Source organism: Cryobacterium breve (assembly GCF_004402375.1).
Classification (GTDB): domain Bacteria; phylum Actinomycetota; class Actinomycetes; order Actinomycetales; family Microbacteriaceae; genus Cryobacterium; species Cryobacterium breve.
The window spans coordinates 1-55,139 of record NZ_SOGJ01000019.1; the positions used below are offsets into that span (position 1 = coordinate 1).

Here is a 55,139-nt window from a genome sequence, read left to right on the forward strand (position 1 = left end):
CCGCCGGACTTAACTTAGAAACACCAGGAAAGCCACCCCACGGGGTGGCTTTCCTGCTTTAACCACCACCCGCCAACGGTAGAAGGCCACCCCACGAGGTGGCCTTCTACCGTTAAGCGGCACCGCCTGTCACCCCCATATCCGCACCGGGCGCCACATCCGTACAGGGTGCCACGTCCGCACAGGCTGTCATATCCGCACAGGGCGCCATATCCGCACAGGGTGCCATATCCGCACCGGGTGCCATCTCCGCACAGGGCGCCATATCCGCACAGGGTGCCATCTCCGCACCGGGAGGAAGGGCAGCGCAGGTGGCGGCACACCCTACGGAAGCAGGCGCACCCTCTGCGCTTCTCCCACTCCCACATCCTGCGCCTAGAGCCTCCTGCACGAAACGGGTGAGTTTGAGAGCCGGCACACCTGTTGTCGTCCACTGTGCTGTGCTTCCAGAGGTCGTTGTGGCTAACTCAGGAGATCCCGCCGGCCCGGTCGGGACATCCGGGCTGCTTCCGCATTGGTTAGCGGCGGCCGGTGCTTGTGGACGACGGATGTCCTGAGTTGGCCACGGGCTTGGGTCCGGCCGCACTCTCGACCGGTTCGGGAACAAGCGTGCGCCGCCGCGACTCCGTGCTGGGCATCCGGCAGGTGTTGTGGCTAACTCAGGAGATCTGCCGGGCCGGGACGGGCATCCGCATCTGTGCCGCATCTGTCCGCGGCCGTCGCTCGCTGTCATATACGGATGTCCTGAGTTAGCCACACCCGCAGGCATGGTGCGAGGGCGCGCACCTGCACCAACAACAGAGAGTTGCCCGCTCGGTGGGGCATCCACCGCTAAAGAATGGCGACAATTCCCGGTGTCGGTCGAGAGTCCCCGCCGGAACGCCCATAATCGACCGGCACTAGCGCCGGCACGGGTACCCGCGTCGGTACGGGTACCGACATCGGTACGGGTACCGACATCGGTACGGTCACCGGCACGGCTTCCGACACCGGGCACCGGCACGGGCTCCGGCATTCGCACGGACACTGGCCAAGGAACGGGCACGGGCCCCAAGGGAAGGGGCGTGGGTCAGGCGAACGTCATGACCGGAGGGCTACCGCTCAGGGAAGTTGTGCGGCAGAGTGTGCAGGATGGGCTGCAGACGGTCCAGTCGTTCCCGCTCGAGTTGCAGCGCGGTGGACTCCCGGTCGCGTCGCACGGCGGCGACGCCGGCCAAGAAAGCCTCCGGGGGAACCCCGGGCTTCGGTGACACGAACGGGGCGGCCTCCTCAGCCAGGCTGGCGGCGAGGCGCAAACGAGTCTCCGGATTCAGTTTGCCGGCCTGCATCAAGAACTGGGCAATTCTGCGCGAAAGCCGGTCGGGCAGCCGCAGAATATCGACAGTTTGGGCCCACGCCGCCAGCTCGGGCGGGAGGATGACCGTGCGGTCCGGCACCCGCGGAACCCGTTCGTGCTGGCTATACGTGCCGGCCAACAGATCGCCGAGGCGTTTGGACTTGCCATTCAGCAATGCCGTGGTCGCGGCAAGGCCACCGAAGGTCAGGTAGATCTCGATCACGCCTACAAGCGCACGGATGAACGCATGGCGCAGCTGGATAGCACCACCGTCATCGCGCACGATGCGCGCACCGATCGCGAGCTTTCCCAACGAGCGACCGCCGGTGGCCGCTTCGACGGACATGGGCACGATGAGAATGCAGACGACTAGGCCCGCAATTCCGAGCGCCCGGCCGAGAGTGTCGTCGATCGCCACTCCCGTAAGCGAGGTGACGAGAAACGCCATGGCCAGGAACAGGAGCAGATACGTGATCCAGTCGATGATCGTTCCCGCGGCACGCAGGATGATGCTGGCTGGGCGCACATCAAGGGCCACGGCTTCTCCCGTGACCAATTCCTGCTCACTCCACGAATATTGGCCATGATCGGCCACCTTGCCAGGCTGGTCCATGTCTACTATTAGATCAGATGGACCTTGACGCATATTCAGCGGCGCACCGCGCCGAGTGGGACCGCCTGGCTGTGCTCGGCAAGCGGCGGCGGCTCTCCGGCGCGCAGGCAGACGAGCTGATCGAACGCTACCAATCAGGGGCGACCCAGCTGTCGGCCATCAAATCGACGGCAGGGTCGACCCTCGAGGGGGACCGCCTGTCGGTAGGGCTGTCCCGGGCCCGACTCAAATTCACGGGTGCCAGCGCCAACGTGATCTCCCAGATTCCCCGGTTCTTCATCCTGCAGCTTCCGGCTGCGCTCTATCGCCTCCGCTGGCTCACCCTCGCCGTGGCGGTGGTGACCGTCGCGGTCGCCGCCCTCTACGGGTTCTGGATAACGGGCAACCCGAAGGTTTTGGCGGCCGTGGGTTCTGACGCGGAACTTCAGAAATTGGTGAACGAAGACTTCGTGAACTACTACTCGGAGAATCCAGCGGCATCTTTCACCGGGTTGGTCTGGACAAACAACGCCTGGATCGCGGCCCAGTGCATCGCCTTCGGCATCCTCGGCGTCTACGTTCCCTACATTGTGTTGCAGAACGCGCAAAACGTGGGCATCACAGCTGCCGTGATGTTCGCCTACGGCAAGGGCGATGTGTTCTTCTTGTACATCCTGCCGCACGGCATGCTCGAACTGACCGCGATCTTCGTGGCCGCTGCCGGAGGACTGCGCATCTTCTGGGCCTGGATCGCACCCGGAGCCCGCACCCGCGCTCAGGCCCTGGCCGAGGATGCCCGCGCTCTCTCGACGGTTGCGATCGGGCTGGTATTCGTGCTCTTCGTCTCCGGGGTGATCGAAGGCTTCGTCACGCCGGCACCCTGGCCTTGGCCCGTCAAGATCGGGATCGGTGCGGCGGCACTGCTCGTCTTCCTCGCCTACATGCTCGTGCTCGGTGGCAAGGCCGTGCGGGCTGGCGAAACGGGTGATCTGGCGGAATTCGAAGCGGGCAGCACCCGGATCTACTCGGCCTGAGGCAGGTCAGAGCCGTCCGGCAGCCTTGAGCGCGATGTAGCGGTCGGCCAGAGCAGGCGGCAGATCGGCGGGGGAACCGGTGACGACCTCAGCGCCCTGCCGACGGATGGCGGCGGATACTCGGGCCACGTCAAGCAAGGCACGCTCCGCCGCAGCTGCACGGTAGACCTCCTCGCGGTTGCCACGCTCGTGGGTGGCGGCCAGCGTCGTCGGGTCGGTGACGGATGCCACGATCACGGTGTGGCGCCGGGTCAGCTGGGGTAACACCGATAGGAGCGCGCTCGACGCTCCTGCTGCGTCGATTGAGGTGATCAGAACGACGAGTGCCTGGCGGCTCGTCACCGCGCGCACCTGCCCGGGAACGGCGGACCAATCAGTTTCGATCAGCTCCGGTTCGATCAGTGCCATGGTGTCGACCATCCGCGAGAGCAGTTCCGCCCCCTGCGCGCCCTTCACCCGTCCGCGCACCCGACGGTCGTAGGCGATGAAGTCGACGTGGTCCCCTGCCGTGGAGGCCAGCGCGGCCAGCAGCAGTGATGCTTCGAAGGCCGTGTCGAGGCGAGGCTCGTCGTCGACGCGGGCAGCCGACGTGCGGCCGCTGTCGATCAGCACCACCACACGTCGGTCCCGTTCGGGGCGCCAGGTACGCACCATGACGTCGTTGTGCCGGGCCGTGGCCCGCCAGTCGATCGACCGCACGTCGTCGCCGCGCACGTATTCCCGCAGCGAATCGAACTCGGTGCCCTGGCCGCGTACCATCAGGCTGGTGCGCCCGTCGAGCTCCTTGAGTCTCGTGATGCGCGAGGGCAGGTGCTTGCGCGCATTGAAGGGAGGCAGCACTCGGATCTGTCCGGGGGCCTGCAGAGTGGCCTGCCGCGCCCACAGTCCGAGCGGCCCGAACGAGCGCACTGTGACGCGGTCAACGCGACGTTCCCCGCGACGGTGGGGTGTCAGCCGCAGTGACACCACACGCCGCTCCCCGGGGGGCAGGGCCAGCTTCGTGCGGTTGTTGCCGGCACCGGCCGACGGTTGCCAGGCATCCCGGACCACCATGTTCAGGCGCCGGGTGCCGGTGTTGGTCAGGTACAGGTCGCTCGTCACGGTTTCGCCGAGGCGCACCCGAGAGGGAAGGCTGCGGGCAAGTGCCACCCGCCGGGGTGAGCCAGCCAGAATGAGATCCAGGATACCGAGGGCCAGTACGGCCACCACCCACAGTCCCAACACGGTGGCCGCCGTCTCCGACGCGCGCCCGAACAGCACGATCGGCACGACGCCGAGCGCGAGGAGGGCAACGAACCGGCCGGTGAGCGTCACTTAGATCGGCACCTGCACCTGTGCGAGGACTGCCCGCAGGATCGCGTCCACGGAGACGCCTTCGAGTTCGGCCTCCGGGCGCAACTGCACGCGGTGCCGCCAGACCGGGAGCACCATCGCCTGGACATGGTCGGGGGTGATCGAGTCGTAACCGCTCAGCCAGGCCCAGGCCTTCGCCGTGGCGAGCAACGCGGTTGTGCCGCGCGGGCTCACACCCAGTTTGACCGATGGGCTGCTCCGCGTGGCCCGGGCCAGGTCGACGATGTACGCGAGGACGTCGGGGCTTGAACCCACGGATGCCACGGACGACTGCGCCGCCAGCAGTTCGTCTGCTCCGAGCACCGCCGTTACCCCCGCGCCCGCGAGATCGCGGGGGTTGAATCCTTCGGCGTGACGCCGCAGCACCTCGAACTCCGCGTCGCGTTCGGGCACGTCGAGCACAAGCTTGAGCAGGAAACGGTCGAGCTGGGCCTCCGGCAGCGTGTACGTGCCTTCATATTCGATCGGGTTCATGGTCGCGGCGACGATGAACGGGTCCGGCAGGGGGAGTGACAGTCCATCGACGCTGACCTGGCGTTCCTCCATGGCCTCGAGCAAGGCGGACTGCGTCTTCGGTGGGGTGCGGTTGATCTCGTCGGCCAACAGGATGTTCGTGAAGACTGGTCCCTTGCGGAACTCAAAGTCGCCCACCCTGGCGTCATAGATGAGGGAGCCGGTCACATCGCCGGGCATCAGGTCCGGAGTGAACTGCACCCGTTTCGTCTCCAGGCTGAGCGCGTGACTCAGGGAACGCACCAGGAGCGTCTTCGCAACGCCCGGCACCCCCTCGAGTAGCACATGGCCGCGGGCGAGCAGCGCGATGATCAGCCCGGTCACGGCGCCATCCTGTCCGACGACGGCCTTGCCGACCTCGGTGCGCACCTGGGCGAGGGATTCGCGCAGGGTATCGACAGCGGTATGAGTGCTCATGAGTCCATTCTTCCGGGTGGCAGGGGCGTCGTCGCGCGGGCCGTGGCCCGTTCAAGTTCCAGGAGGCGGTCGGACAGGGCGACCAGGGCGGCATCGGATGCCGGAATGGCGTCGACGAGCACCGATCTCACGTCCGCGGAGGGCCGATCGGTCATGGTGGCGACCATCACGATCACCTCGTCCAGCGCAGCGAGACGGGAGAGCCCGACGTGGCCGGCGAGGCGCTGCACGGCTCCGACCCGCAGCGCGTCGAGGGCGCGCAGTCGGGCGTTGCTGCGAGCGTAGAGCCGGGCGCGGCCCTCCATCGTCTCGCTGGCACGCACGGTGACCGGCAGGTTCTCGGCCACAAGAGGGCCGAAGCGACGTCCACGCCAGACCGCCGCGGCCACCGTGACCAGAACCAGCAGCACCAGTGTGGGGGTGACCCAGCCGGGAGTGAGCTCGCCGAGCGACGCTGATCCGGTTCCCGGCACGTCGGCGATGGTCGGCAGGTACCAGATGAGCTCGTCGCCGGCCCCGAGTAGGTTGAGCGCGAGGGCGGCATTGCCGGCCTCGATGATCCGTTCGTTGTTGAGAAGGGTTCCGTCGGCCAGCAAGGTGAGGGACCGGTCGAACGCGACCGTCTGGATCAGGGCGTAGGCGTCGCCTCCCGATGGGAAGCATCCGGTCAGTCCGTCGGCCGCCGCCGGAATGGAGAGAGTCGGTCCGCCAGGCGAAAGCGTCTCGGCATTGACCGCGGCTGGGAGTGTGCAGCGGGCGGACGTGACCTTGGCCTGGGACACTCCACCGAAGCCCACGGCGGGGGCCAGCGTCTGCAGGGTCAGGAAATCCGGGGACGCCACGATTGTTCGCGGGGCGAGCTGTGCCATCGAGGTGAGCTGCTCGGCGCTGAGGAGCCCGTCAGGGTCGAAGAAGAAGACGGTGGGGTCACCGGCGGCGGATGCCAGGGTGCCAGCTTCGTCGAGGCTGGCGGCGGCCGTGACGCTGACACCCTGCTGGTGGAGCACCTCGACCAGCGCACGCGCTCCGATCGGCGTCGCGCTGTCAGCTGCAAGGGGTCCACCATCCGCCGCACCAACGGTGAGGACGGTGCTGATTACGGCGACGAGCACGGCTCCGGCACCGGCCAGAACCCAGAACCGTGCGCGGCGGCCCGCGGAACGCAGAGTGGGTGTGGTGGAAACGGCGTCTTCTGCCGGAGGCTTGGACGGTGCGTGCGTCGGGAGACTCATGGTTGTCTCGTCGGAGTCAGGTCCTCGTGGAGGATGGGCCGGGCGGTGCGGAGATCGCTCTCCAGAGCTGCCAGGGCCAGGAAACGCTGCTCGGTTCCTTCCGCCCCCAGGTAGCGCACGCCGTCGAACAGCTCGGCGGCCTCGGCCAAACGAACCCGCTCGCCGGGGAAGGGCTCGGCCGCCCGGGCGGCGAAGGAGTGCGCGGTCATGCCCGGCGTCACGACGAGGATCGTGCGCTCGGACATGCCCCGCGCCAGGGCGCGGAACATCTCGGCGCTGGCCTGGCTCCAGTCCAGGTGGGAGGCCGCGGCGAGGGCTGCGCGGCGCAGGTCAGCCGCGGACCGCCGTTCGTCTACCCCGAAGAGGTCGGTCGCGAGCCGGCTGCGCCGGTTCAGCCGGGGCAGCCCGAAGATGAGGATGGCGGCACCGACCAGAACCACAACGGCCACGGTGGCCAGCAGTGGGACCCAGGCGGCGAACCCGTCTGCGGATGGCGCCGTGAGCGAGGCGAACCAATCGAGGATCGCCGTCGACAGGCGGTCGAACCAGGTCGGCCGGGCGGCCTCGTAGGGAGGCTTGGCCAGTTCTGCCCGCAACCAGTCCCGGGCCTCGGGCGCGTCGGGTTCGACCGGTATCGCCCCCCGGAGCGCCGCGTGAATGTACAAACCCCCGATCATGCCCAGGCAGTGTCCGGAGCGACTGCCGGCGTCGTCAGGTAGGGGTCGTCACTGCTGCCGGGCGCGGATTCGACGAATCGCGCCAGCTCGAGGTCGAGGCCTTCCTTGCGCATCCGAAGGTCGATGTAGATGAGTGCGGTGACGGATGACTGCACCACAGCGGCGACGGCGCCCAGCACCAGGCCGAGCAGGATCGTCAGCACGTACAGGAGGATGGACGGAAGATACGCCTCGAAGGACCCGTTCGGGTCGATAAGGGTGGTGGCGACGCCGAAGAGCAGCGACAGGGGCGTCGTCACGATCTGCGAGACGATGTTCACGACCAGTGCCACTAGAAACTGGGCGCCGAGCGTGCGCCAGAAGTAGCCCTGGGTCAGCGACCAGGACCGGGCCACAGCGGCACGGATGCCGAGCCGTTCGAGCACGATGACGCTCGGTACGAGCGACGTTTTCGTGATCAGCCACGCGCCGAGCGCGATGAGTGCGATCGAACCGAGGACGCCGGTGAGCACCGCGAACGCGACACCCGCACCGCCCAGGGAGACGAGGAGGACGACAAGCCCGACCACCAGTGCGAGCGCGGCGATCAGCGCGGCGCTCAGCAGGATGGTCCACAGCAGCAGTGGCCAGAGGCGGGGCAGGACCGCACGCCAGAGGGCACTGAGGCGCATTTTCTCGCCCAGGGTCGCGCGGGCAACCTCGATCACAATGATGCCCTGAAGCATGGCGGAGGCGAGAACCGCCAACGCCACCGGAACGAGCGCGGAGAGCACGATGCTCAGGGTTGCGCCGGCTTCGAGCGCGGCGCGGTCCTCCAACGGAGCATTGTCCACGCGTCCGAGTGCGAAGTACGTGACCAGGCCGACCATCACGATGGCAACCAGGGCGACGACGCCCTGAACGATCAGAGCGCTGCCGAAGGTGGCCTTCGGGTTGCGGCGCAACACCTGGAACGGCGCCCAGAGAAGGGTTCCGAAACCGAGCGGACGCAGCGGGATCAATCCCGGTCGGGGTGGGGGCGTCCAGGCCGGCGGAGCACCCCAGACGGGCGGGTTCTGCCCGTCTCCCTCCGGCTTGCTGCGCGCGTCATCGGCCGGGGAGTGCCAGTTCTGCGGGTCCGTCACGAGTTCTATGCTGGCATACCTCGGACACTAATGAGCACGTTGAGCAATCAGACGGTGTCGTCGACTACTCTTAGGCCAGTGATTGCATGACTCACCGGGGTATTTTTGGGTGACTGAGTGGAAAACGGTTTGATGAACGCACGCATTCTTGTCGTCGACGATGACACCGCGCTGGCCGAGATGATCGGCATCGTCCTGCACGCTGAGGGCTTCGATCCGGTCTTCTGCGCCGACGGTTCCCTGGCGCTGGAAGCCTTTCGCGCCGTCAAGCCGGACCTCGTCCTGCTCGACCTTATGCTGCCCGGCCTCGATGGCATCGAGGTGTGCAGTCTGATCCGCGCCGAGTCCGGAACGCCCATCATCATGCTGACGGCGCGAACCGACACCACGGATGTCGTCAAGGGCCTCGAATCCGGGGCCGACGACTACATGGTCAAGCCGTTCAACCCCAAGGAGTTGGTCGCGCGCATCCGCACCCGGCTACGCCCGGTTCCAACGGAGATGCCGGCCAGCCTGCAGATCGGTGACCTGGTCGTGGATGCCGCCGGGCACGAGGTGCGGCGCGGCACACGGCAGATCAACCTCACTCCGCTCGAATTCGATCTGCTGCTCGCGCTCGCGTCCAAGCCCCAGCAGGTCTTCACCAGGGAAATGCTCCTCGAGCAGGTCTGGGGCTACCACTACAAGGCCGACACCCGCCTCGTCAACGTGCATGTCCAGCGTCTGCGCGCCAAGGTCGAAGACGACCCGGACAACCCTCGCATCGTGATGACGGTGCGCGGGGTCGGCTATCGGGCCGGCGCGGCCGGCTAGGTTTCAGATGGTCGGGCGTACCGGGTTCAACCGCGGCATCTGGCGGGATTGGCGTTCCTGGCCCGCCAGAGTCGCTGGTCTGTGGCGTTCCTCGCTGCAGTTCCGCACCGTGACGATCACGGTCGCGCTCTCCGGAGTCGCCATCATGGTGGTCGGGGTCTACGTGTCCGTCAGTGTGGGCAACGACCTGTTCCAGTCCCGGCTGAACCAGGTTCTCGTCGAATCGAACCGGGCCACGACCGCCGCTCAGGGCATCTTCGACGCCTCGGACGCAGCCGACCGGGTAGAGGTGCAGACCCTGGTGGGTTCGGCCCGCACCCTGATCACCGCGGCATCTTCGTCTCAGCTGATCGCCATCTTCCGGGCGCCCGGGCAGGACGCCTCCACAGTGGCCCCCCAGGACTCCTCGTCGTTCGGCGCCTCCACCGGCGTGATCACGTCCGATTTGCGCGTGCAGGTGCAGGAGAACCGGGGCGAGCAGTTCTGGCAGTCGGTGACTCTGGCAACGGATGACGGCGGCCAGGTCCCCGGGATCGTCGTCGGCTCGCAGCTCACCGTCCCGGTCGCCGGGCACTACGAGCTCTACATCGGCTATAGCCTGGCTGACGCCGAGGCGACCCTGGGCTTCGTGCAGCGCACCCTCGGTATCGCCGGCCTGGTGCTGGTCCTGCTGGTCGGGGCGGTGACCTGGATCGTGGTGCGCTTCGTGGTCACCCCCATCCGCGTCGCGGCGGCCACCAGTCAGCGGCTCGCCTCCGGCGATCTCGGCGTGCGCATCCCCGAGAAGGGCGAGGACGTCATCGCGACGCTGGCCCGATCCTTCAACGGCATGGCGGACAGCCTGCAGAGCCAAATCAAGGAACTCGCGGACCTGTCCGAGGTTCAGCAGCGCTTCGTGTCCGACGTCTCGCACGAGCTCCGCACCCCCTTGACGACGATCCGGCTCGCCGGCGACGTGCTCTTCGACCACCGGTCCACGTTCCCGCCGGCGGTGGAGCGCACGGCCGAACTCCTGCACGCCCAAGTCGAGCGATTCGAACTCCTGCTCAGCGACCTGCTCGAGATCAGTAAGTACGACGCCGGTTCGGTGCAGTTGGAGACCGAACCGACCAACCTCGTCCACCTGGCCGAGGACGCCATCGATGGTTTGCGCTCCCTCGGAGATTCGAAGGGAACGGTGCTGACCCTCGTGGCCCCGGGCGGGCACCTCGACGCGGACGTGGACCCCCGCCGCATCCGTCGGATCATGCACAATCTGATCGGCAACGCCATTGAGCACGGGGAAGGCAAGCCGATCATCGTGTCCGTCGACAGCAACGAGAGCGCGGTTGCCCTGTCGGTCCGCGACTACGGCCTGGGCATGAGCCAAGCGGAGATAGCCCACGTTTTCGACCGGTTCTGGCGGGCCGACCCGTCGCGCAAGCGCACCATCGGCGGCACCGGCCTCGGACTCTCCATTTCCCTCGAGGACGCAGCCGTGCACGGCGGGTGGCTGCAGGTCTGGTCGCACCCAGGGGAGGGTTCCTGTTTCCGGCTGACCCTTCCTCGCACGGCACGCGGAACTCTGACGAGCTCGCCCAGCCCCTTGCCGCCGGCAGACGCGGCCGGTGGCACGGGTCGCTCCGAGACGGGGGGACACTATGCGTAGACGCGCCCGGATGGTCGCGGGGCTGGTCGCACTCGCGGTGGCATTGACCGGATGTTCCGGAATCCCGCGTGACGGGGGAGTGCGGGAGGGGCAGACCGTGCAGCCCGGCACCACCCCGGCACCTGTCTTCTTGCCGTCGCGACCCCAGAAAGACGCCACCCCGGAGGCGATCCTGCGCGGTTTCATCGACGCCGCGACGAGCCCAGACGACGACTACGCGATCGCCCGGGAATTCCTGGCTCCCAGCTTCAGCACCAGCTGGGAGCCAGACTCCGGTGTGACGGTCGACGACGCGACCGGGCGCAGCATCGTGGCCGTCGGCGAAGAGCAGATGCAGTTCTCGGTGAACCCGGTCGCCGAAGTGGATGCCCGCGGCGAGTACCGCGAGGTCGAGTCGTCCACCGCGGTTGCGCTGCGCTACCAGTTCGTGAAGGTCGGCGGCCAGTGGCGCATCGGCGCAGCACCCAACGGAACCGTCATCGACCGCAATATCTTCCAGGATGTCTTCACCTCCCAGGCGCTGTACTTCTTCGACCCGGGATACAGCTATCTCGTGCCGGACCTGCGCTGGTACCCACGCGGCGGGGCCACCCTGACCAAAATCGTCAATGGTCTGCTCGAGGGCCCGAGTCCCTGGCTCGCCGGGGCCGTTGTGACAGCCTTTCCCGAAGGCACAACGCTCACCGCGGACGCCGTGCAGGTCATCGCCCGCGACGCCAAGGTCGATCTCAACAGCGAAGCCCTGAACGCCGACAGGGTCACCCTGCAGCGGATGAAGGCCCAGCTATCGGCCAGCCTCCCGGCCGGCCTGTCCGCGACCGTCACCATCAACCGCAATATGCAGGACATCGGCGAGCTCACCGCGAACGCCCCGGCCGTGAACCCCCGCGTCGACGCTCGGGCGCTGATCCTGCGGGATGGAGAGTTCGGCTTTCTCGCGGCGAGCGGCTCGTCGGTCACGCCGATCGCTGGACTGTCCGGTTCGGTCTCCGACCTGAGCCCGCTCTCAGTCACACTGTCACCCGGCCAGACGGCGGCCGCCGTGCTGACCGGAGCCGGTGTCTTCGGTGTGCGCGTCGGCGACGACCCGGTGCTGCTCGATCCGCGGCAGGGTTTGATCGGGCCCTCCATCGACAACTACGGCTTCGTCTGGTCACTCCCCGCCGACCGTCCGGGGGAATTGTTCGTCTACGGTCCGAACGGTGACGCGACTGCCGTGCCCACCCCGTGGCCGGAAGCATCCGCGATCCGGTCTCTGCGCGTGTCCCGCGACGGCGCCCGGCTGATCGCCCTGCTCCAGTCCGGCGCCGACAGCCGATTCGTCGTCGCCGCGATCACCCGGGACGAGACCACGCCGGTTGCCCTGGGTGACGCGGTACTGCTGAGTCAGACCGCGGGCGTCGCGGTGGACGCGGCCTGGATCGACGAGCTCACCGTGGCCTCCCTGACCCTGCTGCCCACGGGCGAAGAACGTATCGTGGCCCTGCAACTCGGAGGCCTCAGCTCGCGCCTCGAGTCGGCTCCGAACAGTCTCACCATCGTGGGCAGCAACAACCTGCGGGACCTGCGCGCCCTCTCCTCCACGGGTGGTCTTCTCGTGCAGCGCGGAGCGGGCTGGCAGGAACGCCTCGGGGGAGTCGGGCTTCTGGCCACGCAACAGGGCATCGGCGGTTAGCTCCTCCACCGTCCCCCCGGACGCCGGTTCTGCACCGGCTGGCTGCCCGGCCCCGGACGCGGCCGACAAAAGTCCACGCTGGCAGGATGCGCACCCCAGACGCACTCTCCCGGGCCGCCCTCGACGCGTGGTCGGTGGTGATGCCCACCGAGTGCAGCGGCTGTGGTGCGCCCGACCGTGCCCTGTGCCAGGCCTGCCTGGCCGCGCTCATACCCCGGGTGCACAGCTCCGAACGATCGGGCGTTCTGGTGTGGTCGGCTCTGGACTACTCCGGCGTGGCCAGACGGGTTTTGGGGGCCTTCAAGGACGGAGGTCGAACGGATGCCGCGGGCGCGCTCGCCGGGCCGCTGCGCATCGTCGTGGCAGCAACCCTCGCCCATGTGGAGCAGGCAGGACCGGGCATCCACCTCGTGACGGTTCCCTCCTCGCGCCGGGCGTGGCGCATCCGTGGCTACCACCCCGTAGATCTGCTGCTTGGGCGTGCAGGTTTCCGGGCCACCCGGGTGCTCCGCACTCTGGCCGAGACGCAGGATCAGGTGGGCCTGGGGTTCGAGGCCAGAGGCCGGAACCGTGCCGGCTCCCTGGTGGCCCTGCGTCGACTCGACGGCTTCCGCGCCCTGATCGTCGACGACATCCTGACGACCGGCGCCACCGTGCTTGAGGCACGACGCGCCGTGCTGCACGCGGGCGGTGAAGTCGTCGGCGTCGCAACAGTGGCGGAAACACGGCGTCGTTTCCCGGCCCTCCAAAGTTCATCGGAAACTGATTGACAAAAGGCTGTGACTTATCCGGCCTGCACGGCTACGGTGGTCCTAAAGGCGCGTAATAATCGCCCGGATATGGGCGGTTCGCCAGATCTGGAGGTCGTCATGGAAACAAACATCGTTGGACGAAACCTAGGGATCACTGATCGTTTCCGGGAGTATGCCACCGAGAAGGCCGAAAAGGTCGCCGGTCTCGCGGACAAGGCGTTGGCTCTCGAAATCAAGCTCAGTCGTCACCGTGAGAAGAACGGTGCCACGGGCAATGACCGGGTCGAATTGACCCTGATCGGCAAGGGCCCGGTGGTACGGGCCGAGGCCGACGGCTCCGATAAGTACGCGGCGTTCGACGTCGCCCTGGGACGGCTGCTCGAGCGCGTGCGCCGGGCCAAGGACCGTCAGAAGCTGCACCGCGGCGGAGCCCACCGTCCTATTTCGCTGCACGACGCGGCATCCGTCGACTTCAGCGTGGTGGATATCAAGCCGGCCGACGCTGAGGTTCTCGAGCGGGTGCGCACCGGCGCGATCCCCGTCGTGACCTCGGAAACGCCCGCGGCCGAAGAACCGGAAGACGTCTACAACCCCGTCGTCATCCGACGCAAGGTTTTCGCGGCGGCTCCGATGACCGTCGACGACGCGCTGTACTTCATGGAACTCGTCGGCCACGACTTCTACCTGTTCCAGGATGCGGAGACGAAGCGTCCGAGCGTCGTCTACCGGCGCAAGGGCTGGGACTACGGCGTGATCGAACTGGACGAGAATGCCGCTGACCGCGGGGAGGTCGCGCAGTCCGCCCGCGAGCGCAGCAACTGACCATCTAGCCTTGTTATAGTTGCCGCATGCCGGACGCTGTGAGCGTGCGGCAACGACGACAGGCGTGTGCACACGCCGTGACGACTAGTGGAGTGCATTCGTGGCCTCAATTCTGGAAAAAGTTCTTCGTGTTGGTGAAGGGCGCCTGCTGCGCCGTCTCGAGCAGTACGCGAAGGCCACCAATGCGCTGGAAGACGACTTCAGCCACCTCACCGATGAGGAACTGAAGAACGAGACTGTGTTGCTGCGTGAGCGTTACTCGGGCGGTGAGTCGCTGGACGACTTGCTGCCCGAGGCGTTCGCCGCCGTGCGAGAGGCCTCGACCCGAACCCTCGGGCTTCGCCACTTCGACGTGCAGCTGATGGGTGGGGCGGCTCTACACCTCGGCAATATCTCTGAGATGAAGACCGGCGAGGGAAAGACCCTCGTGGCCACGACCGCGGCATACCTGAACGCGATCACCAGCCGCGGCGTTCACATCATCACAGTCAACGACTACCTCGCCAGCTACCAGAGCGAGCTGATGGGGCGCGTGTTCCGCGCCCTCGGCATGACCACCGGCTGCATCCTGTCCGGTCAGACGCCAGCCCAGCGCCACGAGCAGTACCTGGCCGACATCACCTACGGCACCAACAACGAGTTCGGGTTCGACTACCTGCGCGACAACATGGCTTGGCAGGCATCCGACATGGTGCAGCGTGGGCACTACTTCGCCATCGTTGACGAGGTCGACTCGATCTTGATCGACGAGGCGCGCACGCCGCTGATCATCTCGGGCCCGGCATCCGGTGAGGCGAACCGCTGGTTCACCGAATTCGCCAGCCTGTCGACCAAGCTCATTCCGGATGTCGATTTCGAGGTCGACGAGAAGAAGCGCACCGTGGGTGTGCTCGAACCCGGCATCGAAAAGGTCGAAGACTACCTCGGCATCGACAACCTGTACGAGTCCGCGAACACCCCGCTGATCTCCTTCCTGAACAATGCGATCAAGGCCAACGCCCTGTTCAAGAAGGACAAGGACTACGTCGTCATGAACGGCGAAGTCATGATCGTCGACGAGCACACCGGGCGCATCCTGATGGGCCGTCGCTACAACGAGGGCATCCACCAGGCGATCGAGGCCAAGGAGGGCGTGGCCGTCAAGGCGGAGAACCAGACGCTCGCGACCGTCACCCTGCAGAACTACTTCCGGCTCTACTCGAAGCTCTCGGGCATGACGGGTACGGCCGAGACCGAAGCGGCTGAGTTCATGAGCACCTACAAGCTCGGCGTGGTGTCCATCCCCACGAACAAGCCCATGAAGCGCATCGACCAGTCCGACCTCATCTACAAGAACGAAGAGGCCAAGTTCGGCCAGGTCGTCGAGGACATCGTGGACCGGCATGAGAAGGGCCAGCCGGTCCTGGTCGGCACGACGAGCGTGGAGAAGAGCGAGTACCTGTCGCGCCTGCTCGCCAAGAAGGGCGTTCGGCACGAGGTGCTCAACGCCAAGAACCACGCGCGTGAAGCAGCCATCGTGGCGCAGGCCGGACGCTTGGGCTCGGTGACCGTCGCCACCAACATGGCCGGACGAGGCACGGACGTCATGCTCGGCGGCAACGCTGAATTCCTCGCCGTGGCACAGATGAACGCCAAGGGCCTGAGCCCGGTCGAAACGCCGGAGGATTACGAGGCCGCCTGGGACGACGTGTTCAACGCCGTCAAGGAGGAGGTCGCCGTGGAAGCCGCGAAGGTCGTCGAGGCGGGCGGCCTCTACGTGCTGGGCACCGAACGGCACGAGTCCCGCCGCATTGACAACCAGTTGCGTGGACGCAGCGGGCGCCAGGGTGACCCGGGTGAGAGCCGGTTCTACCTGTCCTTGACCGACGACCTCATGCGTCTTTTCAACGCGGGCGCTGCCGAAAGCCTGATGGGCCGCCAGGGAATTCCCGACGACATGGCCATCGAGTCCAAGGTCGTCAGCCGGGCCATCCGCAGCGCCCAGGCGCAGGTCGAGGGACGCAACGCTGAAATTCGGAAGAATGTTCTCAAATACGACGATGTGCTGAACCGCCAGCGCGAGGCGATCTACGGCGACCGCCGCCACATCCTGGAGGGCGATGACCTGCACGAGCGCACACAGCGCTTCCTTGAAGACGTCATCGACGAGGTCCTCGAGGTTCACACGGGCGATGGCAACGGTGACGATTGGGACTTCGACGCACTGTGGACCGAGCTCAAGACCCTCTACCCGGTGGGGCTGACCATCGACGAGGTCGTTGCCGAGGCTGGCAACCGTGGCAAGATCAACCGCGATTTCATGCGTCGCGAAATCGTCTCGGATGCCAAGGTTGCCTACAAGAACCGTGAAGACTCGCTGGGGACCCCGGCGATGCGCGAACTCGAACGTCGCGTGGTGCTGTCGGTCATCGATCGCCGGTGGCGGGAACACCTCTATGAGATGGACTACCTCAAGGATGGCATCGGGTTGCGTGCCATGGCCCAGCGCGACCCGTTGGTGGAGTACCAGCGCGAAGGCTTCGTCATGTTCCAGCAGATGATGGGCCAGATTCGCGAAGAGACCGTCGGATTCCTGTTCAACCTCGAAGTCGAGGTCAGCCAGGCGCCAGGTGCCGTTGCCGGCCCCGTCGTAGCGGCCAAGGGCCTCGCGCCCGCTCCGACCGCCGATGAGAAGCTCAGCTACACCGCTCCGAGCGATTCGGGTGGAGTCGAGGTGCGAAACCAGCGTGGTCAGCTCCAGCAGGCGGCTACGGACCGTGCCCGACGGGCCACCGCCGCCCCCGTCACGGAGTCGGAGGCAGAGATTGCAGCCGGGCCACCCCAGCGCGGAGCCTTCGGACAGCGTGACGACGCGTCGAAGCCCGCCCCGGCGAACCGCTCCGAGCGGCGCGCCCAGGGCAAGAAGTAACCTGCGGGACACAAACGGGCGCCCTCTCCCTCGGGAGCGGGCGCCCGTTTGCGTCTCGGTGTCCCACCGGTCACGGCACCGACGGCGGGTGCCCGTTCAGTCCTCCAGCGACTCGCCCCGCTTCTCCGGTAGCCCGAGCGCACCGAGTGCCGCGATCACGAAGAACAGTGCGAAGACCGCGAACAGAAGCGCTGTCCCGCCCGTCTCGCGCAGCAGGGGCACGGCCAGTGGAGCCACGATTGCGGCGATCCGTCCGATGCCGGCGGCCCAGCCGGCGCCCGTGGCACGGATTCGAGTGGGGTACAGCTCCGGGGTCACCGCGTACAGCGCTCCCCATGCACCGAGGTTGAAGAATGAGAGCAGCATGCCAGCACCGATCACCTGAGTGGCATCGCCGGCGGCTCCGAAAAGCGCCGCCGAGACTGCCGAGCCGATCAGGAAGACGGCCAGGGTTCTGCGTCGACCCCACCGCTCGATGAGGAATGCCGAGGCGGCATAGCCCGGCAGTTGTGCGACGGTGATGATCAGCGTGTACGCGAATGAGCGAACGAGCGAGTATCCCGAGGCAACCAGAATGGTCGGGAGCCAGATGAAGGCCCCGTAGTAGGAGAAGTTCACGCAGAACCAGACCAGCCACAACGCCCCGGTTCGGCGACGCAGGCCAGGCGACCACAGTGCGGTGACGCCCGTCCGAAAATCGGACAGACGTGTCCTCTGACCCGTCGTTGCGGGGGGAACGGGATTATTCACCTCGGTGTACGAGATCCCGGCGGACGTTTCGAAGCGTCTGACGGTCGATTCCGCCTCGAGGAGGCGGCCGCGGGACTCCAGGAAGCGAACCGACTCCGGCAGCCTCAGACGCACGACCACCGCGTAGACAGCCGGGGCTGCTCCGACAGCCAGAGCCCAGCGCCATCCGTCGGACGAAGCCGGAATGATCAGGAACCCGATGACTGCGGACACGGTCCAACCGATGGCCCAGAACGATTCGAGGATGACGATAATGCGGCCACGAATACGTGGCGGCGCGAATTCGCTCACGAGTGTCGAGGCGACCGGAAGCTCACCACCGAGCCCGAGTCCGACGACGAATCTCCACGCGATGAGAACGGCCACAGTCTCGGACAATGCCGAGGCTCCTGTGGCAAGTCCATAGACGAGGAGGGTGAGTGCGAAGACCTGGCGCCGACCGATGCGATCGGCCAGCAGGCCACCGAGAACGGCCCCAATGGCCATGCCGATGAACCCGGCTGATGCGATCCAGGACAGTTCCACGTCGCTGGCCGACCATTGCACCGCCAGTTGCGCGAGGACGAACGAGATGAGTCCAACGTCCATCGCATCCAAAGCCCAGCCCAGACCGGACCCGACGAGCACACCGCGATGCTCCCGAGTGAAAGGGAGTGCATCCAATCGCTCGGACCGGCTCGGGCGTGCGCGAATTTCTGCCATCAGGTTTCCAATTCAGCATTAGCGATTAGAAGGTGAACTGAGAATGAAGCGTCCACTGGATAATCGAACTTTACTGCAGCGACGAAGACGTCCGGGGTGAACCCTTCGTGCGTGCGGGGCAGGGATGTCCGCCGCGAGGCCATCGTCGTTCCTGAGGGAGAGCGTGGGTTGGGGTCTCTACGTGGTGACCCGGATCGTGCTCAGCGTGGTTCGGGAACAGATCCGGCCGGGCTCCGCAACCGCCCTGTCGGTCGCCGTGTTGACCACCCTCGCTGTTACCGGGCCCGTTGCGTTGTCTTGCCGTCGGACACGTGTCCTGAGCGCTCTCGTCATGGTGCTTTCAAGTTCGGACTCGGGCACTTCGGCCTTTTCCAGCTTCACTCACTCAGCGGTACGGTGGGAGCGCTGGCTTTCACAATGCCAGGGTGGGATCTCGCCAGCAACAGCCTCATCGCCGGGCTCGGCTTGTTTTTCACCGCGGCAGCGATCTGGTGGTGGCCGGAAAGTCGCGCCGCCCCTGCCGGCACCGGCACGTGGCTCAAGACACGTGAAGAGATGACTCCATGAAGAGATAACTCGCGCTCGGGATCGGCTTGATCGGCGCGGGGGTCCTCACTTTCTCGCTGGTTGTCTTCGGGCTGGGTGCGGCGGAGACGTTGAATCCCGAAGTCCCGGGGTCGCCATCCACCCACATGGCTGCAGCCGCCGTTGTTCCCACCGACGATCTGCCCCCGTCACCAACCGATACCCCGGCAACGTTGAATGTGTCGGGAACGTGGGAAACGGCCGCGATCGAGCCGACCGACAGCGTCGATCCAATGGCGTCCGACGCCTGTGACACCGGAGGTGGCGCCGACTACCACTGGGACGACGCTGGATGCTCGTGCTCGTGCTCGGCTTGTCGATTCTCTCGCAGGTGCTGCTCATTCCGGTGAGTCAGATGCTCAGATCAATCGGCTGGCTCAGCACCTACCAGGGCCTCATTATCTCTAACGTCGCCTTCTACGTTCCCTGTGCCGTACTGATCTTCTCGCAATTCGTACGACGCATTCCCGTCGAGCTGGACGAGGCTGCGGCGATCGATGGGGCCGGAGCCCTGCGCACGTACGTCACCATCATCGTCCCGCTGATGCGCCGGCGGCGGCGAGCGTCACAATGTTCGTGAGAATCTGGATCTGGATCTGGGAAGACTCCGTGAATCCGCGTCGCCCGCGTCAGCTCCAACCGCCGAGGTATGCCTCCAGGTCGGGTTCCTGGTCGAGTGCGATCACCCAGTCAGCGACGACCTCAACGGTAGGGAACAGCCCGTCGCGCTGCCAGCGCGCGCTGCGCCGGCGCGCCCGCACCGAGCGTATTTCACAGAGGATGCTGCCAGAGGAGTCCCGCACGACGACATCGGCAGCGTCACCGGAACCCGATGCCACCCGCTCAACCTCCCGGCGGAAAACTTCCGGATCAACTCGCACTGCACGGGGAAACGCCACCGTCGCCCGCACGAGGGGACGCTCGCCGGCGTCGGCTCGCCTCACAACGCGTGGGTCGTTGAAGTGCGAATCGAGGCAATTGCCGGGCACGACGACAACGGCGTGCGGAAGGGACTCTAGGACGCTGTCCACACAGATGAAGAGCGCTGCCGAGCTCGTGCTCGATTGGATCTCCACCAGAAGGTCTGCGGTTGGAGGCCGAACTCCCCGGCCGGCACTGCCCCGAGCGGGGATGAACTGGGTGAGCTTCAGCGTCTCGGCATTTTTTCGGCGTTGACGCGAGGCATCCGCATCTGTCCGCTCCGACCACTCAGGGCCGTCGTGCCAGGCCACCGCGTTTCGCACGTGCGCGAAGACCGCCCCTGCCAGCCACGCACGATATCCCCACTCCCAGTCCTCACCGCCGTATTCGGTGAATGACTCGTCGAACCCTCCCGTCTCGGCAAAAAAGTCACGGCTGCAGGCGAGCACGGCGCCAATGAGGAAACGGTAGGAGCGGTGATCGACCTCGAGCAGATCGGAGGAACGTTCGTATTCACGGGTGAGCCAGGCGGGAGCCGGCAGCTCGTGGTTGGGTGCAATCAGCTCTATCCGGCCGTCGGCGGAAGTGGCGGAAAGGTCGGCATGACGTCGCATCCCGACGGTGACCGCGTCAGCAGCGAGTGAGGGGAGGCGAGTCAGCTCCCGCACGTAGTCAGGCTCTGGCGTCGTGTCCGCGTCGAGAAAACAGAGGATGCTGCCACGGGCCGCCCGCGCACCGGCATTGCGGGCCGCCGCGAGGCGGAATCCCCGATCCTCCTGGCGAATCAGGCGCACCTTTGCCGGCACCGAAGGTGCCGCCCGCGAGCCATCGTCTACCACGATCATGTCGAGGAAGTCGTTCGGATAGGTCTGGCGTTCAAGCGCGAGCAAAGTTCGATCGAGCTGCGATTGCTGTTCGAAGTGCGCGATGACAACTGACACCACGGGCAGCGGTTTTGGCCACAGACCGCCCAGGATGTCCCAACGGTTTGCGGTGACGGCGTGGCTCGTGCGTGGCGTGTTGTCGGTCACCAGGCGAGACCGTTCCACCACTCGCGATACGACGTCACAACGTGGGGTAGGTGCGGAGCCGTGTCGATATCGGTGGGAAGGATCGTCGATCGAGGATCTGAGAGCGCAGCCACGATCGCGGCCTCCATCGCGTTCGCCGCGTACAGCGTCATCGAGCCGGGTCTGAGTGCCTGCATTTCACGGGCGTAGCGAGAATCGGCGACGAGTGGGCGTCGACCCGCCGCGAGCCAGGCGAGGATGGAGCCCGAAGCCGACAGGTGCTGATGGGCCGCGATGGGCACCGCAGCCAGGCGACACAGACGAAAGAGCTCGTCGTCGGAGATGTAGCCCGTTGCGGTGAACGTGATGCCCAGGGATTCGGCATGGCTGGCGAGGGCGATGAGGTCAGCCTCATGACCCGCCGAGGCAGCCCCGAGGGCGGCTACGTCGAGAACGGCGCCCATCCGCGCAACGGCGTCGATGACTTCACGGTGACCCTTGCCGGGATAAACGAATCCCACAAGCGCGGCCATTGCATCAAGATTGTCGGGGTCTACTGCTTCTCGCTGCGCCTGATGAGCCGGGAGGGGAATTACAGCCGGTCGACCACCTGCCGTCATGACGCCCAGTTCCTGCAGGAGGGCGACTTCGTGAAAACTGTTGCACACCACTCCACGAGCGGCAGCGATCACCCGGCGGTAACATTCCCGTCGTCGAGGCAGGTTGGTCACTCCATCCGACGGCTGGGGTACGTCGTGAAGGGTGACCGAAACCGGAGTGAGTGCGGCGATGCGCTCGAAATTGGCGGCCGCCTCCTCGGGCGACGCGCCGAACAACCGATCCGTGAAGTGCAGGTGCAGAGGGTGACCTGATCGTGACTCCTGAGATGATTCCAGCAATCGGGGTGGTGGCCCGCGCCGACCCTGGGCCGCAACCGCCCCGATGCTCGCGTGGGCCAGTTCCCGCGCGTAACGAACGACTCCATGCCGAGACGGACCAGGGGCGAGGAAGTCGGGTTGCTGCACGCTCACCGCAGCCCGAGTCCGTGGAGGGTGTCGGCGTGGCGGGCCAGTCCGGCATCCACGGCATCCGGGTGATCCTCGTACCACCGTAGGTGGGCATCTTCGACCTCACCGCAGCTCACCCGATGCCCGTTGACAAGCCACGAATCGGTTGGGGAATCGGGTAGGCCATAGGTGTCAGCGACTATCGGCAATCGGGGTGCGTGCACGCTGTCGAGCAAGGGGTGATCGAGCATGGCAGGGATTTCGGCAAGGTGGAGCGCTCGTCGAAGTCGTGCTGCAACAACCAGCCACACCGGGTTGCCAGGGTGATTGATCGTGCGCATCTGCGGAAACGACGGGGAGGTGAACAGATCGGAGACCAGGACGGTGGAGTGTCGTTGCTCACGCTGCTGCAACTCCGCGATTGAGCGAAGCCCTACAGTCATCACCTGTTCGGTTGTAAGGTCAACGCGACGCACGGGGGAGCGTGGGTCGAAGCGTCGATCGAAGGCCGTGCGCAACAATCTCGCATCGTGATAGGCGACCAGGGGCGGCGTTGCACCAAGGTCACTCGGTGGCCGCACAATGAGGTGGAAGGGGTAGAGCCCCGCGAATCGGATGACCGGAAACATGACCGTTGTGGAATGAGCAGGCATCTGTGCGGCGAGTTGTCGGGTTCCGATGGCGAGCCCCCGATAGTCGTCCCGCACCGGTTGACTGATGAAAAATCTGGCCCGCGCCAGCAAACGGTTGAGATGCGGGAGATCGTCGGCGGCAAGTTCGTGCGCCGGCGGAATACGCACGGTGGCGACATCCGATGCGGCGACTGCACGGCGCACCGACTCGGCCTGGCAGTTTCCGTGTGTCACGATCAGCGGCCTGTCGCTGCCGGGTTCGACCCCGCGCCAATCCGCATGCTGGTTCGCCACTCCGACTCCGTTCCTGGGCTGTCGACGCCCGAAGGTAAAATTATTCACGCGTCCAACTTCGAACGCCGCCTTCTGCTATGAATCATAGAGCCGCGAGTAAGCGGCGCCCGGAGTCCTCCTCACCGTGAAGGTTGTTACCAAACACCGTGTTTCCTGTCCGCGTCGCTCACGTACCTGGCTCGCACTCCTACGTGCGCAATCTGTCAGCAGGGTCGTCAGGCGGTTCACCGGCGTTCGTGAGCCTGCCCGACGTGATCCCGGCCAGTAGGACGGCCGGCGAATGGTGGCCACCGGTCATGCTCGATCCCGTCTGGATAACAGCGAATGCCGGGCTTTTCGATCTCATGCATGTGCACTTCGGGTTTGAGTCGTTCTCCGTCGGTCATCTCACCTCATGCGTGGAGGCTCTGGCATCGGTGGGCCGACCGCTGGTTTTCACCGTGCACGATCTACAGAACCCGCAGCTGTTCGACCAGACCCGACATGAGCAGCACCTTGATGTGCTCATAGCCGGTGCGACGGTCGTGACGACACTCACCACTGGTGCCGCGCGAGAGATTTCGCAGCGGTGGGGGCGGGAGGCCGTGGTGATCCGGCATCCGCATCTCCTTGATTTCAACAGCGTGTCGGCAGAGAGCGTCCCCGATCCTGGCGAGCGTTCGACCGCCGTCGTTGGCATGCATCTGGGCGACATCCGCGCGGGCACGGACGCACGCCGAGCCACGATGAACCTGGTCGGCGCCGTTCGAATGCTTCGCGCTGGCGGATTGGACGTGCAGGCTGAAGTGCACGTGAGCACGAGAGTTCGCGATGAGGCCGCCCGCGACGCTGTTGCGCAGGCGTGTCGCGAGGCCGAGGGAGTGACCATGTTCGAGCATCCCCGGCTGTCCGATGACGAGCTCGTGCGTGCTCTCGCCGCCCTCGACGCCAACGTTTTGCCGTATCGGCATGGCACGCACTCCGGTTGGCTTGAACTCTGCTACGACCTGGGTGTTCCGGTGGTCGCCCCCTCGATCGGACATTGGCTCGACCAGCACGATGAACCGGGCGCGGTCGTCGGGTTCGATCCCGGCTCGGTCGGATCGCTGGCGGCTGCCCTGTCGCAGACCCTCAGGCATCCCCAGACGATGTCGCGACGGGCAGTCCGGGCGGAGCGCCGCGCCCAACGATGGGCTCACCGCGGTGTCATCGCGACTGCACACGCTGAGGTGTACCGGACAGCCCTCACAGCCGTCGGCTCGGCAGACGTGACCTCCAGCGGCGTGCGTCGCCGCGACCGCGATATGCCCGACCATCAGAAGCTGCGGCCGCCTGTGACGGGCAACACGGCGCCGGAAACGTAGGACGCCTCGGGCGAGGCCAGGAACACGTAGGCGGCGGCCAGCTCTGCCGGCTGTCCGGCCCGTCCCAACGGGGTCTCCAGACCGAAGGTGGGCAGCTTGTCCGGCCATGAGGTCGCAGGAATGAGCGGCGTCCAGATGGGACCGGGCGCAACGGCGTTGACCCGAACCCCGGCCGGGCCGAGTTGTTGGGCGAGCGCTTGAGTGAACGCGACGAGCGCGGCCTTGGTCATGGCGTAGTCGATCAACGCCTGGGAGGGGCTCGATGCCTGAATCGATGACGTGGAGATGATGGACGCTCCCGGCGAGAGGTGAGGGATTGCTGTGCGCGCGATCCACAGCGTCGCGTAGAGATTGGTTTTGAATACTCGATCGAACTCTGGCGTGGACAGATTTTCGAGGCCGTTGCGGTTTTCTTGGTAGGCGGCATTGAGCACCAGAATGTCCAACCCTCCGAGTGTTTCCACGGTGTCCTCCACGAGTTTCACGCAGTGGGCTTCCTCGCGAATGTCGCCCGGCAGGAGCAAAGCGGTGCGACCGGCGGCCCGAATCAGATCGGCCGTATCTTCGGCATCCGTCTGCTCCTCAGGCAGGTAGGAGATGGCGACATCGGCGCCTTCTCTGGCGTAGGCGATGGCCACCGCGCGGCCGATGCCTGAGTCGCCACCGGTGATGAGTGCCCGCCTCCCGGTGAGCTTGCCGGCGCCACGGTAGGTGGTTTCGCCGTGGTCCGGGCGAGGCATGGTTGCCTCGGTAAGGCCGGGCTGATCCTGCTCCTGCTTGGGGAAGCCGCCGGTGTGGTACATGGTCGTGGGGTTGTCGTCGTGGTTCGGCATGGTGTGGCTCCGTATCTGAAATCGGTGGTCGTCGTCGGTGAATCGAGAACGGATGTCAGCCTTCGACGGATCTCCCTGCGCCGGGAGGGGTTAGCGTCGGGGAACGTCAGTGAAGGCGGGCACCCTGTGAGGTGCGAGCGCGGAAGCCGCCGCTGATCTGCACGAGAGCGGGCACCCGCAGGCCGAGAAGATCATCGAACGAGCTGAGCACTTCGTCGACAATGTTGCTGGCTGCTCTGGGTGAGATGCCGCGCCGGCAGGTGATGGCTACCTTCAACGTTGGTCGATGTCTGACGAGATAGGTGGAGACGTGTGAATCGACAAGTTCCGGGCGTTTGGCGAGAGCATCCTGAATGGCCTGTTCCGCCACCTTCGTCTCGATAGCGACCGCGCCGTTGTTCCCGTTCACGGAGGCGAGCCGGCCGGTGTGGCCATGGCCCTGCCGCAGGCTGAAGACGGCTAGCGCGGCGATGAGCGACACGCCCGCCGCGATAGCTATCAGCCATAGCCAACTGCCGGTGAGCGGGGCGACGAAGTCGGGCATCGGAGTGGCTTGCAGCCACCGGGTCACCGTGTCGACGCCGGCACTGGTCGCAGCAGCCCAGCGCTCACGCACGACCGGAACGGCCGCCACGATGGTCAGGGTCGCGCCGACGACCAGAATGAGCAATCCGACCAGGAAGATGAAGCCGCGGTTGAGCACGCGGTTAGTGGAATTCATCCGCCCACCTTTCCGTTGGGGGCAACAGTGATGATCGCTCGGAGGGATCGCAGCAAACCGAAGGTGTCGATTTGATGGCGTACGGCCGCGAGCACCGCCTGCTGGTCGATCTCGGTTCCCGAGGCGGGGGTGAGATGCACGGTTGCTCGCCCGGGGCTCACGGTGACCCTGGCGTTGTCCGGCGCCAATCCAGCCGCGCGGGCGGCTTCCCGTGCCAACGAGGATGCGATCACCTCGTTGTCGACGATGGTCGCGGCCCGTTGGGTTTTGAGCACGTGGCGCGACCGCCGGCCCGGGGTGACAGCTATGACAAGGAGAAGTACCCCGACAAGGACGCCGACTACGCCGAGCCCTCCAACCAGCACCGGCGGTGCGGATGGGATGCCCGCGACTGCACCGGCCATGTCGGCGGGGTTGGCAAGCAGGCCCGGCCGGCCGAGCAGATTCAACGTGATCTCGGCCAGGAGCCACATGCAGCAGGCTATGGCCAGGATCGCGAGAGTGATCGCTGCGACCGATCGCGGCGAGTGCAGCTCGCGCCGGCTGATGCGTTGGTAGGTCGAACGATACGTGCTCATTTGACGCGGCCCTCTGGTTGAATGTCGGCGCCGGTGAGCCGCACGGTCACCCTGGAAAGAGTGGAACCGGTCAGTTCGCCCACGCGATGTTGAATGTGCTGCCTCGCCTGCTCGGCCCTGGCCACGATCGTGCCCCCCGTGCGCGAAACAATCGAGGGGTCTCCCTGCACACGGGTGAGCGAGGCGATTCGGATGGGGGCGCTCACCGTGAGCGCGAGCTTGCCGAGGTCGTCCGTGAGCTCCGCACCGACTGTCGTCGGGCTGACGCCGAGAGCGTCAGCCGCAACCGCGCACACCAGGCGGTTCAAGGCCCGAGGTGAGACAGTGGTCCGACCGCGGTTAGGGGCCGTTGACACAGGCCCAGGGCGGGCCGGTGGCGTCGGAGTGGTACCTGTCATGATGACGAGCGCTTGCCCCGGAAGGCCTCTACGAGGTTCGAAACGCTCAGCTTTCCGTCCATGATGCGACCGCCGAGCGCACCGACCACCATGGCCGCGGCTACGAACACAAACGGCCAGAAGCCAAGAACCATCCAGGTCAAGGCCAGGACGGCGCCGAACACGGCGCCCGATTTCGTGGCGGTGCTCATTGAACTCGAGCCTCGGCCTTCTCGGTTTTCTCATCCTTGTCATCGGTCGGCAGGTGAACATCGTTGATGTTCACGTTCACCTCGGTGACCTCCATGCCGACCAAGTCCTCGATGACACGGATCACCGCGGAACGCACCCGCTCGGCCACATCCTGCAGGGCCACGGGATACTCCGCGACGATGGTGATGTCGGCTGCAACCTGGGTCTCGCCGACCTCGACGCTGATGCCCTGGCTGGCATCCGAGGTGTTCAAGGCTTCACGGATGGCGCCGAGCGCCCGGGCCGCGCCGCCGCCGAGGGCGTGCACCCCGCTAACTTCACTGGCGGCGATGCCGGCCACCTTCGCCACCACGGCGTTGTTGATCACGGTCTTGCCTCGGCTGGTGGCCGTTGTGGCGGTGGTTGGTGCGGCAGTCGGTGCTGACGAAGTGGGAATGGTCATTAGTGACGCTCCTTGGTGATCCGCCCTCGGAGGGGCGCGATTGGGTGGTTATGATGTAGTCGCATGCCACGACGAGTTCGTCACACCCGGCGCCACAGTTTCCTGCGAATCGAGGGCAACCATTCCAGACGGCAAAAGCAGGGCGCTGCTCGAGTACGCCGATGATCACACCCTGGTGGACCGCGCCGTCGATGGCGACGTTCGGGCATTCGAAGTGCTCGTGCGCCGCCACGGCCCGTTAGTGCGCGCCTACGCCACCCGCATCCTCGGATCCAGCCATGACGCGGACGATGTCGTACAGGAAACCTTCATCACGGCGTGGGCGAAACTGTCGACTCTGGAGAACCCCGCGATGGCCAAGAGCTGGCTGATGCGCATTGCCAATCACAAGAGCATCGATCGGATCCGCGCGCGGCGAAATCATTCCAACCTCGACGACGTCGACGTGCCGGCTTCTGAGGATCACTCCCCGACGCGGTTGGCGGAGGCACGCTCACGTAGCGAGGCACTTTCCCAGGTGCTCACGGCGCTTCCGGAGGATCAGCGACGATGCTGGGAACTGAAAGAGTTCGCAGACTACAGTTACGTCAAGATCGCCGAAGAGCTCGACCTGCCGGTCTCGACCGTGCGCGGCCTTCTGGCTCGAGCGCGCAAAACCCTGATTCGTGAAATGGAGGTGTGGCGATGACCCCCTCCCACACGCCCGACTCCACCGCACCATGGTTCGCGGCCGACGACGAGCCTGACCACCTCGACGGCCATACCATCGAAGAGCTCAGCGACTACCTCGACCGCGGCAAAGAGCCAGCGGACCCCTCGGTCGACGAGTCTGCGGCCTGCCGGATCGCGCTGGCCTCCTTGGAACGGCTGCATGGGGCAATGGGCTCGATGGTTCAGGAAGAGGCCGACCGCGCGCCGGCGCGCGACGACAGCTGGGTAACCACCATATTGGACGGGATAGTTCGAGACTCCCGGTCGGGGCGAGACATCCCCATTTCGCATCCGGCGCCAACAGCCCGGCTCTCGGTCACCGAAGGTGCCGTGCGCGGACTCCTCCGCGCGGCCGGCGATAGCGTCGACAACATCATCGTCGGTCGATGCCGGCTCGACGGGGATGTCACCACGCCGGGGGTCCCGGTCACGGTCACCGTCGACGCCAACGTCTACAGGGGCGAGAACATCCCCACCCTCGCCGATAATCTACGATCCGCCCTCCTGGACGCACTCCACAGCCACACAGAACTCACCATCGCGGGCATCGACGTCACCATTCGCGACATCTTCCTGATCAAGCCCGAGCCCGAAGGCGGAGTCCAAAACCATGACTGATCTCGCCGAATTCGCAAGAGAAATGGAATCTGTGGTGAGGTCCGTGCCGGGGGTGACCGCTGTGTACCCGGCCACGCCTGTCGTCGTCACAGTCGTTGCCACCGTCGTCGCAACGGTCGCCTCCACGGTCTCCACGGCCGTTTCCGCTGTCGTCGGGGCTGGCGGGGAGGCCGCCGCTGAGCTTGCCAAGACTCCTGCCCTGGTTTCCGTGTCCACCGGGAAGGACGGACTCAGGGTCGCTGCGAGCATCGGCGTCGCCAGCGGCGATTCATCCACTGAGGTGTGTCGGCGCGTACATGACTCGATTGCCGAGAGTGGCGGCATCACGGAGTTCACTGCCATCGACACCATCACCGTGACGGTAGCCAGCATCGACTGAACATGCCGATCGGTTGACCGGCTCTGACGCTACGATCTGCGTGGTTTCAACGAGCTGGTCATCGCAACGGTGGGCGAGCCTGCCCCGGAGGTCGAACCTGTCGAGACCGGAGCACCGGGATATCGACAGGCTCGACCAACACGCGGGCTCAACCACCGCGGCAGGCTCGAACTCCGAGCCGTATTGGTCAGCGGGAGTGTGGAGCGAACCGAGCCAGCCACCTGGCGGCCGGGCGCTGCTGCTCCCCCTGCTGGGCGGCGAGAACGATCAAGACGGCGGTCACCGCGGGCGTCACCCACTGCATCACGCGCTGCCGGCGCTGAAGCGCCTCGAGCTCCGCCGACGTGCTGACCCCGGCCTCGGTGGTACCGTCGGTGGGCTCTCCCGAGTGCTCGGCCATCTTCTTGCCGAGGATGCCGGAGTACAGGGTCGTTCCTGCTGCGACGCCCGTGAGGGCAAGCTTCACGATCGTGTTCGCACGACCTTCGGGCTGACCGGCCAGACGTGCCTTGTTGCCAAGGATCAGACCTGCCCCGCCCACGCCGTGGGCGACGAGCGCAGCCACCTGAACAGGTGCCCACCTCTTCCACCCCTCGCTGGCCAGAGCCACACGTTCGCGGGGATTTTTTGCGCTCGACGCGCTCCCGTTAAGGCCGACGGCACCCATCAGCGCGCCGCCAGACCACGCGGCCAAGCCCAGGTCATGCAGGCTTCGAACAAAAGTATTGCGTCCAGTCACAGTGAACTCCTCATCGATGCGATACCGTCCCGCACGGGAATGCGCGAGACAGATACTCCTTATGACGGACCTTGATACTCGTATCTCATGCCCGGCAAAGGTTTCCCTTGACCGTCACAGGAATTTCTCAGGGAGCCTCGCGGCTGATGGTCGACGCCTCGGGTCGGGAGACGTCGACGTGCTCTTTCCGGCGCTCGAGGCTTACGTCTTCGTCCACGGTGACGATGCTCTTCACGAGGGTGACCCGCTCGACCGGCACGACCGACTTGGTGACTGTCACCTGCTCTTCGCGCAGCAGCATCGTGTGATCGGCGTACTGGTCGAGGCCCGGTGCCGACACGGCCTGTTCCTGCTCGTCCGGAAGAATCGGCTCACGAACCAAGCGCACCTCTTCTCGGTGGATGACGACGGTGATCGTTCGTTCTTCCGACACGATGTACCGTTCGAGCCGCACCCGCTCGACGGGGACGCTCGCCAGGTGAATGCGCAGCTGCTCTTCCGAGCGAGTCACGGTGACGGGAAAGGAGGCGACGGGTGTCCCGTCGTTGTTTGGTTGCGGGTCGTGCTCGCCGGCACCCATTTTCGGACTCAGAACCTGCGACGGGTCGTACGAGCGTTTTTCGTCTTCTGGCGCGCGGACCGCATCTTGTGGAGCGCGGCCTTCCCCTGCGGGCTGCGCAGGTACTTGGTGACCAGGGTCACGATGACAGGGAGAAATTTGAGGAGGCGGGCCATGGTGGTCTCATTTCGACTTCAGTTGGGGGAGGTGAGCACAGAAGATGGCTGGGCTGGACTGGTCCTGCCCAGCCACCCTCTGTGCTGGTGATTCGGTGGTGGTGTTGTGTGTGCGCTGGCGTGTTGGTGGTGGTGCCGGTGCTGGTGCGGGAGCTCGGTGCTACTCCGAGGCCCGCGGGTCGCGTGGTTCGCGGCCATCGGTGTCGGCCGAGGTTCCAATGCCGGTGGGGTCGACGAGCTCGACCTGTTCCGTGCGCACCTCTTCGGTGATCTGCTGCTGCTCGGTCACCGTTTCAGAGCCCAGGCTGATGCGTTCGACCGGCACTACCTCCTTGTCGACGACGACCTGATCGGCGGTGAGAACGATCTCGTGCTCCTCTTCGCTGATTTCGGGACCGTCGAGGGCATCGCCCACGTTGGCATCGGTGACGGGCTCCCGAACAAGGCGCACCTCGTCGTGACTGACCGGTACGGTGACGGTCTGCTGCTCGGTGACGACGAATTTGCGCAGTCGTGCCCGGCCGGCCTCGACCGAGCGCGTGCCGACGTTCAATTCCTCTTCCGAACGGGTCATCGCGTCGTCCGTGGTGGGGCCTGACGTGTCGTAGCCCTCCGTCTCCGTGCTCGCCGCGGTGGAAGGTGCGTGGGCGGCGTCGGACGCAGACTGCGAGCCGTTGCCGTAGTACGTGTAGAGGGCCTTCTCGTTCTCTTCGCTGAGAGCACCGTCTGCCTCGACTCGGGGCGCGTTCTTCACGAACTCCTTCTCGAACGGGACCGTAAGGGTGTCGTCGTCCCAGGTGGCGTGCTCGAGGGGAGCGAAGGTTTCCGAGGTGCCGAAGAGCCCGGTCTTCACGGTTACCCAGGTGGCCTGGTCCGTGTCGGGGTCGACGTAGATCTGGCCAACGGTGCCGATCTTGTCGCCATCGGCATCCGTGATCGGTGCGCCGAGCAGGGAATTCAAGTTGCTGTTGTCAAGCATGCGAGTGTCCTTTCTTGCCGGACCAGGTGTCCGAACGCGGGTGGGGTTGGTGCGTCGGCGGGCTAGCGGCCGAGACCTTCACGGTCAACGCGACGGTGGAAACGCATTCCGGCGAGGCCGCCGACGATCGCGCCGGCAAGGCTGACCAGCACGACGACGAGCGCGGTGATGATGCTGCCTGCGGTCAGGTCTCCCCCGGTGAGCGGGATGCTCGGCAAGCTGTTCACGTTTTCCAGCATGTTGATCTGGCTACCGGCAATGGCGCCGATGATCGCGGTGACGAAGGCGATGATGAGCGCCCAGACCCACACCGCGACGCCTTGCTTGACGCCGTTGAAGCGCGCCATCCGGCCGGCGACATAGCCGCCGCAGAAATAGGAGACGAACACTACGACCGCGAGAGCGATAGCGCCGACCAACGCGAGAGTGCCGGCATTGTCAGCGGCAACTCCGGCAGCCTGATCGGCTGAATCCGTTGTATTGAAACCGACAACCGTTCCGATGCCGGCGAACAGGGCGGTGAGGATGACGGCGGTGCCGGTGGCGGTGAGCCAGCCGAAGAAAGCGGATCCCCATTTGATCCCGCCGAAGCGCGCCTTCTCACGGTCGACGACATCGTCGCGGACCGAGCGCCCGTTGTCGGCGGGCACCGCAGCGACGGACGCATCGCGGTCGTTGGTTTCGCGACTACGGTCAGAATTGGGTGAGTCGTATGTGGCCATGGCATGAGCTCCTCAAATTGTGCGGGTGTGGCATCGGGACTTCGGATGATCTCTGATTGCGCCCATCTACTGTTTCGAAAAGGGGCGCGCCGGAAGCGAACCTCGCGGGGTTGTTTCCCGGCGTGATTCCCTTACGATGTAGTCGCATCTCGGGGCGTGTCCGTCACAGAACGAGGTCATTAATCTCGCGACAACCGGCGAATTCCACGCTTCACTCGCAGAACTTTGAAAATCTCGGGAGTTCGCCTACTTTCGAAGAATGTCAAATTCGATTTCGGCTCAGGTTCCATGATCGGGTACTACGTTCACCATCGTGGATCGGGTCATCTTCACCGAGCCATGGCCGTTTCCGGTGCCCTAGCCGAGCCGGTCACAATCCTGTCCTCGCTGAGTCGGCCGGCTTCGTGGACCGGCGGCTGGGTTGACTTGCCCCTGGACACCGATGTGGTTCCGGTCGATCCGGGTGCCGGAGGCGATTTCCACTGGGCTCCGCTGGGTTCCGACGGTTTGCGCGATCGCATGGCCGCTGTGTCGACCTGGATTCGAGACGCCAAACCGAGTGTCATCGTCGTTGACGTGTCGGTGGAGGTATCCGTTCTGGCACGGCTTCACGGGGTGAGAGTTGTGACCTACGCTCAGCCGGGAGATCGATCAGATGCAGCCCACACTGTGGGCTATCGAGTGGCGTCGGCGATCATTGCGCCTTGGCCAGCCGGCATTAAGCCAACCGTCGTCGAGCCGACGGTAGAAGCCCGATTCCACCATGTCGGGGCAATCAGTCGAATCCCGGTTGCACCAGATCTTCCACGCCAGAGCAATCGAATCGCCATTCTCAATGGATCGGGTGGCCTTGGTGTCAGCACGCTGGATGCCTTCGTCGCCCAGTGCGTCGAGGCCCTGCCCGATCGTGAGTGGGTGCGACTCGAGGGCCAGTCGGCGGCGACGGTGGAGCGCACGCTGCGGGAGTGTTCGTTGGTGCTGGCTCACTGCGGTCAGAATGCGGTGGCGGAGATTGCCGCCTGTAGAACGCCGGCGATTCTGGTGCCCGAGGATCGCCCACATGGAGAGCAAGAGGCCCTGGGACGAGCCCTGAACCAAAGTGAATTCCCAGTTGTCGTCTCCTCGCCACGTGTCGGCGCCCCTCGTGCTTCTCTCATTGACGAGGCGCTCCGCAGTGGGGGACAGGCATGGAGCGAATGGGTGGACGGAAACGCTTCGTTGCGCGCAGCATCCGTGATCGAGGCGGTCGCTTCCGGTGCGCCGGCCGACCGGGGAATGCCAACGGCATGAAGACCTTCGTGATCGTCACCGTGTCGAATCGGCGGGCTCACCTGGTCAATCAACATCGCGCTCTGGGGAACAGCGAGACCAGTCCCGACGGCTACGTCGTGGTCGCAATGAACGAACCCGACGTGAATGCTTGGTTACCCTCGACTGCCCCCGAGGCGCAGATCGTCAACGTTCACACGTCGCCAGGTCGCCTTCCCCTGGCGACTGCGCGAAATCTCGGCGCACACCATGCCATCGAGCAGGGAGCCGAGCTGCTGGTCTTTCTCGACGTCGATTGTGTTCCCTCTGCTTCCTTGCTTTCGGCCTACGCCAGCGCGGCTCGGTTGCATCCTGAGGCCATTCTGAGCGGCGCCGTCGGCTATCTGCCAGAGGGCACGGATGTCTGGGGAACCGGACGCGCCGCTGACGCACACTTCCACGATTTCCGCCCTCGCCTATTGCCAGGGGAGACCGCCCCTGCAGACCCCTCGTTGTTCTGGTCCCTGTCTTTCGCCGTGACGACTCCGGTGTGGCAGCGGGTCGGAGGCTTTTGCGAAGAATACGTGGGCTATGGCGCGGAAGACACCGATTTCGCCCGGCTTGCCTCCCGAGCCGGGACTCCCTTTCGTTGGGTGGGCGGTGCGGAGGCCTTCCACCAGTACCACTCGATTGAGTCACCCCCGATCAGGCATCTCGAGGACATACTTCGAAACGGCAGGCTGTTCGCGAGTCGCTGGGGATTCTGGCCGATGACGGGATGGCTGGAAGCCTTTCAGGTTCGTGGTCTCGTCACCTTCGACGAAGCCACCGGTGACTGGCTCAAAGTGAGGGAATGCTCGTGAAGCTGGCGATTCTCAGTCACATGCATCATCCGATTGCCGAACCGTTCGAGGGCGGCACGGAGGCGCACACGGCCATGCTCGCGAACGCTCTGGTCGAACGCGGCCACGAGGTGACCCTCTTCGCCAAGGAGGGATCTGTGACGAAGGCGATCACCCATCAGCTTGTGCCGAAGGATTTCGAATTCATTCGAACGGCAACCCCGTGGGTGCGCGTGCAACAAGCGGGTTTTCTTGCCGAGGCGGTGCACCACAGCATCGGGGTGATCCAAGCATCGAACTTCGACGCGGTCATCAACAGTTCACTCAGCGCACTTCCGTTCTCTTTCATGCCGTCCCTTCCGATGATGACCATCCTGCACACCCCTCCGACTCTGTCCGACGTCAACGCGGTGATCAGTGACCCCGATTGGATCCCCAGCCACCGCCACGAGTATGTGACCGTTTCCACTACCAACGCCGAGGCCTGGCGGGCGTTCTTGCCTCGGGTGGAGGTCGTGCGTAACGGAATCCACATCGATCAGTGGACTCCCGGGATTGAAGCCACTCCGGGGCTTGCGGTGTGGGCGGCACGAATAACACCCGAAAAGGGCCTGCACCTCGCGATCGACGCCGTGCGAGCAGCGGGACTCGACTTTGAGTTCGCCGGGCCCAGATCGCACGCCGACTATTTTCAGTCGGAGATTGTCCCCCGACTGGGACCGCGAGTACGGTATCGAGGCCACCTCGCCCATCGGGATCTTCGTTCGTTCTTCGCCTCCGGAGCCGTTTTCGTGGCCTCCCCACTCTGGGCGGAACCGTTCGGGCTTACCGTGGTGGAGGCACTGGCAAGCGGCACGCCCGTTGCCGCACTGCCGAATGGCGCCATGCGGGAACTGATCGGCCCTCTAGCCGGAGCAGTGGCAACCCAAACGAGTGTAGTGGCCCTGGCCGATGCCATCCGTGCAGCGCTCGAGTGCGATAGTGGGGAAGTGCGTCGATCGGCTATGCGCTTCTCGTTTGAGACGATGATTGGCCGCTATGAGGAGATCCTCGCCCGTGTCGCCGCCACGCCGATGTCTCGCAGCGGGAGATGGTGTGCTCCGATTCACAAGGCGAACGTGGGAACTAAACCGGTGGGAACGGCCCGCCAGAGCGGTGTTGACGCCGCTCAAGAGGGCGCCCGATAGTGACGTCAGGTGGGTGAGAGCCGACTGAGCGCCCGGTTCAACTACCCTGCACGTGAGGGGGCCGGGCTTCGTGGTGCGGCATCCCGTGACTGCGCCGATCTTCTTTCATTTCCGCCTCGTAGAGGTGCTTTTTGCCCTCGGCCAGCGTTTGCCGCGCTTCTCGTTCCGCGGCCACGAATGTGGTGTAGTAGTTGCTGTCGTAGTCCTCGATGATCTGGAATGTCCATCGGCCGTCAATCACATTTCGGCCGATCAACGTTTTCTCCAGGCCGTCAGCAATAGCACCATGGCCTGCCACGCGCATCAGCTCCGCAGCCTCCCCGAGAGCGAGATCTGCCTTCCCCGTGAGACGGTGAAATCCGTACAGAAGGCCGCGAGCGTGCTCGACGACTTCCAACGCTTCGGAAAGTTTGCCGAGCGCCGCGATCGTTTCATCGGAAACGTTCTCTGGCCTGCGGTGTGCCTGATCGGGCGCATCCGGTGCGGTCATGTGCGTTCCTCCGTGTGTATGCGGACCGGCTAGGTCGGGCCAGTGTAGACCATCTGTCGGTGATCCACGCCATGGTCACTTACTGGTCGACGCCCGCTCAACCTCAACCTACCGACCGGCTGAGGCTGGGCGTCGTCTCCTGAAAGGACGGCCCTGCTGCTAACAACGTGATGACTCTGTGCCTTGGTCGCCCGCGCCGCCGAATTCCAATTCCGAAAGGTGGATTGAGGTTGAAGCCAAGGCCACCGCTCCTTCCCGCATGAGCGCGCGGGACTCGATCAGTTGTCTATCGCGGTGAGCTCCTCGAGCGCCTGGCGTGCCCGCATCACCCGCGCTTCCTCAGGTTCGTCCCACCAGTAGGGCCCTCGCTCCCCGAGACCGTGTTTGGCAATGCCCACGCGCCGGCGCGCCAGCGCCACGGCTTCGTCGTCTCCGGCCGCCTTAGCCGAGCGAACGCTCGATCTTCCCCGACCCAGCTGCGATTGCAGCAGCGTGACGACATCGGCGGGCAGGCACGGATCCGTGCGGCGCCACCGGCGACCGTTGATGACGAGCCACCGTTCATCCTCTGAACGTGCCGGCTTATCGTGGGGCGCAGGTGTCATAACATTCCTGTGTATCCGAAAGCGCCGAGAAAACCCTGACCCTCGGCGCGGACACTTCCTAGGCAGCGCGCGTGACGGATGCGTCATCGGTCACGTCGAGTTGTACGAAGCGTGCGCCGAGGGCCACGGCAGCGACCCGGCCCTTCTCAGGGTCGCGCGCCGTGAGGTAGACGGTGTGTCCGAGCGCCACGAGGCGGCGGGCGGCCTCGAAGCCGAGACCTGTGTTGGAGCCGGTGATCAGTGTGATTGTCATATATCGATGGTGCGAGCCGTCCGGCCAGAGTGCGAGGCACAGGTTGTCCATGGGACTGGCCGTACCACCCTGAGTTGACGTGAGCGGGGAGACTGGAGTGATGACCTCAGAACTTGGATCCGTGCTGCGGGGATGGCGCAATCGGGTCTCCCCGGCGGCGGTAGGAATGCCGGGCGGTGCCGGGCGTCGAACTTCGGGGCTGCGCCGCGAAGAGCTCGCGACCCTCGCCGGGCTCTCGGTCGACTACATCGTGCGCCTCGAACAGGGACGTGCGCGTGCGCCCTCCGCGCCGGTGCTGGGCTCCCTGGCGCGAGCGCTTCGCCTCACGCACGACGAGCGCGACCACCTTTACCGCGTCGCCGGCGCCGTGGTGCCAACGGACAGGGATCTCCCGCGCCACATCACGCCCAGTCTCCAACGCAACGTTGATCGACTTTCCGACACCCCTGCAAGCGTCTACTCGGCCGCCTGGGACATCGTGGCGTGGAACCCGCTGTGGGCGGCGCTTCTAGGGGACCCATCGACGCTCGCGCCGCGGAACCGGAACCTCGTCCGGCTCCTCTTCGCCGAGGGTGAGGCACCCATTGTGCGCGACGCCGCATCCCGCCTCGTCTTCGCGCGCGACATCGCCGCCGACCTCCGGATCGCGTTCGGCCGGTATCTGGACGACTCGCGCCTCGCCCGACTTGTTGACGACCTCCGTTCGTCAAACTCTGAGTTTGCCGCACTGAGGACCGAAACAGCCGTCAGTCGGCACGTTGCCGAGCGCAAGACGATTGCGTCGGCCCTCGTCGGCACGATCACCCTTGACTGCGACGTGCTCACCGTGCCCGGTAGCGACCTGCGCCTGGTCATCTACACCGCAGAGCCGGGCTCAGCGGATGCCGGCAAGCTCGACGTGCTCCGCGTCGCCGGACTGCAGACGTTCGCCACGGCAGCGCAGGCTTGCTAGTCATCGGCCACCGCTATCGGCCCTGATGACGTGTTCGCCGGAAACGGGTCCGTGCGTAATTCATGAGGCGGTGAAGGTCTCCCCGTTCCTCGGAAGCCAGTTGCCACCATCGACCTGAAGGCGCTCAAAGACGATCGGCCTGCCGCGGGCCGTCGGCCAAATAGTTGAGTCAGTGACTTGCACGTGTACGTGAGGCTGCGTGCTGTTGCCCGAATTGCCGCATGATCCAATAGGCTCGCCGACCTTGACCACTGATCCAATCTCCACTCTCAGCGATCCGCGCTGGAGATGGGCGATGAGCACGAAAGGCCCGGTCGGCTCCAGCGCGATGACCACGTGATTCCCCGCAATCGAGCGCACGCCCTCTCGGATGCGGCGAGCTTGGGACAGCGCGTACGGAATCAGCGCCACTTGCGAGCGGCGAGCCTCGTGATCGCGCTCGCCGTCGATCGTGGCAACGACAATGCCCGATGCCGGCGCCAGGATCGGTGCGCCGAACCCGACAAAGACCTCCGGGGACTCTGTTGCCAGCACCGACCGCCAACCGCGTTTCGCCGAATGACCGAGTTCATCTACGGCGAGGAAGTCGATCGCAAATGTCGTGCCGTACAGATGAGTTCCATGGCTGGGAATACGGTTAGCCGGGCTGTTCCCTGCTCTCCACCGGCCCTGAAATGGCAAGCGCAGCACAAGTGAAGCGGTGTTCAACGGACACGACCCTCCGACCACGCCTAGAGTCGTCCGGACCGCCCGAGCGACACGCCCATTGTAACGAGAGGCATGAGTCCACCGAGCCCGACCAGACGGCCCCGCTCGCCCGATGCTTACCGAGCGTGGATTTGCTCGTTTGGCTCGATCTCCCCTTTGTGGGAGGCGATTGCGGCTGCTTAGACGACGGCAACGACCGAAGCGGCACGGTGGCTTCCAGCCTCAGCGCGGGCCGGCAGTCACCATTTCAGCCTCGTAGCGATGGGGAGGCAGACCGATGAGGAGTGCGACGACCAGTGCGGTTTGGCCGACTACGCCTATGGCTGGCCCGCTGATGGCTGCGTCGCCACCACCGGTCATAAAGGTGTCCGCGAGGGACATGCCCATGTTGAACCCTGCGAACCAATGGAAAGATGCGGTCGCTCCGACCGTGAGCAGACCCACCACGATGATTCGGCGATAGGTGAAAAACCACGCGATTCCTCGACTGCCGCAGAGGATTGGCAGCGTCAGGGCCACGGCTCCCCAGAAGATGGCCCATGCCATCAAGAAGGTGCTCATCGGCGACTCACCGGCGGCGGACATCGCCGAGTAGATTTCGTCCAGGTTGAGGCCTGGCACCTTTGCGAGAGGGTTCCACACGGAGATGTGCAGCACGCCGGCGGCCACAATCAGTAGGGCGAGCGCTGTGAAGGGAAGAGCCACCAGGACTCGGCTCCACCTTGACAGGGGCCTCGAGCTGGCCGGCTTTCTCGTGCGGCTGACGGCAACAATGATGGCGCCCAGGGACGCCGGGACCGCGAGGATGCCGAGGAAGGGCATCACCATCACCACGGCCATGAGTGCGCAGACCGCGGCGACACCGGCAGCAAGCACGAGACCTGTGCGTCTGCTGCCAGAGTGGAAAGCGATGACCAGTGTTCCCACGCACGCGAAGAGTCCGAGCGTTGCGAGGAAAATGGAGACGACCTGTATCCCCCGTCCCAGCGGAGCAAGTCCGATCATTTCGTACCTGCCCCAGATAAACAACCCGAAGCGCAAGACTGCAGCGCTTCCAAGCAACGCGGCAGCCCAGCGCATCCGGTTGACCACCAAATTCGTTCTCGTGATTCCGGTCACGCTTGGGTTCGTGCGGTCGATCGTGATCGCGGTCACTAGCGCACCACCGACGATTGACCAATGCGATAGCTCCAGATCGCGGGCACCGCCCACGTCGCCCAGCCACTCCTCGCGATAACGCTGTCGGGCGAGCCCGGGAAGCGTCCAGGCCACCGCGGCTACCAACGTGTCTGCGAGGCTCATGCTCGTGCCGCCGCTGCATGTGCGGACAACCGAGCCTGTCTATCCCGAACTCCGGCTACGACAGTAAGGGCAGACGCTCTTGCCTCGTCCGAGAGCAGATAGAGCCGACGACGCGGTCCAGCGCGATCATTGTCCTCATCCCACTGCGACGTAGTCCATCCCAATCGTTCCAGCCTCTCCAAGATGGGGTACACACTCCCCGCGGGCCGTCTTGTCACCTTCACGATTTTCAATCCCCAAACCGGTTCGCCGGCGTCCAAGAGCACCTCGAGTACGTCTGCTGTGGCGGGGGTCATCCGACCGAGGAGCTCCATGACGCTAATCTAGCTATATAGATTTGGGTGAGTCAAGGTCATGCTCCCTAAGCGCTCCATCAGGGCAAACCGGCAACGTCCTGTCACCCTGCCCGCAAGACGGACGACCAGCGGACGCGACTCGACGAATGCGCGATTGTGCGACCTGCCCGGGAGAGCCTCGCGGACAATTCTCGAAAGCTGTGCGGACGTATACGGGCGGACAGAACCGTTTGTCACAACACGTTGATGGCGCTGGCCCGCCATCGTTGGTCCATGCCCTCGAGGCGGAGCGCGACAGCACGCACACGAACCTTGCTGTGCACCATCACCACGGCCTCGATTACACCGTCCCGAGGTTCAGTCATCGTGACCCGGCCGATCGTGATGGCCGGCCGTTGGGCACGCTGGCCCTTGACTGCGCGGGCCCGTGCCGACAGCACGACCCGCTTGAGCAGGTGTCGGTAGACGTCGTCGCTGACCCACCGGGCCAGCTGGTCGAGCTCGCGTGCACCGGCGAGGACCTCGATCACGCAGCGGGTGAGGTTGATCAGGAGCGGCTCCGGATCTGGCAGTTGCTCGCGTGTGCTGGGCTGTTGGCCGAAGAAGTCGTCTTCGACGAACTTGTCGCCCCGCGTTCGGGAACCGCGTGCCGGGTTTTCGGCTGGATCGCTCATGACTCCTCCGAGGTGCGTGAATCCCATTGCTCCGCCGATATATCTACCGGTGCCGTGGGTCGGTCAAGGGTTCGGCTGGTTCAATTTCGGTGTGGTCCACGGGTTCCGGCAGTTCGCGGTTGCCAGGGACCCGACGTGCGGTGGTACTGCGGCACCCCCGAGTGGGGGGTTGTCTGTGAACGACACTCAATCAGCCGGGAACGACGATGTCGAGTGCTTTTAAGGCCTGTGGATAACGCGGGCGGAGTATGGACGGGGAAGACTAACTTCAGGGTGTGCGCTGGGACAATCTGTTCGATGACCTCGAGGGGCAGCTCGAACACGAGCTGAACGCCGAGGAGACCGAGCTGCGCGCCGAGGAGGAACGGCTGCGGCTGGGGCGGCTGTCGCTGCGCAACCGGTTGACCAGTCTCGTGCGAGCCTCAGGCTCCGGATCGAGACACGGCACCAGTACGGGCATGCGCAGCGTCACCGGCGTTCTCCGGATCGTGATCGGGATGGGGGCGACTATTACGGTTCGGCCGACCACGTTCGGGAGGGACTGGCTGGCGGGGGACCTCCTGGATTCAGGTGCGGCCGGGTCCCAGTGCGTCCTCCCGCTTGCGGCCGTGGCGGGGGTCGTGCTGCGCCGGGAGGAGATCCCGGGATCGCTGGGCACCGAGCCGGAGTCGGCGGCCAGGGTCGTGGATCGCATCGGCCTGGTCTTCGTCCTGAGAGATCTGTGCCGGCGGCGCGCGAACGTGGAGGTGCACACCCGGACCGGCGTGCTGCTCGGCACCATCGACCGGGTGGGTAGGGACCACGTCGATCTAGCCCTGCACGCGGCCGGCACACTGCGCCGCGAGGCGGAGGTTCACGACTATCGCATCGTGCCCGTGGCGGAGATCCAGCTCGTGCGATTGCCCTGATCGCTGCAGAGCAGTCGGCTTCGCGTCACTCGTCTGGACGGATGATGGTGCCGCCGGACAACTCGGGGATGTTCGCGAAGTCGGACTGCTCCCACAGCGACAGGCGCCGGGCCTCTTCGTACTTCGCTTCGATGAAGGACTCGAGCACGATGCGTTCGACCCGCCAGACGCCGGCGGCGGCGGTCGAACCGGCCGCGGGGGCACTCGCGCCGTGGGTGCCGATCCGGATGGCTGGCAGCTCGCCCGTGCGCACCAGCTCCATCACCTCCGCCGTCGTCAGTGCAAGAATCTCGGCGGTGTCGGCGAGGGTGAGGAACCGACCCACGCCGGAGAGTGCCTCGGAATCGTTCATGGATCGATTATCCGTCTCCCAGCGTCCCGGCGTCCGGTCGAGGCGTGGCTGTGGATAACTTTCCCGCGTGGAGGCGCGGACGGCAACGATGGAGTCCGGAGACGAGGCAGCACGGCTTTTGGGAGAGCACCGGGGAGGTAGCGGATTGTGAAGACGCCCGCGCAGAGTTCGCGCCGCAGATTTTGGTTCGACCCTCGATTCGCGATCGGTCTGGGCCTGGTCGTCGCCGCCGTCGGAGGCGTCTACCTGATCGTCTCCGGCAGCGACCAGACCACGGCTGTGTTTGCCGCCCGCTCGGCGCTCGCCGTGGGGGACAGGGTCGAGGTCGGCGACCTCGTGGCCACCCAGGTGCGGCTCGGCGGCACGGGCGATCTGTATGTGACCCCCGACCGGTTGCCCGACGACGGGCTCGTCGTCACACGCACAATCGCCGCCGGCGAGCTGGTGCCGGCTTCCGCGGTCGGCCGCTCCTCGGGCACGAAGACAACGAGCGTGGTCGTGGAGCTGACCAGCGCCCTCCCCGCGAATATCGGGCCGGGCGTCACAGTCGACCTCTGGGCTGCCCGCAAAACCGACCAGAACACCTACGGACCCCCGACCGTTCTGGTCGGACAGGCCTCGGTCGTGCTCCTGCTCGAACCCACGGGGCTGTCGGTGGGAACCGGCGTCCGTGCGCTGGAACTCCTAGTGCCCAAAGACAACGTCGCCGAGGTGCTCGAGTCCATCGCGAATCGAGACGCCCTCGCCGTCGTGCCCGTCAACGAACCCCTGGAGCGGTAGCCGTGGCCACTCTCACCCTGGCCCTCGACCGGAACACGGAAGACCGACTGTTGATCGACATCATCGAGCAGGGACATGTGATCGTGGCGCGCGCCGCGACCGCGGGCGAGGTTATCCTGGCCCTCCGTCAGAGCGCTCCGGAGTTCGTCATCGTTGGAGCCGGCCGCAGCACGCTCACGGCCGAGCTGATCACCGCGTGCGACGCGCACGGCGCCCGGGTGATCGCGCTCGCCGCCAACGACCAGGAGCGGCGAAATGCGGCGGGGCTCGGGCTGTTCGACGTGGTGGACGCCGCCGCGGATTGGGCCGAGACAGAGTCGTTGATCAGCTGCGCGGTCGCGATTCCGTTGCGGGTCGGCGACTCCGGGGAATCGTCCGGTGCCAGGCGTCAGGGGAGTGTCATCGCCGTCTGGGGGCCCGCGGGCGCTCCGGGCCGCACAACCCTGGCGATCAACATCGCGGCGGAGATCGCCGCCGTCGGGCATACGGTCGCCCTAGCGGACATCGACACCTACAGCGGATCCGTGGCACCGACCCTAGGGATGCTCGATGAGGCACCCGGGTTCGCCGCCGCGTGCCGTCTGGCGGGTTCGGACAGCCTGACCCGGCCGGAATTCGAGCGCATCGCACAGCGCTACAACTCCCCGCAGGGCGCATTCTGGGTGCTCACCGGCATCGGACGCCCGTCACGCTGGCCCGAGCTCTCCGCCGAGCGGGTGACGCGCACCATCGATGCGCTCCGCAACTGGGTCGACTACGTCGTACTCGACACCGGCTTCAACCTCGAGAGCGATGAGGAGATCTCCAGCGATCTGTTCGCCCCGCGCCGCAACGCGGCCACCCTCACTGCACTCGCCTGCGCCGACCATGTCGTCGCCTGCGGGCTAGCAGACCCGGTTGGCATGGCCCGGTTCCTTCGTGCCTGGGTGGACCTGGCTGACGTGGTCACGACCGACCGGGTCAGCGTCGTCATGAACCGGGTGCGGGCCAGCGCCGTCGGGCTCGACCCCAATGGGCAGGTGCTGTCAGCGCTGCGCCGGTTCGGCGGGATCGAGTCGCCGATCCTGGTGCCCCAGGACCAGCAGGCGACCGATGCGGCGGTTGTCGCCGGGCGCACCCTGCGGGACACGGCGCCGAAGTCACCGGCGCGCATCAGCATCCGTCACTTCGTGCGCACTGAGCTGCTGCCGGCGCCGGCTCCGGCCACCGGGCGCCGCCGGAAGGAATCGAAATGGCGCCGGCGCGTCGTTGACCCGGTGGCCACCTGAGACTCGGGTTTGCGCTGTCAGTCCTGAAGCGAGATCACCTCCACCCGGTCACCGGGCCCGGTGACCACCAGAACGCGTTTGCCGGTCACGCCGCGGAGAGCCTGGCTGAGCTGCTCCGCCGACGCCGAGCAGCCCGCCGCGTCGGAGCGCCGCAGCACGGAGACTGACGCGCCGGTTGCGAGGTGGATCGACTGGATGAGGGGTTGCGGTTCGGCATCCGTGACCAGGATCACGGATGTGATGGCGCGCGCCGGCTGGGGAGTCTGCCCCATGGCGGAACGGTCACGCCGCCATACGGCGAAGTGGTAGCCGGCGGCCAGGCCGGTGGCCACCAGCAGTCCCAGCGGGGCCCGCACGCGATCGACCAGGCTGCCCCCGGTGACGTCGGCCAGGGCGAATTCGAAAAGCCGGTAGCCGATCACGAGCAGCGTGACGATGGCCACGACCGCGCTCACCCCGAACACCAGGATGAGGTAGACGCGTCGGCCGGTGGAGCGGATCTCGACCGGCTCGACCGGCTGGGCCGGATGCCACGCCGCCCACCAGGCCGGGCCGCCGACCACCAGCCCGCTGATCCCGCCGAGCAGCAGCGTTCGGGTATCCGACCCGGCGAGCGGTGTGGTGGCGGCGGCGAGGATCGCGTTGACGACGACGCCCAGCCCGGATGCGGCGGCGATCAGGCCCACGCCGGAGGTCACCAGCTTTGTGGCCAGCTGCGCCGCATCTGACCGGTCGCGAACGAGGTTGCGATGGTACCGCCAGACCAGCGCGCCGACGATCGCGGCGGAGGTGCCGAAACCCAGGAGGCCGAGAAGATCGTTGATCGGATCGGTACGGTCGAAGGCCAGCCGGAGAAGCAGAAACAGCACGATCCCAGCCCCGACCAGTGTCAGGATGGCCGCTCCGGTCACACCGACGGTCACGAGTGCAAGTTCCGCGAGGCCGCCGCGGAGGTCGCGGGCCCCGCCTCGAATCCAGTGCCACCACCAGATGAGGCTGCCGCCCGCGCACCAGATGAGTGCCTGGAAAGTCAACGTCCACCAGGGTTCGCCCAGGGTGAGGGTCGGCTCGAGGGCGTCAACGGCGGCGTCGAGTAGGGAGCTGAGAGCCGCGACGGCGCCACCGACCGCGATCGCGAGACCGTAGACGGAGGCGAGCACGGGAGCCACGCTGACGAGCTGGGTCGGTCTTTTCTCCCGGTGACGGGACATCCACAGGTGCCAGACCCACACGCCGGCCCAGACCAAACCGGTGGCGAAGAGGCGCGGTTGCCACTCCTCGCGCACGAGCACCGCCGCCGTGGTGAGCAGGGCGACCGAGAAGGTGACGAGCGAGACGGCGTACAGGCCGGCCAGATAGAGCCCCCAGGCGATCGATGACCGTTCCGTGCTGTCCATCCGGCGCCACAGCACCCACCAGAGCAGTGCCGCGAACGGACCGGCGATCAGGGTGAAGGCGAGTGAGCGGGCGAGCCCGGTCACGTCGCCGGCGACGAGCGCGTTGCCGGCGTCGAGCAGGCGCCCGAGAAGGCCGCTCAGACCGATGGCCGCGATCACGACCAGGGTGAAGAGCAAGATGAACACGATCACCCGGCGCGCCGTGGGCTGGGCGGTGCTCTCCCCATTCGGGGAGGATCTGCGCACGGCGACCACGATGCCGGCGACGCCCGCTCCGATCACCAGGACGGCGACCAGCAGAACTACGCTGACCATCATGAGTCCGATTTCGGATTCGGGCAGATGGCGAGCTCATACGGCGCACCGTCGATCAACCAGCCGCCGTTGTCGGCCACCAGGTCGAAGACGCCCTCGGTCTCATATTCGTCGGCGCCGAAGGGCCCGCTGCCGTAGGACGTGACGATGGACACTTTCACGTCGGCGGATTGGGCTCGCTCGGTCGTCGACACCAGGGTGACTTGGATGTTGTCGGTCGGCCCCCGGTCGAAGTTCTCGCAGTCCGTGAACGCGCTTGCGGTGAGGTACTCACCCGCTGCCTGCTCATCACCGTCGATGACGGCGGCAGAATACGCCTGGACGACTCCTGCCGGGGTGTCTGCGTCCAATTGCTCTGGTTCGCCGCCGGTGAAGACGACGATGAGGGCGACGACGACCAGGGCCCCGATCACGGAGAGGAGGACAATCAGCGTCCGATCGGGCTTTCCACTTACTGTGCTCATCTGCTCAGCATGGCCCAATCAGCGAGGCGACACCACAGCGACGTTGGCGCGCGTTCGGGGGACCTAGGCTATTGCTGTGTCGACGCTCAGTAATCTCGTACTTGCCCAGGGCCGCAGCAGCGCGGAGGATGTGGACTGGCTCCATATGCTCGTCGCGGACGGCCAGCTCTTGGCCGACCTTGCCTTTGCCGACATTGTGGTGTGGGTGCCCAGCAGCACCGGAAGCTTCGTTGCCGTGGCACACGCCCGTCCGTCGAGCGCCGCCACCCTGTTCTACCGTGACTTCGTCGGGCAGAGCATCAAGGTCGAATGGCGCCAGCAGGTCACCGAGGCCTTCGAGACGGCGAAGATCGTCGACACCACGGCCCCTGACTGGTACGAGGAAACCCCGACCCGGGTGCGCGCGATCCCGGTGCGGCGGCGGCTCAGCTCCACGGGCTCGAAAATCTCGGACACCCCGGTGGCGGTGCTGACCCGGCACACCAACCTGAGTGAGGCGCGCACGCCGAGCCGGCAGGAGCTCACCTTCAACGACTGCGCGAACGACCTGTTCGCCATGATCGCGAGCGGCGACTTTCCCGATCTGGGCGCGCCCACGGGCCCTCGACGCGGCGCCCCGCGCGCGTCGGACGGGCTCATCCGTCTCGATGTGGATGGCGTGACCACGTTTGCCAGCCCGAACGCCCTCTCGGCCTTCAACCGGATGGGGTTCGCCGACGAGCTCGAGGGCGAGTCGCTGGCCGAGGTGACCACCAGCCTTCTCACCGGGACCGCCGTCGTCGACGAGACCCTGCCGCTCGTGGTCACCGGCCGCGCGCCGTGGCGCACCGATGTCGAGGCGCGCGGGGTGACGGTCTCGTTGCGGGCCATCCCGATCCGCAACCGGGGCGAACGGATCGGGGCCATCGTGCTCTGCCGGGACGTGACCGAGCTGCGGCACCAGGAGCGTGAGTTGATCACGAAGGATGCCACCATCCGCGAGATCCACCACCGGGTGAAGAACAACCTGCAGACGGTGGCCTCCCTACTGCGGATCCAGGCCCGCCGCACGCACTCCGACACCGCCAGGGAAGCGCTCAATCAGGCGATGCGGCGCGTGGCCGCCATCGCCGTCGTGCACGACACGCTGTCCGAGGGGCTCAGCCAGAAGGTGGACTTCGACGTGGTCTTCGACCGCGTTCTGCTACTGATCATGGAGGTGGCAAGCGCGCACAACACGACGGCGCATCCGAAATCATCCGGCAGCTTTGGAATCCTGCCCAGTTCCTACGCCACGCCGCTCGCCCTCGCCCTGACCGAGCTGGTGACCAACGCCGTCGAACACGGCCTAGCGGGACGCGAAGGGGAGGTGTCGATCGAGGCCGAGCGCAATGAGGAAACACTCACCGTGCGCGTTCGCGACAATGGCACGGGCCTTCCTGAGGGCAAGGTCGGGTCAGGTCTGGGGACCCAGATCGTGCGCACCCTGATCCAGGGCGAACTCAGTGGCAGCATCGACTGGCACACGATGATGGGCAGCGGCACCGAGGTCACCATTGAGATCCCCCTGCGCTACATGCGAGAGGCGTAATCGGTCACATTCTTCTGACGCCAGAACACCAGAAAGGCCCGGCTGGTCAGCCGGGCCTTTCTGGTATCAGTGGGGGTTGCTTTGCTAGGACGCGCGCCGAGCCCGGGCGGCGCGACGCTTGAGGGCGCGACGCTCATCTTCGCTCAGGCCGCCCCAGACGCCGGAGTCCTGTCCGGTTTCGAGGGCATACTGCAGGCACACCTCGGTGACGTTGCAGCGGGCGCAGACGGACTTCGCCTTCTCGATCTGGTCCACAGCGGGGCCAGTGTTACCAACCGGGAAGAAGAGTTCCGGGTCAGCGGTGAGGCAGGCAGCTTTGTCGCGCCAGTCCATAGGGGTGCTCCTTGATTGCGGGGATGCCTGGCCGATTGGCCGAAGATGTGAGGCTGCCGGTTGCAGGAAGGGTAGTGGATCTACTCGTTCAGATCGACTCACGTCGTTCAGATCGACTCACGTCCCTGTGAGCGTCAACCGGGCCTTAAATATGGTCGCATAATGGTGGAGTCAAATCAATAGTTTTGAATGGGATATCTCTGTGAATGCACGGTCAGACCACAGCGGCAACGACGAGAACGAGGCCGGCACGGCGCACCGGCCTCGGGCCTTACTGCTCCTCGCCACGATCCTGTTCGCCGAGGCAGGGCTCCTCTGGGCTGCCGTCGTGTGGCTCATTCTGGAGCTGCTGACCGCGACGCCGACCTCTCTGACGAGTGCGTTGGCCATCCTCGTGCTGGTGCTCATCGCTGCGACCTGGGTGACCGCCATCGCGATCAACTCGCTGCGGCGTCGATCCTGGATCCGCGGCGCCGCCGTCACCTGGCAGTTGGTGCAAATCGCGGTCGCCGTCGGCTGCTTCCAGGGCTTCTACGCCCGACCCGACCTGGGCTGGGCATTGCTGCTGCCTTCGCTCGTGGTGCTCGTTTTACTTTTCCAGCGTCCCGTCATCGCCGCGACGACGTCGGGCCCCGAGGTGCACGGCTCGCAGCAGTAAGGAAGCGTCACACGGCGGTAGACGCCGCCGGAGACGTTGGACGGGGCGAGGCCGGGTCCGGCGATGCCAAGCCGCTCACAGGCATCCTGCGGCCGGAGACGACCGCGCGGATCAGGTCGGCAGGCCGAGTTTTTTGCGCAGACTCGCGACATGGCCGGTCGCTTTCACGTTGTAGAGAGCCACATCGATCCGGCCAGACTCGTCGATCACGAAGGTGGAGCGCAGCACGCCCGTGACGGTCTTGCCATAGAGGTTCTTCTCGCCCCAGGTACCGTACGCCCTGTGAACCGCGAGGTCGGTGTCACTGAGCAGTGGGAAAGTAAGTTGCTCGGTCTCTTGGAACTTCTTCAATTTGGCCGGGGAATCTTTGGAGATTCCGAGCACCTGGTAACCGGCGGAAGCCATCGAGCCGACGTTGTCGCGAAAATCACAGGCCTGCTTCGTGCAGCCGGGCGTCATCGCAGCCGGGTAGAAGTAGATGACGACCTTCGAGCCCGCATAGGAGGCCAGCGAAACGGTGTTGCTGTCCTGGTCGTTCAGGGTGAACTGGGGAGCCTGGTCGCCGGTTGCGAGCCGCGGGGAATCGGTCATGCCCCCACGCTACCGGCCCGGCCGAGCGACCGCGTGTGGCTAACTCAGGACATCCGTCGCTAGGGTGGCCCTGCCGTCGCGGACCAGGGCCGGACCAGAGCAGATTCCCGGCTAGGCCGGACGGATCTCCTGAGTTGGCCACAATGCGCGCCGGGCCCATCTGCGCCGGCGTTGCTCGACTATCCGTCCCGCGCTCCGCCCGCGGCGCGAACCACTTCGACGGAGATTCTGATGCTGTTACGGGTTATCAGCCTGTTGCAGGCGGACCGGGGAGAATCTCCGTCGAAGTGGTTCGACATTGCACACGGTATCTTGCCTGACGCTCCGCGTCCACGCGGTCCAGGGGGAGTTGGCGGCCGATGCCGATAGACCCGAACTCACCCGCTAGTGGGTGGGGGCGGCGGCGAAGGTGGCGAGGAGACGTTGCAGGGAATCGAGGCGCACCTTGCCGGTCTCACCGAGCTTTCCGGCCGCGACGGCCTCATTGATCGCGCAATCGGGCGAGCTCGGCAGGTGGGTGCAGCCGCGCGGGCACTTCAGGGCGATCAGGGCCAGGTCGGTGAACGCCTTCAGGATGTTGTCGGTGTTGATGTGGCCGAGACCGAAGGAGCGCACGCCGGGGGTGTCGATGACCCAGCCGCGTCCAGCATCCGTCTGAAGGCGCAGGGAGATGGTCGACGACGAAGTGTGCCGTCCACGCCCGGTAACCGTGTTGACGACGCCGACGGCGCGGTGGGCGTCAGGCACGAGCGCGTTGACGAGGGTTGACTTGCCGACCCCGGAGTGGCCGACGAAGACCGTGTCGTGCCCGACCAGGGCGGTGGAGATCTCCGCCAGCGGCATGGCATCGTCGCGACTTTGGAAAACGGGCAGGTCCAGGCCGGCGAAGTTGCGCAGGAACGCCGCCGGGTCGGCCAGGTCGGTCTTGGTGATGCAGAGGATAGGCTTCACGCCCGCATCGTAGGCGGCGACGAGGTAGCGGTCGACGAGGCGGATGCGCGGCTCCGGGTTGGCCGCGGCCACCACGATCAGCATCTGGTCGGCGTTGGCGACGATCACGCGCTCCACGGCGTCGGTGTCGTCCGCGCTGCGACGGAGCAGCGTCGTTCGGGGCACGATGCGCACAATGCGAGAGAGGCTGCCCGCCGCCCCGGTCGTATCGCCGACGATGTCGACGTTGTCGCCCGTGACGACGGCCTGCTTGCGTAGCTCGCTCGCCCGGGCGGCGGTCACCCGGCGTTCGTCGGGCAGATTCTCGTCGAGCATGACGGTGTACCGGCCACGGTCGACCGACAGGATGCGTCCGGTCAGCGCATTCTCGTGGTCGGGACGGGTCTTGGTGCGTGGTTTGCTGCCCTTGCGGTTGGGCCGCATGCGCACGCTCGACTCGTCGAACTCGGGCTCATCGTCGTCGGCGCTCGCCCACCAGGTCACGACCGGACCCCGGAGACGAGCGTCTGCCAGAGGTCCGTGAACTGGGGGAGGGTCTTCGCGGTCGTGCCGATGTTCTCGATCAGCACCCCGGGGACGCGCAGTCCGATCAGCGCGCCGGCGGTGGCCATGCGGTGGTCGTCGTAGGTGTTCCACGGCCCGCCCTGCAGCGGGCGCGGGTCGATTTGCAATCCGTCGGGCAGCTCGGTGACGGCGCCGCCGAGCCGATTGATCTCGGTGGCCAACGCGGCCAAGCGGTCCGTTTCGTGATGACGGATGTGACCGATGCCGGTGATCGTGCTGGGGGTGTCCGCGAGAGCGGCGAGGGCGACGAGGGTGGGCGCGAGCTCCCCGCCGGTGGACAGGTCGAGCTGCACGCCACGGATGCTGCCGGTGCCGGTGACCGTGAGCCGGTCGCCCTCCCGGGAAACCTCCGCGCCGAACAGCGGTAGCAAGTCGGCGAGGTCGGCGCCGACCTGGGTGGTGGTCGCCGGCCAGCCGGTGATGGTCACGCTCCCGCCGGCGACCAGGGCCGCGGCGAGGAACGGTGCAGCGTTCGACAGGTCAGGCTCGATGTCGATGTCCGCCCCGCCGATCCGGCCGGGAGCAACGACCCACTCGCCAACGGCGGGGCTGTGCACCGTGATACCGCGGCGGGCGAGGGTGGCGATGGTCATCTCGATATGAGGCAGGCTCGGTAGGCGCTCGCCGGAATGGCGCAGGTGCAGGCCCTGCTCGAAATTCGGGGCGGCCAGAAGTAGGCCTGAGACAAACTGGCTCGAGGCGGAGGCATCGATGGTGATCTCGCCGCCGGGCAGAGTTCCCGTGCCGTGCACGGTGAACGGCAAAGCGCCGCGGCCGTCGTCGTTGATGTCGGCGCCGAGGGCGCGCAGGGACGAGATGGTCGTGCTCATCGGTCGTCGGCGGGCGCCGGCGTCGCCGTCGAAGGTGGTGGGACCGAGACCGAGAGCGGCGACCGGTGGCAGGAAGCGCATCACGGTGCCGGCCAGACCGCAGTCGATGGTCGTCGACCCGACCAGCTCACCCGGGATGACCTGCAGGTCGGGACCGAACTCGCCGTCACCGTCGACCTCGTTGACGATGCAGCCCAGCTGAACCAGCGCGGCCACCATCAGGTCGGTGTCGCGTGAGTGCAGTGGGGCACGGAGCAGGGACGGATGCGTGGCGAGGGCGCTGAGGACGAGCTCCCGGTTGGTCAGCGACTTCGAGCCCGGCAGAGCCACGGATGCGGAGAGGGAACCGGACCCTGTGGGCGCGGGCCAACGGGCATCCGTCTCCTCGGGCGACGTGTCGCCGTATGGATCGAACTCCGGCTTGGAATATCTCGAGATCAACATCGGTTATCAGAATAGTCGGTGATCGAAGAGAGAGGGAGGCCCGAGTGACGATGTCCATGGTGCTCGAGCGACCAGAGGCCGCGCAGCGCGACGGCTTAGGATTGTCGGTGATGACAACCGATGCGATTGAAATGCGAGACCTGTTCGAAGAGCAGGCACTGCCCTTTATCGACCAGCTCTACGCCGCGGCCATGCGCATGACGCGCAATCCCTCCGACGCCCAGGACCTGGTTCAGGAGACGTTCGTTAAGGCGTTCGCCGCGTTCAAGCAGTTCGAGCAGGGCACCAATCTCAAGGCTTGGCTGTATCGCATCCTGACCAACACCTTCATCAACACCTACCGCAAGAAGCAGCGCGAACCGTTCCAGGGCACCATCGACGACCTCGAGGACTGGCAGCTCGGCGGCGCGGAATCCCGCACCGCCATGTCGAACCGGTCGGCAGAGGCTGAGGCCATCGACCACCTGCCGGACAGCGCCGTGAAGAACGCGCTGCAGTCGATCCCGGAAGACTTCCGGCTGGCTGTCTACTTCGCCGACGTCGAGGGGTTCTCCTACCAGGAGATCGCCGAGATCATGAAAACACCCATTGGCACCGTAATGAGCCGCCTGCATCGTGGCCGGCGTCTCCTGCGCGACCTGTTGGCCGGCTACGCCCAGGAGCGCGGCCTGGGAACAGCGGCAGCGGACCAGACTCATACCGGGAGCACACCAGCATGACCGATTGTGGATGCGAGAAGGCCAAGGCCGAACTCGAAGAGTACCTGCACAATGAACTCTGCGGAGAGGACGCTGCCGACATTCAGGAGCACCTCGCGAACTGCAGCGACTGCAACAATGAGCACCTCGTCGGGCGAACCCTGACCGAGGCCGTGCAGCGGGCCTGCCGTGAAATGGCGCCCGAAGACCTGCGCGATCAGGTTCTGCTCACATTGCGCACCATCCAGTCCGGGCACTGACCGGGCATCAGCCGATCGGCAGGTCCGCGTCGGGCTCCACGGCGTTTTCATCCGCGTTCGCCTGCTCGTCGACCGAGCCGAGCACGAACAGGGCGCCGGTCGGGTCGGTGACCAGGGAGAAGGTGCCGAACTCCGCCGTCCACGGCTCACGGATGACCGTGCCGCCGAGTTCCGTCACGGTCACGGTGGCGGCGTGCACGTCTTTCACCCCGAGGTAGAGCTGCCAATGCGACGGCGTGCTGTCGGGCAGGTGATCCGCGGCATCGAAGACGCCCGCCACCATGGTGCCCTCAGCGCCGATCGTGCTGTAGCGGAAATCGTCGGTATCGCTCAGGACCACCGGTTTCCAGCCGAACACTTGGGTGTAGAAGTCGATGGCACGGGCGAAGTCGCGGGTGTTCAGCTCGTGCCAGACCGGCGCGCCGGCTGCGTCCACCAGCCCGAACCCGGTGAATTCGTGCGCCTCCCAGATGCCGATCGGTGCACCCGTCGGATCCATCAGGATGGCCATCCGCCCGATGGCGCCCACATCCATCGGTTCGGCCAGCACCTCTGCACCCGCCGCGCGGGCGGCGGCGACGGTGGCATCGGCGTCCGTCACCGCCAGGTAGGTCGTCCACGCGTCGGGCAGCGTCGAATCAGGCTCCTGGGCGCCCATGCCTGCGACGTCTTCGCCGCCCATCTGGAAGGTCACGTAGTCGCCGTATTCCGGACCGGATTCTTGGGTCGTCCAGCCGAACAGCCGCGTGTAGAACTCGCGAGCACGCGGAAGGTCAGAGGTCATCAGGTCGGCCCAGCAGGGTTCGCCCGCTCGGTTCGCGTCGGAAATGGGCATGAGGGGCTCCTTGTCTGTGGGCTATGTCGTCAGCCTAGGACGAGCCACCGACGCCGACAATGACCAACGCCGGACAGACGCCCCACGGCGCGCAGACGCCGAACGGGCCACACCGAGAAGTGCGGCCCGTTCGGCGTGCTGACGTGTCGTCGCGCCGCTCTACAAGGTGAGTGCCTGGCGCAACAGCTCTGCCTGCTCGGCGGCGTGCCGCTTAGCCGACCCGGCCGCCGGTGACGCCGACGCCGTGCGGGAGAAGAGGCGCACCGGGCGCGGGCCCAGCTTGTTCGTCTCGAGGTAGAAGAACGGCCAGGCACCCTGATTCTCCGGCTCATCCTGCACCCAGGCGAGTTCGGCGTCGGGGTACTGGTCGGCGACGAGCTTCAGCTCGATGGCGGGCAGCGGGTAGAACTGCTCCATCCGCACCAGCGCGATCTCCGGGTTCGGGTTCTTGTCGAGTTCGGCCAGCAGGTCGTAGTAGAGCTTGCCGGCCATGAACAGCACCCGCTTGACCCGCGACTTGTCGGTGATCCGGGCGTCGTCTATGACCGGTTCGAACCGGCCGGAGGTGAAGTCGGCAACCGCGCTGGTCGCTCCGCGCAGGCGCAGCATCGACTTCGGGGTGAACACGATCAATGGACGACGCGGACGCATGTATGCCTGGCGGCGCAGCAGGTGGAAGTACGAGGCTGGCGTCGACGGCCGGGCGACGGTCATGTTGTCTTCCGCGCACAGCTGTAGGTATCGCTCGATGCGGGCCGACGAGTGGTCGGGGCCCTGGCCCTCATAGCCGTGCGGCAGCAGCAACACGACGGATGACCGTTGGCCCCACTTCTGCTCGGCCGAGGAGACGAACTCGTCGATGACCGTCTGGGCGCCGTTGGCGAAGTCCCCGAACTGGGCCTCCCAGAGTACGAGAGCGTCGGCACGTTCCACCGAATAGCCGTACTCGAAGCCCATGGCCGCGTATTCGCTGAGCAGCGAGTCGTAGATCCAGAACCGGGCCTGGTCCTCGCTGAGGTTGGCCAGCGGCAGCCATTCCTGGCCGTTCACCCGGTCGTGGAGCACAGCGTGACGCTGAACGAACGTGCCCCGACGGGCATCCTGGCCCGCGAAGCGCACCGGGGTGCGCTCGACCAGCAGGGAGCCGAGGGCGAGAAGCTCACCGAAGCTCCAATCG

Annotated in this window: 60 protein-coding genes (1 of these 60 running past the window's edge); 23 read left to right on the top strand and 37 right to left on the bottom strand. The window is 65.9% G+C overall.

Annotated elements, in window-relative coordinates:
- Window positions 1-1,094 precede the first annotated feature (1,094 nt).
- Window positions 1,095-1,949, bottom strand: coding sequence for an RDD family protein (locus E3O65_RS07100; protein ID WP_134363051.1), 855 nt, complete (start codon window positions 1,947-1,949; stop codon window positions 1,095-1,097).
- A gap of 17 nt (window positions 1,950-1,966) precedes the next feature.
- Between E3O65_RS07100 and E3O65_RS07105 the strand changes: the two genes are divergently transcribed.
- Window positions 1,967-2,962, top strand: coding sequence for a stage II sporulation protein M (locus E3O65_RS07105; RefSeq protein WP_134363052.1), 996 nt, complete (start codon window positions 1,967-1,969; stop codon window positions 2,960-2,962).
- Between the two features lie 6 nt (window positions 2,963-2,968).
- Here the strand turns inward: E3O65_RS07105 and E3O65_RS07110 are convergent, their stop codons facing one another.
- From E3O65_RS07110 to E3O65_RS07130, 5 genes are read right to left on the bottom strand one after another with little or no spacing between them, the layout of a single operon-like run.
- On the bottom strand, window positions 2,969-4,276 hold the full coding sequence (locus E3O65_RS07110; protein WP_134363053.1) for a DUF58 domain-containing protein: 1,308 nt from the start codon (window positions 4,274-4,276) through the stop codon (window positions 2,969-2,971).
- Window positions 4,277-5,245: an AAA family ATPase gene (locus E3O65_RS07115; RefSeq protein ID WP_134363054.1), complete on the bottom strand. Its 969-nt coding sequence runs from the start codon at window positions 5,243-5,245 to the stop codon at window positions 4,277-4,279. It abuts the gene before it with no gap.
- Window positions 5,242-6,477, bottom strand: a complete 1,236-nt coding sequence (locus tag E3O65_RS07120; RefSeq protein ID WP_134363055.1) for a DUF4350 domain-containing protein — start codon at window positions 6,475-6,477, stop codon at window positions 5,242-5,244. Before E3O65_RS07120 ends, E3O65_RS07115 begins: the two co-directional genes overlap by 4 nt.
- Window positions 6,474-7,154 carry a DUF4129 domain-containing protein gene (locus tag E3O65_RS07125; RefSeq protein WP_134363056.1) on the bottom strand — a complete coding sequence of 227 codons (681 nt, stop codon included), beginning with the start codon at window positions 7,152-7,154 and terminating at the stop codon, window positions 6,474-6,476. The genes E3O65_RS07120 and E3O65_RS07125 overlap by 4 nt, the downstream gene beginning before the upstream one ends.
- The gene (locus E3O65_RS07130; protein WP_134363057.1) at window positions 7,151-8,278 is read right to left on the bottom strand and encodes a hypothetical protein; all 1,128 of its coding nucleotides are present in this window, start codon (window positions 8,276-8,278) and stop codon (window positions 7,151-7,153) included. Before E3O65_RS07130 ends, E3O65_RS07125 begins: the two co-directional genes overlap by 4 nt.
- A 132-nt stretch (window positions 8,279-8,410) precedes the next feature.
- Here E3O65_RS07130 and mtrA point away from each other — a divergent pair, with 132 nt between their 5' ends.
- The 6 genes from mtrA (at window position 8,411) to secA (ending at window position 16,896) form a co-directional block, all read left to right on the top strand.
- On the top strand, window positions 8,411-9,091 hold the full coding sequence (gene mtrA, locus E3O65_RS07135) for an MtrAB system response regulator MtrA (RefSeq protein ID WP_134363058.1): 681 nt from the start codon (window positions 8,411-8,413) through the stop codon (window positions 9,089-9,091).
- Between the two features lie 7 nt (window positions 9,092-9,098).
- Entirely contained in the window at window positions 9,099-10,739 is a 1,641-nt protein-coding gene (mtrB, locus tag E3O65_RS07140) for an MtrAB system histidine kinase MtrB (RefSeq protein ID WP_134363059.1), read from the top strand.
- Entirely contained in the window at window positions 10,732-12,414 is a 1,683-nt protein-coding gene (locus E3O65_RS07145; RefSeq protein ID WP_134363060.1) for an LpqB family beta-propeller domain-containing protein, read from the top strand. The genes mtrB and E3O65_RS07145 overlap by 8 nt, the downstream gene beginning before the upstream one ends.
- A gap of 86 nt (window positions 12,415-12,500) precedes the next feature.
- On the top strand, window positions 12,501-13,184 hold the full coding sequence (locus tag E3O65_RS07150) for a ComF family protein (protein WP_134363061.1): 684 nt from the start codon (window positions 12,501-12,503) through the stop codon (window positions 13,182-13,184).
- 99 nt (window positions 13,185-13,283) lie between these two features.
- On the top strand, window positions 13,284-13,988 hold the full coding sequence (gene hpf, locus E3O65_RS07155) for a ribosome hibernation-promoting factor, HPF/YfiA family (protein WP_134363062.1): 705 nt from the start codon (window positions 13,284-13,286) through the stop codon (window positions 13,986-13,988).
- A gap of 100 nt (window positions 13,989-14,088) precedes the next feature.
- A complete protein-coding gene (gene secA / locus E3O65_RS07160; protein ID WP_134363063.1) occupies window positions 14,089-16,896 on the top strand; it encodes a preprotein translocase subunit SecA in 2,808 nt (935 codons plus the stop codon).
- A 96-nt stretch (window positions 16,897-16,992) separates the two neighbouring features.
- Here the strand turns inward: secA and E3O65_RS07165 are convergent, their stop codons facing one another.
- Complete coding sequence (locus E3O65_RS07165) at window positions 16,993-18,348, bottom strand: MFS transporter (protein WP_134363064.1); 1,356 nt, start codon at window positions 18,346-18,348, stop codon at window positions 16,993-16,995.
- 877 nt (window positions 18,349-19,225) lie between these two features.
- On the opposite strand from E3O65_RS07165, the gene E3O65_RS07170 reads away from it, so the two are divergent.
- Window positions 19,226-19,513, top strand: a complete 288-nt coding sequence (locus tag E3O65_RS07170; RefSeq protein WP_134363065.1) for an ABC transporter permease subunit — start codon at window positions 19,226-19,228, stop codon at window positions 19,511-19,513.
- A gap of 49 nt (window positions 19,514-19,562) precedes the next feature.
- On the opposite strand, the gene E3O65_RS07175 is transcribed toward E3O65_RS07170, so the two are convergent.
- The 3 genes from E3O65_RS07175 to E3O65_RS07185 form a co-directional block, all read right to left on the bottom strand.
- On the bottom strand, window positions 19,563-20,885 hold the full coding sequence (locus tag E3O65_RS07175) for a glycosyltransferase family 2 protein (protein WP_241985739.1): 1,323 nt from the start codon (window positions 20,883-20,885) through the stop codon (window positions 19,563-19,565).
- Window positions 20,882-21,397 (bottom strand): glycosyltransferase family protein, encoded by a 516-nt coding sequence (locus E3O65_RS07180; RefSeq protein ID WP_134363066.1) that lies wholly within the window; start codon window positions 21,395-21,397, stop codon window positions 20,882-20,884. Before E3O65_RS07180 ends, E3O65_RS07175 begins: the two co-directional genes overlap by 4 nt.
- A gap of 494 nt (window positions 21,398-21,891) precedes the next feature.
- A complete protein-coding gene (locus tag E3O65_RS07185) occupies window positions 21,892-22,797 on the bottom strand; it encodes a WcbI family polysaccharide biosynthesis putative acetyltransferase (protein ID WP_134363067.1) in 906 nt (301 codons plus the stop codon).
- Window positions 22,798-23,033: 236 nt separating this feature from the next.
- On the opposite strand from E3O65_RS07185, the gene E3O65_RS07190 reads away from it, so the two are divergent.
- On the top strand, window positions 23,034-24,140 hold the full coding sequence (locus tag E3O65_RS07190; protein ID WP_134363068.1) for a glycosyltransferase family protein: 1,107 nt from the start codon (window positions 23,034-23,036) through the stop codon (window positions 24,138-24,140).
- Here E3O65_RS07190 and E3O65_RS07195 read toward each other — a convergent pair.
- The 6 genes from E3O65_RS07195 to E3O65_RS07220 all read right to left on the bottom strand — a co-directional run bounded on the left by E3O65_RS07195 (window position 24,092) and on the right by E3O65_RS07220 (window position 27,304).
- On the bottom strand, window positions 24,092-24,973 hold the full coding sequence (locus E3O65_RS07195) for an SDR family oxidoreductase (protein ID WP_134363069.1): 882 nt from the start codon (window positions 24,971-24,973) through the stop codon (window positions 24,092-24,094). The two genes, E3O65_RS07190 and E3O65_RS07195, sit on opposite strands and share 49 nt — an antisense overlap.
- Window positions 24,974-25,079: 106 nt before the next feature.
- Window positions 25,080-25,694: an Asp23/Gls24 family envelope stress response protein gene (locus E3O65_RS07200; RefSeq protein WP_134363070.1), complete on the bottom strand. Its 615-nt coding sequence runs from the start codon at window positions 25,692-25,694 to the stop codon at window positions 25,080-25,082.
- Complete coding sequence (locus E3O65_RS07205) at window positions 25,691-26,272, bottom strand: DUF6286 domain-containing protein (protein WP_134363071.1); 582 nt, start codon at window positions 26,270-26,272, stop codon at window positions 25,691-25,693. The genes E3O65_RS07200 and E3O65_RS07205 overlap by 4 nt, the downstream gene beginning before the upstream one ends.
- Window positions 26,269-26,580 (bottom strand): hypothetical protein, encoded by a 312-nt coding sequence (locus tag E3O65_RS07210; protein ID WP_241985738.1) that lies wholly within the window; start codon window positions 26,578-26,580, stop codon window positions 26,269-26,271. The genes E3O65_RS07205 and E3O65_RS07210 overlap by 4 nt, the downstream gene beginning before the upstream one ends.
- A gap of 86 nt (window positions 26,581-26,666) precedes the next feature.
- Window positions 26,667-26,861 (bottom strand): DUF2273 domain-containing protein, encoded by a 195-nt coding sequence (locus E3O65_RS07215; protein WP_134363073.1) that lies wholly within the window; start codon window positions 26,859-26,861, stop codon window positions 26,667-26,669.
- Window positions 26,858-27,304, bottom strand: coding sequence for an Asp23/Gls24 family envelope stress response protein (locus E3O65_RS07220; protein WP_134363074.1), 447 nt, complete (start codon window positions 27,302-27,304; stop codon window positions 26,858-26,860). The genes E3O65_RS07215 and E3O65_RS07220 overlap by 4 nt, the downstream gene beginning before the upstream one ends.
- Window positions 27,305-27,344: 40 nt before the next feature.
- Here E3O65_RS07220 and E3O65_RS07225 point away from each other — a divergent pair, with 40 nt between their 5' ends.
- From E3O65_RS07225 to E3O65_RS07235, 3 genes are read left to right on the top strand one after another with little or no spacing between them, the layout of a single operon-like run.
- Window positions 27,345-27,992, top strand: a complete 648-nt coding sequence (locus E3O65_RS07225) for an RNA polymerase sigma factor (protein WP_338419175.1) — start codon at window positions 27,345-27,347, stop codon at window positions 27,990-27,992.
- A complete protein-coding gene (locus tag E3O65_RS07230) occupies window positions 27,989-28,633 on the top strand; it encodes an Asp23/Gls24 family envelope stress response protein (RefSeq protein WP_134363075.1) in 645 nt (214 codons plus the stop codon). The genes E3O65_RS07225 and E3O65_RS07230 overlap by 4 nt, the downstream gene beginning before the upstream one ends.
- Window positions 28,626-29,012 carry a hypothetical protein gene (locus E3O65_RS07235; protein WP_134363076.1) on the top strand — a complete coding sequence of 129 codons (387 nt, stop codon included), beginning with the start codon at window positions 28,626-28,628 and terminating at the stop codon, window positions 29,010-29,012. The genes E3O65_RS07230 and E3O65_RS07235 overlap by 8 nt, the downstream gene beginning before the upstream one ends.
- Window positions 29,013-29,199: 187 nt before the next feature.
- On the opposite strand, the gene E3O65_RS07240 is transcribed toward E3O65_RS07235, so the two are convergent.
- From E3O65_RS07240 to E3O65_RS07255, 5 genes are all read right to left on the bottom strand, one after another.
- Window positions 29,200-29,751 (bottom strand): hypothetical protein, encoded by a 552-nt coding sequence (locus tag E3O65_RS07240; RefSeq protein WP_134363077.1) that lies wholly within the window; start codon window positions 29,749-29,751, stop codon window positions 29,200-29,202.
- A gap of 127 nt (window positions 29,752-29,878) precedes the next feature.
- Window positions 29,879-30,331, bottom strand: a complete 453-nt coding sequence (locus E3O65_RS07245; RefSeq protein WP_134363078.1) for a DUF2382 domain-containing protein — start codon at window positions 30,329-30,331, stop codon at window positions 29,879-29,881.
- Window positions 30,332-30,339: 8 nt separating this feature from the next.
- A complete protein-coding gene (locus E3O65_RS16675; protein ID WP_166785685.1) occupies window positions 30,340-30,486 on the bottom strand; it encodes a hypothetical protein in 147 nt (48 codons plus the stop codon).
- Window positions 30,487-30,646: 160 nt separating this feature from the next.
- A complete protein-coding gene (locus E3O65_RS07250) occupies window positions 30,647-31,465 on the bottom strand; it encodes a DUF2382 domain-containing protein (protein WP_134363079.1) in 819 nt (272 codons plus the stop codon).
- Between the two features lie 62 nt (window positions 31,466-31,527).
- Entirely contained in the window at window positions 31,528-32,187 is a 660-nt protein-coding gene (locus E3O65_RS07255; RefSeq protein WP_134363080.1) for a hypothetical protein, read from the bottom strand.
- Between the two features lie 225 nt (window positions 32,188-32,412).
- On the opposite strand from E3O65_RS07255, the gene E3O65_RS07260 reads away from it, so the two are divergent.
- The 3 genes from E3O65_RS07260 to E3O65_RS07270 are packed head-to-tail and all read left to right on the top strand — an operon-like array spanning window position 32,413 to window position 35,464.
- Entirely contained in the window at window positions 32,413-33,477 is a 1,065-nt protein-coding gene (locus tag E3O65_RS07260) for a glycosyltransferase family 28 protein (RefSeq protein WP_134363081.1), read from the top strand.
- A gap of 8 nt (window positions 33,478-33,485) precedes the next feature.
- Window positions 33,486-34,298 carry a glycosyltransferase family 2 protein gene (locus E3O65_RS07265; RefSeq protein ID WP_241985737.1) on the top strand — a complete coding sequence of 271 codons (813 nt, stop codon included), beginning with the start codon at window positions 33,486-33,488 and terminating at the stop codon, window positions 34,296-34,298.
- Window positions 34,289-35,464, top strand: coding sequence for a glycosyltransferase (locus E3O65_RS07270; protein WP_134363083.1), 1,176 nt, complete (start codon window positions 34,289-34,291; stop codon window positions 35,462-35,464). The genes E3O65_RS07265 and E3O65_RS07270 overlap by 10 nt, the downstream gene beginning before the upstream one ends.
- A gap of 37 nt (window positions 35,465-35,501) precedes the next feature.
- Here E3O65_RS07270 and E3O65_RS07275 read toward each other — a convergent pair whose 3' ends face one another.
- From E3O65_RS07275 to E3O65_RS07285, 3 genes are all read right to left on the bottom strand, one after another.
- Window positions 35,502-35,954, bottom strand: coding sequence for a hypothetical protein (locus tag E3O65_RS07275; protein WP_134363084.1), 453 nt, complete (start codon window positions 35,952-35,954; stop codon window positions 35,502-35,504).
- A 278-nt stretch (window positions 35,955-36,232) separates the two neighbouring features.
- Window positions 36,233-36,559, bottom strand: coding sequence for a biopolymer transporter Tol (locus E3O65_RS07280; protein WP_134363085.1), 327 nt, complete (start codon window positions 36,557-36,559; stop codon window positions 36,233-36,235).
- A gap of 58 nt (window positions 36,560-36,617) precedes the next feature.
- Complete coding sequence (locus E3O65_RS07285; RefSeq protein ID WP_134363086.1) at window positions 36,618-36,812, bottom strand: SDR family NAD(P)-dependent oxidoreductase; 195 nt, start codon at window positions 36,810-36,812, stop codon at window positions 36,618-36,620.
- A gap of 100 nt (window positions 36,813-36,912) precedes the next feature.
- On the opposite strand from E3O65_RS07285, the gene E3O65_RS07290 reads away from it, so the two are divergent.
- On the top strand, window positions 36,913-37,764 hold the full coding sequence (locus E3O65_RS07290; RefSeq protein ID WP_134363087.1) for a helix-turn-helix transcriptional regulator: 852 nt from the start codon (window positions 36,913-36,915) through the stop codon (window positions 37,762-37,764).
- Window positions 37,765-37,824: 60 nt separating this feature from the next.
- Here the strand turns inward: E3O65_RS07290 and E3O65_RS07295 are convergent, their stop codons facing one another.
- From E3O65_RS07295 to E3O65_RS07310, 4 genes are all read right to left on the bottom strand, one after another.
- Window positions 37,825-38,472, bottom strand: coding sequence for a M23 family metallopeptidase (locus E3O65_RS07295; RefSeq protein ID WP_241985736.1), 648 nt, complete (start codon window positions 38,470-38,472; stop codon window positions 37,825-37,827).
- 222 nt (window positions 38,473-38,694) lie between these two features.
- A complete protein-coding gene (locus E3O65_RS07300) occupies window positions 38,695-39,774 on the bottom strand; it encodes a hypothetical protein (protein ID WP_134363089.1) in 1,080 nt (359 codons plus the stop codon).
- A complete protein-coding gene (locus tag E3O65_RS07305; RefSeq protein WP_134363090.1) occupies window positions 39,771-40,088 on the bottom strand; it encodes a PadR family transcriptional regulator in 318 nt (105 codons plus the stop codon). The genes E3O65_RS07300 and E3O65_RS07305 overlap by 4 nt, the downstream gene beginning before the upstream one ends.
- Window positions 40,089-40,303: 215 nt before the next feature.
- The gene (locus tag E3O65_RS07310; protein ID WP_241985735.1) at window positions 40,304-40,744 is read right to left on the bottom strand and encodes an Rv3235 family protein; all 441 of its coding nucleotides are present in this window, start codon (window positions 40,742-40,744) and stop codon (window positions 40,304-40,306) included.
- 275 nt (window positions 40,745-41,019) lie between these two features.
- Between E3O65_RS07310 and E3O65_RS07315 the strand changes: the two genes are divergently transcribed.
- Window positions 41,020-41,652, top strand: a complete 633-nt coding sequence (locus E3O65_RS07315) for a hypothetical protein (RefSeq protein WP_134363091.1) — start codon at window positions 41,020-41,022, stop codon at window positions 41,650-41,652.
- A 25-nt stretch (window positions 41,653-41,677) separates the two neighbouring features.
- Here the strand turns inward: E3O65_RS07315 and E3O65_RS07320 are convergent, their stop codons facing one another.
- Window positions 41,678-42,004 (bottom strand): helix-turn-helix domain-containing protein, encoded by a 327-nt coding sequence (locus tag E3O65_RS07320; RefSeq protein ID WP_134363092.1) that lies wholly within the window; start codon window positions 42,002-42,004, stop codon window positions 41,678-41,680.
- 147 nt (window positions 42,005-42,151) lie between these two features.
- Here E3O65_RS07320 and E3O65_RS07325 point away from each other — a divergent pair, with 147 nt between their 5' ends.
- A complete protein-coding gene (locus tag E3O65_RS07325) occupies window positions 42,152-42,784 on the top strand; it encodes a hypothetical protein (protein WP_134363093.1) in 633 nt (210 codons plus the stop codon).
- A gap of 2 nt (window positions 42,785-42,786) precedes the next feature.
- Window positions 42,787-44,052: a CpaE/TadZ family protein gene (locus E3O65_RS07330; protein WP_134363094.1), complete on the top strand. Its 1,266-nt coding sequence runs from the start codon at window positions 42,787-42,789 to the stop codon at window positions 44,050-44,052.
- A gap of 17 nt (window positions 44,053-44,069) precedes the next feature.
- On the opposite strand, the gene E3O65_RS07335 is transcribed toward E3O65_RS07330, so the two are convergent.
- Window positions 44,070-45,767 (bottom strand): DUF5671 domain-containing protein, encoded by a 1,698-nt coding sequence (locus tag E3O65_RS07335; protein WP_241985734.1) that lies wholly within the window; start codon window positions 45,765-45,767, stop codon window positions 44,070-44,072.
- Complete coding sequence (locus tag E3O65_RS07340) at window positions 45,764-46,228, bottom strand: LpqB family beta-propeller domain-containing protein (protein WP_134363095.1); 465 nt, start codon at window positions 46,226-46,228, stop codon at window positions 45,764-45,766. The genes E3O65_RS07335 and E3O65_RS07340 overlap by 4 nt, the downstream gene beginning before the upstream one ends.
- 76 nt (window positions 46,229-46,304) lie before the next feature.
- Between E3O65_RS07340 and E3O65_RS07345 the strand changes: the two genes are divergently transcribed.
- Window positions 46,305-47,798, top strand: coding sequence for a sensor histidine kinase (locus E3O65_RS07345; protein WP_134363096.1), 1,494 nt, complete (start codon window positions 46,305-46,307; stop codon window positions 47,796-47,798).
- An 84-nt stretch (window positions 47,799-47,882) separates the two neighbouring features.
- Here E3O65_RS07345 and E3O65_RS07350 read toward each other — a convergent pair whose 3' ends face one another.
- Complete coding sequence (locus E3O65_RS07350) at window positions 47,883-48,131, bottom strand: WhiB family transcriptional regulator (RefSeq protein ID WP_035837005.1); 249 nt, start codon at window positions 48,129-48,131, stop codon at window positions 47,883-47,885.
- 202 nt (window positions 48,132-48,333) lie between these two features.
- On the opposite strand from E3O65_RS07350, the gene E3O65_RS07355 reads away from it, so the two are divergent.
- Window positions 48,334-48,789: a hypothetical protein gene (locus tag E3O65_RS07355; protein ID WP_134363097.1), complete on the top strand. Its 456-nt coding sequence runs from the start codon at window positions 48,334-48,336 to the stop codon at window positions 48,787-48,789.
- Window positions 48,790-48,900: 111 nt separating this feature from the next.
- On the opposite strand, the gene bcp is transcribed toward E3O65_RS07355, so the two are convergent.
- From bcp to aroA, 3 genes are all read right to left on the bottom strand, one after another.
- A complete protein-coding gene (bcp, locus tag E3O65_RS07360) occupies window positions 48,901-49,380 on the bottom strand; it encodes a thioredoxin-dependent thiol peroxidase (protein WP_134363098.1) in 480 nt (159 codons plus the stop codon).
- A 384-nt stretch (window positions 49,381-49,764) separates the two neighbouring features.
- Window positions 49,765-50,754: a ribosome small subunit-dependent GTPase A gene (gene rsgA / locus E3O65_RS07365; protein WP_134363136.1), complete on the bottom strand. Its 990-nt coding sequence runs from the start codon at window positions 50,752-50,754 to the stop codon at window positions 49,765-49,767.
- Between the two features lie 56 nt (window positions 50,755-50,810).
- Entirely contained in the window at window positions 50,811-52,169 is a 1,359-nt protein-coding gene (gene aroA / locus E3O65_RS07370; protein WP_134363099.1) for a 3-phosphoshikimate 1-carboxyvinyltransferase, read from the bottom strand.
- A gap of 110 nt (window positions 52,170-52,279) precedes the next feature.
- Between aroA and E3O65_RS07375 the strand changes: the two genes are divergently transcribed.
- A complete protein-coding gene (locus E3O65_RS07375) occupies window positions 52,280-52,888 on the top strand; it encodes a sigma-70 family RNA polymerase sigma factor (protein ID WP_241985733.1) in 609 nt (202 codons plus the stop codon).
- A complete protein-coding gene (locus E3O65_RS07380; RefSeq protein ID WP_134363100.1) occupies window positions 52,885-53,127 on the top strand; it encodes a zf-HC2 domain-containing protein in 243 nt (80 codons plus the stop codon). The genes E3O65_RS07375 and E3O65_RS07380 overlap by 4 nt, the downstream gene beginning before the upstream one ends.
- A 7-nt stretch (window positions 53,128-53,134) precedes the next feature.
- Here E3O65_RS07380 and E3O65_RS07385 read toward each other — a convergent pair whose 3' ends face one another.
- Both E3O65_RS07385 and E3O65_RS07390 read right to left on the bottom strand, forming a co-directional pair.
- Window positions 53,135-53,962: a VOC family protein gene (locus E3O65_RS07385; protein ID WP_134363101.1), complete on the bottom strand. Its 828-nt coding sequence runs from the start codon at window positions 53,960-53,962 to the stop codon at window positions 53,135-53,137.
- 159 nt (window positions 53,963-54,121) lie between these two features.
- Window positions 54,122-55,139: the final stretch of a multifunctional oxoglutarate decarboxylase/oxoglutarate dehydrogenase thiamine pyrophosphate-binding subunit/dihydrolipoyllysine-residue succinyltransferase subunit gene (locus tag E3O65_RS07390; RefSeq protein ID WP_174722273.1), read on the bottom strand. Its footprint extends 2,765 nt past the window's final position; 1,018 of the gene's 3,783 nt are visible here — the last part of the coding sequence; its start codon lies beyond the right edge, outside the window — the gene reads right to left on this strand; its stop codon occupies window positions 54,122-54,124.

Excerpts from the sequence above, each read along its gene's own strand:
- E3O65_RS07305 (WP_134363090.1), bottom strand. The coding sequence starts at position 40,088 with ATGGAGCTCCTCGGTCGGATGACCCCCGCCACAGCAGACGTACTCGAG.
- E3O65_RS07125 (WP_134363056.1), bottom strand. The coding sequence starts at position 7,154 with ATGATCGGGGGTTTGTACATTCACGCGGCGCTCCGGGGGGCGATACCG.
- E3O65_RS07105 (WP_134363052.1), top strand. The coding sequence starts at position 1,967 with ATGGACCTTGACGCATATTCAGCGGCGCACCGCGCCGAGTGGGACCGC.
- E3O65_RS07145 (WP_134363060.1), top strand. The coding sequence starts at position 10,732 with ATGCGTAGACGCGCCCGGATGGTCGCGGGGCTGGTCGCACTCGCGGTG.
- E3O65_RS07340 (WP_134363095.1), bottom strand. The coding sequence starts at position 46,228 with ATGAGCACAGTAAGTGGAAAGCCCGATCGGACGCTGATTGTCCTCCTC.
- E3O65_RS07195 (WP_134363069.1), bottom strand. The coding sequence starts at position 24,973 with ATGCCGAACCACGACGACAACCCCACGACCATGTACCACACCGGCGGC.
- E3O65_RS07350 (WP_035837005.1), bottom strand. The coding sequence starts at position 48,131 with ATGGACTGGCGCGACAAAGCTGCCTGCCTCACCGCTGACCCGGAACTC.
- E3O65_RS07270 (WP_134363083.1), top strand. The coding sequence starts at position 34,289 with ATGCTCGTGAAGCTGGCGATTCTCAGTCACATGCATCATCCGATTGCC.
- E3O65_RS07200 (WP_134363070.1), bottom strand. The coding sequence starts at position 25,694 with ATGAATTCCACTAACCGCGTGCTCAACCGCGGCTTCATCTTCCTGGTC.
- mtrA (WP_134363058.1), top strand. The coding sequence starts at position 8,411 with ATGAACGCACGCATTCTTGTCGTCGACGATGACACCGCGCTGGCCGAG.
- aroA (WP_134363099.1), bottom strand. The coding sequence starts at position 52,169 with ATGTTGATCTCGAGATATTCCAAGCCGGAGTTCGATCCATACGGCGAC.
- E3O65_RS07165 (WP_134363064.1), bottom strand. The coding sequence starts at position 18,348 with ATGGCAGAAATTCGCGCACGCCCGAGCCGGTCCGAGCGATTGGATGCA.
- E3O65_RS07245 (WP_134363078.1), bottom strand. The coding sequence starts at position 30,331 with ATGGGTGCCGGCGAGCACGACCCGCAACCAAACAACGACGGGACACCC.
- E3O65_RS07285 (WP_134363086.1), bottom strand. The coding sequence starts at position 36,812 with ATGACAATCACACTGATCACCGGCTCCAACACAGGTCTCGGCTTCGAG.
- E3O65_RS07230 (WP_134363075.1), top strand. The coding sequence starts at position 27,989 with ATGACCCCCTCCCACACGCCCGACTCCACCGCACCATGGTTCGCGGCC.
- mtrB (WP_134363059.1), top strand. The coding sequence starts at position 9,099 with ATGGTCGGGCGTACCGGGTTCAACCGCGGCATCTGGCGGGATTGGCGT.
- E3O65_RS07380 (WP_134363100.1), top strand. The coding sequence starts at position 52,885 with ATGACCGATTGTGGATGCGAGAAGGCCAAGGCCGAACTCGAAGAGTAC.
- E3O65_RS16675 (WP_166785685.1), bottom strand. The coding sequence starts at position 30,486 with ATGGCCCGCCTCCTCAAATTTCTCCCTGTCATCGTGACCCTGGTCACC.
- E3O65_RS07120 (WP_134363055.1), bottom strand. The coding sequence starts at position 6,477 with ATGAGTCTCCCGACGCACGCACCGTCCAAGCCTCCGGCAGAAGACGCC.
- E3O65_RS07280 (WP_134363085.1), bottom strand. The coding sequence starts at position 36,559 with ATGACACCTGCGCCCCACGATAAGCCGGCACGTTCAGAGGATGAACGG.
- E3O65_RS07235 (WP_134363076.1), top strand. The coding sequence starts at position 28,626 with ATGACTGATCTCGCCGAATTCGCAAGAGAAATGGAATCTGTGGTGAGG.
- bcp (WP_134363098.1), bottom strand. The coding sequence starts at position 49,380 with ATGACCGATTCCCCGCGGCTCGCAACCGGCGACCAGGCTCCCCAGTTC.
- E3O65_RS07255 (WP_134363080.1), bottom strand. The coding sequence starts at position 32,187 with ATGGCCACATACGACTCACCCAATTCTGACCGTAGTCGCGAAACCAAC.
- E3O65_RS07170 (WP_134363065.1), top strand. The coding sequence starts at position 19,226 with ATGCTCGTGCTCGTGCTCGGCTTGTCGATTCTCTCGCAGGTGCTGCTC.
- E3O65_RS07115 (WP_134363054.1), bottom strand. The coding sequence starts at position 5,245 with ATGAGCACTCATACCGCTGTCGATACCCTGCGCGAATCCCTCGCCCAG.
- E3O65_RS07275 (WP_134363084.1), bottom strand. The coding sequence starts at position 35,954 with ATGACCGCACCGGATGCGCCCGATCAGGCACACCGCAGGCCAGAGAAC.
- E3O65_RS07385 (WP_134363101.1), bottom strand. The coding sequence starts at position 53,962 with ATGCCCATTTCCGACGCGAACCGAGCGGGCGAACCCTGCTGGGCCGAC.
- E3O65_RS07100 (WP_134363051.1), bottom strand. The coding sequence starts at position 1,949 with ATGGACCAGCCTGGCAAGGTGGCCGATCATGGCCAATATTCGTGGAGT.
- E3O65_RS07205 (WP_134363071.1), bottom strand. The coding sequence starts at position 26,272 with ATGAGCACGTATCGTTCGACCTACCAACGCATCAGCCGGCGCGAGCTG.
- E3O65_RS07220 (WP_134363074.1), bottom strand. The coding sequence starts at position 27,304 with ATGACCATTCCCACTTCGTCAGCACCGACTGCCGCACCAACCACCGCC.
- E3O65_RS07320 (WP_134363092.1), bottom strand. The coding sequence starts at position 42,004 with ATGAACGATTCCGAGGCACTCTCCGGCGTGGGTCGGTTCCTCACCCTC.
- hpf (WP_134363062.1), top strand. The coding sequence starts at position 13,284 with ATGGAAACAAACATCGTTGGACGAAACCTAGGGATCACTGATCGTTTC.
- E3O65_RS07300 (WP_134363089.1), bottom strand. The coding sequence starts at position 39,774 with ATGAGCCTCGCAGACACGTTGGTAGCCGCGGTGGCCTGGACGCTTCCC.
- rsgA (WP_134363136.1), bottom strand. The coding sequence starts at position 50,754 with ATGCGGCCCAACCGCAAGGGCAGCAAACCACGCACCAAGACCCGTCCC.
- E3O65_RS07180 (WP_134363066.1), bottom strand. The coding sequence starts at position 21,397 with ATGGCCGCGCTTGTGGGATTCGTTTATCCCGGCAAGGGTCACCGTGAA.
- E3O65_RS07375 (WP_241985733.1), top strand. The coding sequence starts at position 52,280 with ATGACAACCGATGCGATTGAAATGCGAGACCTGTTCGAAGAGCAGGCA.
- E3O65_RS07310 (WP_241985735.1), bottom strand. The coding sequence starts at position 40,744 with ATGAGCGATCCAGCCGAAAACCCGGCACGCGGTTCCCGAACGCGGGGC.
- E3O65_RS07250 (WP_134363079.1), bottom strand. The coding sequence starts at position 31,465 with ATGCTTGACAACAGCAACTTGAATTCCCTGCTCGGCGCACCGATCACG.
- E3O65_RS07335 (WP_241985734.1), bottom strand. The coding sequence starts at position 45,767 with ATGATGGTCAGCGTAGTTCTGCTGGTCGCCGTCCTGGTGATCGGAGCG.
- E3O65_RS07150 (WP_134363061.1), top strand. The coding sequence starts at position 12,501 with ATGCGCACCCCAGACGCACTCTCCCGGGCCGCCCTCGACGCGTGGTCG.
- E3O65_RS07290 (WP_134363087.1), top strand. The coding sequence starts at position 36,913 with ATGACCTCAGAACTTGGATCCGTGCTGCGGGGATGGCGCAATCGGGTC.
- E3O65_RS07215 (WP_134363073.1), bottom strand. The coding sequence starts at position 26,861 with ATGAGCACCGCCACGAAATCGGGCGCCGTGTTCGGCGCCGTCCTGGCC.